The organism is Providencia sp. PROV201 (assembly GCF_028479545.1).
Lineage (GTDB): Bacteria > Pseudomonadota > Gammaproteobacteria > Enterobacterales > Enterobacteriaceae > Providencia > Providencia huaxiensis.
This window is the reverse complement of sequence record NZ_JAMPNW010000017.1, coordinates 1-57,671: the sequence shown is the minus strand read 5'-3', so window position 1 is coordinate 57,671 and position 57,671 is coordinate 1. Positions and strand designations below refer to the sequence as shown.

Below are 57,671 nucleotides of genomic sequence, written 5' to 3'. Positions count from 1 at the left end.
TGATCGCGCGAAGCCAATTCAGGCACGACACCACCGTAATCTGCATGAACTTTAATTTGGCTGTATAATTGATTGGCTAATAAGCCACGCTCATCATCATAAATTGCGATACCCGTCTCATCGCAAGAGGTTTCGATACCTAAAACACGCATTGCACTACCCTTGTTTATTGCATAACCGCAAGTCTATCACTATTTTCGCGCAATCGCGTAATTAATGTTGGTAAAAGGCTGACTTTCCTGACTGTATAGTCTATAATCAGTCCCCTGTAATAAAAAATTTCGTGTGGCTAATTCTCATTATTATCTGGTTTTGTTTGCTTTTTCATCGAATGAACTGCAAATCAGGTAATCTTGTGTGATTCAATTTTATACGGCACTTTACAAACCCGTACTCATTGAAGTAAAATTCCGCACCATTTTAAATGAAGGCTGGTGAATCAGTACCAGCAACAAACCGATTTCTATTGAGGTGAGAGGCACATGCCGGTAATTAAAGTACGTGAAAACGAGCCATTCGACGTTGCACTGCGTCGTTTCAAACGTTCCTGTGAAAAAGCAGGTGTTTTAGCTGAAGTTCGTCGTCGTGAATTCTATGAAAAACCAACGACTGAACGTAAACGCGCTAAAGCATCAGCTGTAAAGCGTCACGCTAAGAAACTGGCTCGCGAAAACGCACGCCGTACTCGTCTGTACTAGTTGTTTGCAGTGAAAACTGCATTCATTACAGACGATAGCTAATACAAAACGTTGGTTTCTCTCGTAGTCACTTAGTTTTTGTAGTAGTAAATAGCTAAGCAGTTAAAGGCCGTGCTTTCCTCAAGGAAGCGCGGCTTATTATCGTTCATCAACAGGCGAAAAAGAGGCTTATGGCTGGACGAATTCCGCGTTCATTTATCAATGACTTGTTAGCAAGAACTGACATCATTGATTTAGTAGATGCAAAAGTCCCATTAAAAAAACAGGGTAAAAACCATCACGCTTGTTGTCCGTTCCATAATGAAAAAACACCTTCTTTTACCGTAAACGGTGAAAGACAATTTTATTACTGTTTTGGTTGTGGTGCTCACGGCAACGCTATCGATTTTTTGATGAATTATGACAAACTCGATTTTGTCGAAGCTATTGAAGAATTATCTGCACTGCATGGCCTTGATGTCCCTTATGAAAAAGGAACGGGTTCAAGCCAAATAGAACTTCATCAACGGCAAAATTTATATCAGTTGATGGAAAAAATTAATCAATTTTACTGTGCTGCCTTAAGTCATTCTTCGGCTAATAAAGCGAAAGATTATTTAAGCCAACGTGGTTTAAGCGCTGAAATTATTGAGCATTTTTCGATTGGTTTCGCCCCTGCGGGCTGGGACAATTTACTCAAAAAATTCGCTGTAAACCCAGAAAGTCGCAAACAGCTTGATGATGCAGGCATGTTAGTGACAAATGATAATGGCCGAATCTATGACCGTTTTAGAGAGCGTGTCATGTTCCCAATTCGGGATAGACGCGGTCGTGTAATTGCCTTCGGTGGGCGTGTGTTAGGGGATGCCCTTCCCAAATACTTAAACTCTCCCGAAACTGATATTTTCCATAAAGGTCGTCAATTATTTGGCCTCTATGAAGCAACACAAAATAGTAGTGAATTAGCGAAGTTACTCGTAGTTGAAGGCTATATGGACGTTGTTGCTCTCGCTCAGTATGACATCCGCTATGCGGTTGCCTCACTTGGCACATCAACAACCTCTGAACATATTCAGCTACTTTATCGTTCAACAGATACAGTTATTTGTTGTTATGATGGCGACCGCGCTGGCCGAGAAGCGGCTTGGCGGGCACTGGAAACAGCACTTCCCTATCTAACGGATGGTCGCCAGCTGCGCTTTATGTTTTTACCCGATGGTGAAGACCCTGATTCATTAGTGCGTAAAGAAGGCAAAGAGACTTTTGAGCAACGCATGAAAGATGCTCAAACCCTTTCCGCCTTTTTATTTGATTCACTTGTGCCTCAGGTAGATTTAAAAACGCAAGAAGGGAAAGCAAAATTTAGTAAACTGGCTATCCCTTTGATTAAACAAATACCTGGTGAAACGCTGCGCCTTTATATGGCACAAGAGCTAGGAAATTTTATTGGTATACCGGATATTTCTCAAGTTCTTGCTATGATTGATAGAGAGAGCACAGAACAAGTTAACTATCAGGCGCCCAAATTAAAACCAACCACAATGCGAATACTTATCGCGCTGTTGGTACAGAATCCGAACTTTTCGGAGCTTGTTCCCTCATTAGAGGGGATCGCCCATATTCAAATGCCGGGGCTTTCTCTATTTCAGGAATTGGTTGATGTTTGCCGTTCCACCCCCGGAATGTCAACTGGGCAGTTGCTAGAGCGTTATCGTGATAATAAATTTTCGAAACAGCTTGAAAAACTAGCAACGTGGAACGATATAGAAATAGAGGAGATAGCGGAAAATACCTTTATAGATGCGTTAAACCATCTATTTAATAGCGCACTCGACGAACGTTTTGACTATTTGATAGCAAAAGAACGAACTGAAGGGCTGACCCCAGAAGAGCGCGAAGAAGTCCGCTTAATCACTCTTTCAAGAGTGAAAACATAATCTAACCCAAAACAGAATTAATATTTTAAACGGCTTAAGTGCCGATAAACACAAGGCAAATGCCTGTAAAATGCTACGAAAATAAAGGGCGTAGCGAATAATAAATATTCCCTTTGTATGTTCTTGTTGGCCGAATGTTTCGCCGACCGACACCAATTAAAATACTCAGAAGTGTGGATACCGTCTTATGGAGCAAAACCCGCAGTCGCAGCTTAAGCTACTCGTAACCAAGGGTAAAGAGCAAGGTTACTTAACCTATGCCGAGGTCAACGACCATCTGCCGGAAGATATCGTCGATTCAGATCAAATTGAAGATATCATTCAGATGATTAATGACATGGGCATCCAGGTCATGGAAGAAGCACCTGATGCCGATGATTTAATTTTGGCTGAAAATACTTCCGATACTGATGAAGATGCAGCAGAAGCCGCTGCACAAGTGCTGTCCAGTGTTGAAAGTGAAATCGGCCGTACAACCGACCCTGTCCGCATGTATATGCGTGAAATGGGTACCGTCGAGCTTCTCACACGAGAAGGCGAAATCGACATTGCAAAACGCATCGAGGATGGTATTAATCAGGTTCAGTGCTCTGTTGCTGAATATCCTGAGGCTATCACCTATCTTCTTGAGCAATATGACCGTGTTGAAGCAGGAGAAAGCCGTTTATCTGATTTAATCACCGGCTTTGTTGACCCTAACGCGGAAGAAGATCTTGCACCAACAGCAACTCACGTTGGCTCTGAATTACCACAAGCAGAGCTTGATAAAGATGATGACGAAGACGAAGAAGATGAAGACGGCGATGACAGCGATAGCGATGACGATAACAGCATCGATCCTGAATTAGCGCGTCAAAAATTCTCTGATCTTCGTGAGCAATATGAAAAAACGCGTCAACATATTAAACAATATGGCCGTAGTGATGCGAAAACGGCAGCCGCTATTGAGCAGCTTTCCGAAGTATTTAAAGAATTCCGTTTAGTTCCTAAGCAATTTGACTACTTGGTCAATAACATGCGTGAAATGATGGACAGAGTTCGCTTACAAGAGCGTACCATCATGAAACTGTGTGTTGAACAATGTAAGATGCCGAAGAAAAACTTCATTACTTTATTTAGTGGTAATGAGACCAGCGAAACTTGGTTAACTGCTGCAAAAGCAATGAACAAGCCTTGGTCAGAAAAACTACTTGAAGTTGAAGAAGAAATTCTACGTTGCCTGCAAAGACTGCGTCAAATTGAAGAAGAAACGGGTCTGACAATTGAACAAGTTAAAGATATCAACCGTCGTATGTCTATCGGTGAAGCGAAAGCACGCCGTGCGAAGAAAGAGATGGTTGAAGCAAACTTACGTTTGGTAATTTCTATCGCTAAGAAATACACCAACCGTGGCTTGCAGTTCCTTGACCTGATCCAAGAAGGTAACATCGGCCTGATGAAAGCCGTTGATAAGTTTGAATATCGCCGTGGTTATAAGTTCTCAACTTATGCAACTTGGTGGATCCGTCAGGCTATCACGCGTTCAATCGCTGACCAAGCACGTACTATTCGTATCCCGGTTCACATGATTGAAACTATCAACAAACTGAACCGTATCTCTCGTCAAATGCTGCAAGAAATGGGCCGTGAGCCATCGCCAGAAGAATTGGCAGAACGCATGCTAATGCCGGAAGATAAAATTCGTAAAGTACTGAAGATTGCTAAAGAACCTATCTCTATGGAAACCCCTATTGGTGATGATGAAGATTCACATTTAGGTGATTTTATTGAAGATACAACTTTAGAACTACCTTTAGACTCTGCAACGTCAGAAAGCTTACGCTCTGCAACTCACGAGGTGTTAGCAGGCTTAACCGCTCGTGAAGCAAAAGTGCTACGTATGCGTTTTGGTATCGATATGAATACTGACCACACCCTTGAGGAAGTCGGTAAACAGTTTGATGTTACCCGTGAACGTATCCGTCAGATCGAAGCGAAAGCATTACGTAAATTACGTCACCCAAGCCGCTCAGAAGTTCTGCGCAGTTTCCTTGACGAGTAATTAGTTGATTTATACCTAAAAACACCTGCTCCGGCAGGTGTTTTTTTATGTCCGTAACCTCAATATCAATTAATTCACTGATTTATACCTTGCCATCAGGCATAACGTAATCATTATGGCTACCGCTCCACCTAACATCGCTACATTAAAACCAGAAACAAAAGCTGACCGTGTGACTTGCTCAATAAAGGCAGATGGCATTGCTGAAGAAGTTTGAATCAAATGTTTGATTTTCTGTGTCGATAACATCCCAACCAACTTGTCATCCTGTAATAGCTGCTCTACAGCGCGATGTGTCATCAACGTTCCCAAAAGAGCAATACCGAGGGTCATACCTGTTTGCCTCAATGCATTCATAACAGCGGATGCAATGCCGGAATAGGCCTTATCAACACTCGCCATGACAAGTGCCCCAATTGCAGGGGTAGACATTCCCATTCCAGCACCCAAAATAAATAATGTTATCGCAATAGGTATATAAGGTGTCTCAGCGTTAACACGAGTTAATAATAATGAAGCCAGCGCGATTAAAATAAAGCCAAAGATCATCAGATTTCGCACGCTTAAATAGCGAGAGAGTTTACCGAAAGAGAATGAAAAAATAGCCATGGCAATAAACTCAGGTGCCATGCGGATCCCCGCTTCAAATGCCCCCCAGCCTTGGCCTTTTTGTAAAAATAGCGCAATAAAAAATACATTGCTGTAAGTTGCAAAACCCAACGCAAAAGAAGCCATATTATATTGAAAGAAAAATGGATTTTTTTTAAATAAAAAGAAAGGTAGTAATGGCCGAGCTACGTGGCGTTCAACCCAAATAAACCCTAAGAATGCAATAGTCGCAATGATTAACCCACTCAATGTGAAATAGCTACCCCAACCTTGCTCTCCTGCCTCAATTAAAGCAAAGGTTAAACCACCTAATGCAATGATACTTAAAGCTTGCCCCATCGGATCCAGTGCGGCTTTATCTGGATCTGAACTTTCTTGTATCCCTAGCCAGCCTAACAGGAATGTTAGCAATCCTATCGGGATATTGATTAAGAATATCGTTGTCCAATTGAAGCTATCGACTAAAAAGCCCCCTAAGATAGGGCCGATAATTAAGGAAAGTGCACTCACGGCTGACCAGATGCCAATAATTCTTATACGTTCAATATCATTCGAGAAAGCTTGCGTAATGATAGAAAGTGCCCCTGGAATTAAAGCAGCGGCAGCGATCCCTTGAATTACCCGTCCCGCAATCAACACGTGTGGCGATGTAGAAAATGCACAAATTGCAGACCCTAGAGTGAAAATAACAATTCCTGTTAGCCAAATTTTTTTACGCCCATAACGGTCGCTAATAGGGCCAACAGACAAGATCAATGCTGACAAACATAGTGCATAGGCGTCAATAACCCATTGTAGCATAGACATATTCGCATCGAGATCACGCCCAATAGCAGGTAGTGCAACGTTTACAATACTGATATCTAACGTTGCCATAAAAGTGCCCAAGCAAACAGCTAGGATCAAAAAAAGTCGTCTCATTTTTTATACCTCATCTTCGATCATAGTAGCATGATAATACTCGACCGACCGACGGTCAACGAAAATGAGAATAAATATCATCTATGAACTTATGCTGTCTGTTGGTGATAAAACAGTAATTACTCTGTTTTATCACCCTCATTTTATCTCATTTACACTACTGGAGTTTCATGCAAATAAACCCAGACACACTTTTCTGCTTCGACCCTGATACATGCAGCAGAAATTCTTAACGACTCAATACCGTTTATTTGCTGTTTTTCTTGATATTGAACCCAGCAATAACCATTGTCTTCGCGTAATGGCATCAGATTAATACACTCTGTTGTAAATAATGTTCGAGCCCCTACATTCTGACTGAATAACTGAGTCACTTCATTTAATCCAATACAATGGCCCTGGGTTGTAACCATTTTAAAGTGCTCATCGAAACTGGCTAATAGAGGAGCCAAACTTTTATCACCATTTCTCCCCATAAAAACATTCTCAATTAAGACATGTACGTCCACAACGCTTTGCAGCGCTCTTTCCATTGTTTCACTCATTTATTTTTCCTTGATCACTGAAATTAATGAAAGTAACCCGAGTATTGATGCGATAAGAAACGTATATTGATAGCGTAATAAATCACTCGAAAAAGTCGTTAGGCTAAATATAGAAATAAATATGACGGCACCCACACTAAATGCGACTTGCCGATTAATATTCCACAAAACGCTCCCTTGAAGTAAATCTTTGTCTTTGAAGTCCATCAACGAGCTAATTTGTGCAGTATTGGCGCTCAATCCACCACCCATCCCCATCAATAAATAAGCGATTATTAATAAATAGAGCTGACTTGAAGATGAAACCCAATAAAGCAGAAAAATACCAAGGCTATGTAATGTAATACCAATAATAAATAATTGTTTTTTCCCTATCTGCAAATAAAGGCGCCCACCAGTTAGCATTGATATCACCGCTCCCAATGCATATAGCACCATGAATAACCCTGTTTGTGCCGCACTGAATCCCATGTTCTCTTGTAGATTAAAAATATTGAGTAAATTAACCCCTGTAAAAATACCGGGAACAGCATAGTAAACAATAAAAGCGTTACGCAGATTGGCGTTTTTCAATAACTGAAAATTTAAAATAGGTTCTCGACATTTTTTTGCATATTTAAGATAAACAATAAATACAAGGACAGAAGTAGAAAAACTCACCAAAGCCAATAATAAATTGTGATAGTCATTATAAAAAGAGAATGATAATAATAAGCTTAATAAACTTAAACTTACCATTATTAACCCCAAAATATCTGGCTTTTCTCTTATTGTTTTCCCATCATTTTTTATCCAAACCCAGGCAAGTACGGCCGTTAGCAATGAAAAAGGTAAATTAGCATAAAAAACCCAATGCCAAGATAAAGAATCAATAATTAAACCACCAATGGCAGGTGAGAATGCAGGCGCAATTAACGCGACTGTCATAATCAATGTTGATATACGCTGACGATCATTATTTGGAAATAATGCAAAAACGAGTGCCTGACCTACAGGAATTAATAACCCTCCCGCGGCTCCTTGGATAAAACGCCAAAAAATTAAACTATAAATTGAATCACTGCTCCCACTGAACCAAGCTGCAACAGAAAAGAGCAACATGGAATAGCAAAGTAGCTTTTGATTACCTAGCCTGCCTGCTAGCCATAAACTGATGGGCATCACCAGAACTAAACCTAAAATATAACCATTGGCAACCCAAGCAACTTGAGATTGGCTCGCTGAAAATGACGATGCAATATCAGGTAATGCTATCGCTGACATAAAAATATTAATACAATCAATAAAGAAACCGAGTAAAAATACTGTGGCGATTTTGTATCGATAAGTCATGGACTTCCTCCGGTGGCAAAGAATAGATTTAAGTACTTTCTTTGTCGATACAAGGGAGGTAACATGATTGTTTAATAAAAAAGAACAATAATTGTCATTATGCAAAAAAATCTCAAAAAGATTATCAGCTTTCTACAAGTTGTTGACTCCGGTTCATTCACGAAAGCCGCAGATATTTTAGGACTAAGCCGCTCTATGGTTAGTGTGGATATCAAACAATTAGAAGCTCAGCTCAATGTAAGCTTGCTAACACGAAATACGCGGAATATTGCATTAACAGAAGTGGGAAAACATTTCTATGACGACTTTAAACGTATTCAAAGTCAAATAGATGAAGCTTTTGAAAGAAGCCAAAATTTAGGCACTAATATTGCCGGTTTGCTGCGTTTTTCATCAACGAGTGAGTTTGGCCAACGTTTTATTTTGCCACTACTTCCTGAATTTTGCCGTCTTTATCCTAAGCTACGGTTACAATATTCATTTAACTCATCCTTAGACGACCTGATCACAGAAAAACTCGATTTATCCATTCGATTAGGCAACCTAAAGAACTCATCTCTTAAAATGAAGAAACTGGGTGAATATGAAATTTACTTAGTCGCCACCCCGGAATTTATAGAAAAACACCCAATAAAACAACTCACTGATTTAGCAAATGTTCCATGGATTAACCATGCCCTATTAAACTGGCAAGATCCGCAATATTTTTTACAGAACTCAAAAAATGAAAAATATTACTTACCTCTAATTAAAAACCAATATGAGTCTAATTCTGCCGCCGTTATTCACCATATGGTGTTAGCTTCTTTAGGTATTGCAATATGCCCTGCTTGGATGGTTGATGACGACTTGCGGTATGAACGCTTAGTTCATGTATTACCTGAATACCATTTACCTAAACAAAATATTCAATTACTTTATCCAAATACTCTTGTTTTACCGGCTAAGACACGTGCTTTTATTGATTACTTAGCTGATAAATTAGCTGTAAATAAATAAAAATATAGAGATAGACAGGTTAAATGTTTCAAAAATTTAGTTTCTAATCGACCATAGAATAAAAGCTTATCCTTCTCGTTGGTAATGCCTATTATGCCTTCCATGGCATAATAGTTTGCTTTATTTCTTAGATGCTAAATAATCTTGCAGAGTACCTTCCGGTTTTTTCTTACAAAACTCAACAATCTGAGGGACTTCAGCAACACTTTGCTCTGTTAGCGCAACATAATCCCCACCTTTAAATTGCGTTTCTTGGTTTGTTACCCATAACGCAACAGGTGCCCAACTTTGAGGATCTAAATTAATAAATTGCTGGCAAGTCATATTTTCAGGTGTAACCGTATTTTTGTCTGCTGCCATTGAGTTAAATGAAATTGTAGACACTGCAAATAATACGCTAGATATAATAACCTTTCTCATTTTGAACTCCATTGAAAATTTAAAATATAGAATTATGTGGCTAGCTATTATTAGCATATTATTTATATAAATTATATATTCTAATTTTGATGATTAAATTTATACTGAATTAAAAATAGAATAACAAACAATAAGAACAATAAATTACAAATGACAACTTAATTAGAGCATCAATATAAGATTTGTTTTTATAGAAAAGCCACTTATAAAAAGTGGCCATAAATATTTAACTATATTACTTTTACTTCCATCTCTGCAGGGTCTTTAATTGGTTCATTTACACAAAAGAAGTATGACTCAGAAGACATAAACATCATATCTAACCGATTAAAAATTTAATTTAAAATAAGTATCTAAGATAATAAAAACATGATTTACCATCTTGATACTTATACTTCAAAAGGCGAAGGGTGACTTTGTCTATAAACTCACCCAAAACACCCCTGTTTCTCGGATCTCTGTAAATTGATTTTGAAATTCGACTAAGTTTTGTTCTGGATTTAATGCGCTAAATCGTTCTGGATGCATAAATTTAGCCATAGCTTCAATGGCAAATATATTCATCGGGTTGTTGTAAAAATTATGGTAAATCGCCATAACGCGCTTTTCTTTAACTGCCGTTAATGATGAGATCCCTTGTCTATCCATTAATACTGATAACTGCTTCTGCACGTTAGCTTTATTTGCATTATATCCTAAGCTTACTGCGAGCGAGCGACGATTAAAGTTGTGCCAATCGGCGCCTGTCAGTAAATAATATTCTGGGTTTAATGTAATAATATTCTCAATGGAACTTTCAGCCCCTTTTGCAGGGAAGCTATCTGCAACAAGATTATTTCCGCCTGCCAGGGCCGCTAAAGAACCGTAACCTGAACGACCATAAAGTTGACAACAATTATCGCTAAATAACCCTGCATTCGCTTCAATCAAGACAGTTGGAAATGGCTGAGATAATTGGCTTTCAATCGCATCTAATTTTTCGTGGTACAGCTTCGCAAATCGTTCCGCTCTTTCTTGTGTTCCTAATAATTCACCTAATAATAAAATACTTTTTGGCGTGTTTTTCGCGATATCCATTCGAAAATCAATAAAAATGACTTGGATACCAGCGGCTTCAAGTTGCGGTAAAATTTGGCTATCACGCATCGCACCATAATTAGCCTTATGCATAATTACCACATCAGGCATTAACTCGATCAGTTTTTCAACTTGGAGACCGGCTTCACGAGTTTTCTTTAACGTTGGAATTTGGCCTAATTCAGGCAACACACTGAAATAAGCTTGTTTTAAATCTGGTGCGTATTGTGTAAGCGAATCACTCCAACCCGTGATACGAGATATCCCACTTTTACCCGCAGCAATATCTACTGGCAAAATATCACGGCTATCCACCAGAAATAACTTTTCAACGGGAAGATTAACTGTGACTTCACGGCCTTGTAAGTCGGTGATCACCGTTGGCGTTTTTGCCTGCCCCCAAAAGCTTAGTAAGCACAATAATCCTGTGAGAAATAATTTCATGGAAAATCTTTTACCTTAAATTTAAAAAGGTTGGTATGAATAAAGCCACTGTAAAGTGGCTTCAAACTGCTGCCAAATATATTATGTTTGGCAGCAAGTCGAATAGGTTTTGAAAATAAACTAGAACGTCACACTGTAATTCAGAGCAAAGGTTCGACCACGGCCTTTATAATCGTACAGGTTTGCAGCACCGTATTTAGGGCTATATAAGCTTTGTGCTCGTTGCCCCCAAATTGTGGAGTAATTTTTATCCAGTAAGTTTTCAACTGCAAAACTGACTTTACCCACTGGCAACATATAACTTCCTAATAAATCAACGGTATTATAGCCATCAAGTTTCTTACCAGCCGCATCCGTTAAATTGAACGTTTGCTGGCTTTGTAAACGTAGTGCCCAGTCATTCGGCTCCCAACCAATATAGGCATTCACTTTTGATGGGCTCGCGAAATCAACGCTCCATTTTTCCCAACTACCATCCACTTTAGTTTCTGATTTTTGTAGATTGAAGTTACTTCCAACACTCCAATCTGAATCAGCAAAGAAGTAATCCACAGCACCTTCTACCCCATAGATACGGCGTTTATCGGTTTTCATATAGATGCTCATGTCATCTTTATTAATGCCGTAGCTTCTATCAGATAATGAATAATAGGTAGCAACTTGCGTGCGCAGGTTTTCCCCTGTGTAGCGCCATCCTAACTCAAAGGAGTTAACCTTGATTCCTTTTACCTTGGTATCATTAATGTTAACGCTTTTATTTAGATGATAGTGGCCATTGGCATCTGGAGTCTTCGCATAGTCACCAGTTCCGTAATACTTAGCAATATCAGGAATTTCAAAACCTTGAGAGAAATTAAACCATGTTTGTTGCTCTTCGGTTAGGTTAACCAGCAGCCCTGCGTTAAACAGTAAGTTGTTGTAATCCGTTTTCCCACCCGGTACTGCATCGGCTGATTTGCCTTTGCCGTTAGCAATGGCTTCTTGCTGTGCATAACCAATAAAATCATCCACTTTATTTTCTGTGTACTGATAACGCACACCACCGCTTAACGTGAACATTGGCGTAATGTCATAACTACTTTGTAAAAATGTCGCCATATTCGTCGTGGTATAGCTTGGATAGCGGCCAATTTGGAAAGCTTTAGTTAAGTCCATTCCCCCGGATTCTTTCGCTTTATCTAAATCAAAAAACATTTGGTTCGCGCGAAATTGCTCATGCTCTGCATCCACACCATAAGTTAACGTTAATTCATCGATAGGTTGGCTATTGAACGTCAGCTTAGTTCCATAAAAATTGGTTTTTTGATCCGATGAGCTGATACTTGTAACATCTTTGCCTGTAAGGGTTGGGAAGGGATAAAACTTTTGTGATTCATCACGATAATAAACCTGTGCAACAAAATCCTGCCCAAATACATCTGCATTTGAATATTGTAAGTTGAGCAAATTACGCTCAGTTCCCGGCAAACGGTCAGAACTTAATTTACTGCTGTTATAAGCATCACCTTGCCCTTTAACCGCGGAAAAATTTTTTCCTAAATAGAGGCCGTGTTTACCATCAGACTCACTTTTATAATGCTGATAAACAGCTTGAACCTGTTGTTTTTCATCGATTTTGATAGTACCTGATGCCATCACATCCAAGCGATCAGAAAATTGTAACCCTGTTTGGGTATTATCGATATTAATCGCATTACCTTTACCATCATACCAACCGCCATAGCGTTGATAAGCAACAGAAACACGTCCGTGAGCGTTCTCGTTACCACCACTTACTGCTGCAGCAATATTTTCATCGTGATCTTTACCATTGTTAAAGCCTGTTTTTCCACCTAATTGAAGGGAAACTTGTTTTTCTTCTTGGCCTTTTTTCGTCACAATATTAATCAAGCCGCCGCTGCTACCGCCACCGTACATCGCCGTAGCACCTGAAATAACTTCGATATGGTTAATATTAAAAGGATCGATGGAGTCTAATTGGCGGCTATCACTACGAGAAGAGTTAAGGCGTACCCCATCAACCATCACAATCATTGAACGGCCACGCATATTCATGCCATAGTTTGTCCGCCCTTGGCCGCTGACACTCATTCCTGGAATAAGCTGCGCTAAAATATCTTTTAATTCTTTTCCACCTTCAGCTTGCTGCTCAATTTCAGCATTATCAATCACCCATGTGGTTTGTGCCATTTCTGAAACCGATTTATAGCCACGTGTAGCGGATACGGTTATGGATTCTTCTTTTTTATCAACGGCAAATACAGAGGGAGAAATAAAAGGGAGAACGCAAGGGGAGATAATAAAAAAATGCTTTATTTTCATTAAATTAAACCTTTACATTATTAGAATTGCTGTTATTGAATCTAAAAAATAAATCACAATGCATAATTAAATTACTGTTTATTATTTTATCAAATAATTATTAACAACAGTAACTAAGAATCAAGATAAATATAAGAATTATTATTATTAACAACAAAAAATGAAAGGTTATTCAGTACTAGTCACGCATCCTTGCGCAAAGCCTTCCTATTAATTACTTCACGCTAACGACAGCGATATAATTCAATTTTCCACGATTTTGCCGAAAATGACGGAACATACGCAAAAATTGGGGACGATTTTCTTTCTTCAATGCATTACGGACAATCTTTAATGCACCGAATATACCTTCATCGTAAATCAGCCCTTTTGGTGATAGCAACGTCATTGGCCCTGTATGAGATACCACTTGCTGGAAACCCGCTTGTTGAAATAATTCCACCCATTGTGTCTCAGGTAATGGCTGCGCTTTGACATTAATCGCCTGCTGCATTTGAGAAACCACATTTTGTACCGCTTGGGCATCCTTAAATGCAATATCGTGGGTTAATAGACAGCCCCCCGGTTTTAGTACTCGATAATACTCCTGCAATAACTTCGCTTTCGCTTTATCACCATACATGGTCAGCATGGCTTCATTAATGACCACATCAAAGCTGTTATCTTCAAATGGTAATTTTGATGCATCCGCCATTTGGATTGTCACTAAATCTGTTAACCCTTTATTCGCCACATTTTTTTGTGCTTGAGCGAGCGCCTGCTTATCCATATCAATACCCGTAATATGGCAATGAAATTGGGAGGCTATTTCAATAGCTGTGGTTCCCATATTACACGCGACTTCAAGAACTTGGCTGTTCTTGTGTAACCCTGATTGGCTAAGTAGCCACTCGGTGGCTTCTTTTCCCCCTGGGCGTAGGCGTTTTTTTCCCAAGCGCGCTAAAAATTTGTGCCCAGCTTCATGGGCGGTAAATGATTGGTCCATTCGCACCTCCAAGCTAGTGTGTACAAGCCGTTTCAGGCTCACGTAACATAACTAACAACATTTTTGCGGGCTCTAGCGCATCTACCGCATGAGGAATATTGGCGGGCATTCTGACAATTTCCCCCGGTTTAGCCATCACAGGCTTTCCTTCGATGGTGAGTTGTAAACTCCCTTCAACAACCATTACAATAGCGTCAAAAGGGGCGCTGTGTTCAGATAGCGCTTGGCCTTTATCAAAAGCAAATAAGGTGATATTTCCCCCGCCATTCTTCGCTAATACACGGCTAGCAATCCCCTGTTCAGTATAATTAATTAACTGGTTGATAATCAGCGCTTCTGCGGGTGTTATAGTGTTACTGCTTACTGTGTTATTGCTCATCGTTTTATATTCCTTAATTCAATCGTTTTCATTCAGTTATCTAAATAGCGGAATGACCCCTTGGGTCTGCCGGCCTTGATAATCCATTGGCGTAATTGCGACAGGTAATTGGTACAGCTGTGTCAGGTTTTCTTCCGTTAAAATTTGTTCAGTTTCACCAAATAAACAACCGCTGCCGTTAAATAACAACAGTGAATAATCAGCGATATGCAGCGCATGTTGTGGATAATGACTCGTAAACAAGATAGTCATTCCGCGGTGTATGGCTAAGTCACGTAATACGCTGAGCACACTGTCTTGGTTGGCGAGATCCAATGCGGAAGTCGGTTCGTCAAGGATCAGGATTTCTGGTTCACTGGCTAATGCTCTCGCAATCATGACCATCTGTTTTTCCCCGCCACTGAGGCAGTTAAAGGGTTGGTCCGCAAATTTGCTTATGCCTAAGTACGCTAGGCATTGATCTACAATTTGGTGATCTTTTTCATTAGGTGAGGCATACCAAGGCAGGTGACGAATACGCCCGAGACTCACCATTGTGCGAACAGAATAATGAAACAGTGAACCACTAAGCTGTGGAACATAAGCGACCGGTGCATTCAATAAAATATTGCCCGTTGCCCCTTTTTGTAAGCCGAGTAAGAGCTTTAATAAGGTTGTTTTACCACGGCCATTTGGCCCTAAGATTGCGCCAATACTGCCTTTTGGTTGCCGAAAACTTAAGTTGGTAAATAACTGGCGTTGGGCAATTTTGAAATTAAGGTGTTCAACTTGGATCATAAATCGGCCACCTTTTTATTTAATGTATGGATAAGTAACGCAAAAATGGGGGCGCCGATCAGTGCGGTGATCACACTCAATGGAATTTCTGCATTGGTCATACTGCGTGCGAAAGTGTCAACAGCCACCATATAAATCCCACCAATGACGGCACTGGCAGACAGTAATATTCGGTGGTCATGCCCTACCATTAATCGTGCAATATGGGGAACAATTAGCCCTACCCAGCCAATAGTGCCGGATACCGCTACTGTCGCACTGGTGATCAAAGTAACGCTGAGTAACACCGCCCAACGGGTTCTATTGATTTTCATCCCTAAGGCTTGTGCATTTTCTTCCCCAAGGGACAGCACATTGATACGAAAACGCAGTGCAAAAATAACCAAAACACAGACCAGCACAACCGGAAAAACAATATTGAGTTTGAGGTAAGACGCACTGGCAAAGCTGCCCATAAGCCAGAAAACAATGGTTTGTAACGTGTTGTTTGGGTCTGCAAAATAAGTAATTAACGAAATTAATGCAGCAAAAAAAGCATTAATAATGACTCCAGCGAGGATCAACATTAATAGCTGGCTGCCTTGGCGATTCAAACCAAGTAAAAAAACCAGTACGATAGCCAACAACCCACCGATGAAAGCGAATGAAATGGTGATAACTAAAGAGGAAAATAATAAAATGGCTAAAGCCCCGCCGAGTGCGGCGCCTGATGAAACACCAATAATTTGTGGCCCAACTAATGGGTTACGAAAAATACCCTGCAAAGCCGCCCCCGCAACGGCTAACCCCGCCCCTGCTGTACCGGCTATCAGAACACGTGGTAAACGTACATTCAGCACAACATTTTGTTCTGTACGACTATAGTTCCCCACCATTTCGTTACCAAAAATAGTGTCATAGAGAATATGCCAAACCGCGGAAAACGAAACTGGGTAGCGGCCACAGCTGAGTGCCAAAACAAAAGTCAACAATAGGCAAATAGCGAAAACAAGCCAAAGATATTGGGGCCTACGCATGCGGTTTCCCCATTAAAGAAAGATAGTGTTGGCTACTTTTGTTCATCTCCATTTGCAATATGCCGTCTATTTGTTCATCCGAAACGTCATAGCCATAAAGTTGCTGATATCGCAGGCGAATTTCTTCCCGCAATGGCATTTTCATCGTTTCTGGGTGAAAAATCATTGATAGCCATTGCCAGTACAGTGGGGTTTCTTGGTTTGGTGCATCCCAGATAAAACCACCAATGGGGAGCTTATACACGCGCTGGTTTTTCACTGCAGTGACTTCACTTAACATAGGGTTACGATAAACGTCAGCTGGCGATAACCCCTCTTCGAAATTCCCCAAGAGAATAATGTCAGGATCCCAAACCAGGATTTGCTCAATATTGAGGGTTCTTGGCCCTGTGAGGTCACGGTTTAAACTTACTCCACCCGCTAGCGCAAAATCCGCATTGTTGTGCGATGTTGAACCAAACGTTTGAATGCTTTGATTAAAGTGTGAAAGATATAAAACTCGAGGCTGTTCAGATTCAGGAATTTTAGCGGCTGTAGAGGAGAGTGAGGTCACTACCTCTTGGCGCCACTGGATCATTTTTTGTGCTTTATCATTGTGGCCAAGTGTTTGCCCCATTAGGCGAACCCACTCTTGCGTATAGCGCTCTTGCCCATAATCTAACGTAGCAACAGTCAGCCCCGCATCTCGCATTGGTGAGATAATGTCATCCCCTCGGTGCCCCCATTGCCATACCAGATCGGGCTCGACATTAAGTAACGCTTCAATATTTGGCGTAAAATTATTCCCCACAACATTTGAATTCACCTGTAAAACAGGTGAAAACATTTGGCTTAGCATGCCGTCCCGAGCGGCAACCTTTGCAAAAGGGTGCATTCCGACTAATTTTTCACTGCTTTCATCCATGCCAACTAACATCGAAGCAGCGGGAATTGGGATCACGACAATACGTTTTGCAGGGGCTGATAAATGAATTTCATCACCTGACATATCTGTGAAATCAACGGCTTGTGATGCGCTTGCATTGGCCATCCCACCAATAGTTAGAAAAACAGCGGCTAGTCTAAAAGCATTATTTATCATAGGGTTATTCAGCTCTCTGCTAATATCTCAATTGATAATGTGTATGATTATCATTTATACTCAAGCCATTCTAAGACGACGTAAGTGGATGACCTATGACATTTGTCAAAAACGTTTTCCCCCATACACAATCGCTCAATGCCCTTAAATCGTGCTTGCTGTTTAATGAAGTGGAAGATGAAAAACTGGCATTACTGCTAGAAAATTGTGGCTATATTCGCTTTAAAAGTGGTGAAATTCTGAACCATGAAGGGGAGCCATTCAAACATTGCCCCCTAATGATAAGCGGGCAAATCGAGGTGTACCGCCACACTTATCTGGGCGAGGAAAAAATTTTCGGTTTATTTTGTACAGGGGAAATCGTTGCCATCGCCGCGGTTTTTATGCCGCACAACCGCTATCCGATGAGTTTACGGGCGAAAACCGACGGTGAAGCCTTGCTACTCGATAAACGCGATATTTTGCGGCTTTGCCATGCTTGCCCACAGATTATGGAAAAATTACTCATGCGTTTTAGTAGCAAACTGTATGAAAACATTAACCATATCGATTGGCTAACCTCGAGTTCTGCGGAGCAACGACTAGCCGCTTATATCCTTGATTTAAAACACAAGCAATTAACTTCAAATATTATTTTGCCTTTATCACGAGGCCAGCTCGCGGCTAAATTAGGCATACGCTACGAAACACTCAGCCGGTTGGTTTCTGGCTGGCGGCAAAAAGGATTTATTGATATCGAAAAAGACACTGTGCATATCCATAATGAAAACTACTTAACGCAATTATCTATTTCTGCACAGCGTCCATTTTAGGCATAACGCATTAACCAATATTAATGCGTTATTTATTATTAGAAATTATAGGTTACGCCACCATTCACATTAAACCCCATACCGGGGAATAAGGTACTGTCTTTTGCGGTGACGGTTTGGTTAGCAACCGATGTTGTCGCATAATGTTCATCCGTTAAATTATCCATCGATAAATACACAGACCACTGCTCTGTTGGCTTATAACTGCCTTTAAGTCCCAGTACGGCATAATGTTTACGTTTTTGAATATCAAGGTTGTTTTGGTGGTCAACAGCCATATCTGTTGGCGCCCAATGAATATTCGGTCCAACACTCCAATCCCCAATTTCATATAGCACCTCAGCAGCGACAATATTGCGTGGAATACCTGCGATATAGTTGCCATTATATTCTCCGCCCATAAAGCGAAAATCGTTATAAGTCCAAGAAACTCGGTAATTAATATCTCCCGGCCCTGCGCCAACGCGTCCTGCAAGCCCTGCTTCTAAACCTTGATGGCGAGTTTTCGCGGCATAATTAAACACGCCCACGACAGTCCCTGCACTGTCATAAGTGGTGATATACTCATCTTTAATTTGGCTACGATACAGCGCTAAGTTCCATTTCAACGCATCCGTGATATCCCCTTCCCCTCCAATTTCATAAGTGATGGCTTTTTGTGGTGAAAGTTTCGTCAATTTTCCATTGCTGGAGTTAATAATTTCCCAAAATGTCGCTGGTTCTTCACTCGCACTGATATTGGCAAAGTAGCGCTGACTTTCTGTTGGGCGCCAAATAACACCCGCTTTTGGTGTCCAAAATGTCCAACTTTGGTCTAACGACAAATGACTTTGCCGTTTTTCAACATCACGGCGTGCATGCGTACCTTTGACATCTAAATTAACTGTCACGGTTGGCGTAATATGTAAATCCACCCCAACACTGCCGTAGAGGTTTTCAGCTCGGCCATCATATTTACCTATTTTTGTTTTGTCTGCTGGTGTTCCTTTACGGTTTTGCATTAATTCGGTCTGCAAGGTCATTTGGTCCCAAGCAAGTGCCGTGCGATAAGTAACGGGTTCAGTTTCAATATTATAGGTAAATTGCAGCCCTTCACTGTGGCTGCGGCTAAAGCGATAGTACGCAGGGGTGGTAAAATTATCATGGGTACGAATGTGCCAAACTCCTGCGCCAATCGCTTGGTTATCCACTTGCCAGTCAGAGCGGTTAGCCACTCGCAATTGCTCAACATTACGGTGTGGGTCACGCAACCATACCATCGGGTACACATCCGTTGGGTTATTATTTAGTACCTCTTCGGAAACGGGCCCTGCAACGTCAAAACGCAAGTCTGTCCAGCTCAACCAAGTTCGGTTTTCAAAGTTATCGGTCACATAACCAAAGTTACTGCGTAAAGTTTTGCGTTGAGAAGAAGAATGTTTTCGATAACCATCAAAATGGTCGTAGGTAAAATTAACACGCCCATCAAGTACCCCATCGTCAGAAACACCACCGAATGCCGTTTGCAACCCTTCGCGCCCATGAGAGCCGTACTCATAGCGTAGTCGGCCTTGTTCGTTTCTACCCGTGTAAGAGAGCACGTCCAATTCTCCCCCCAAACTATTGCTCTGTGGGTTCAGACTATTTGCACCGCGGCGTACGCTCACCATCCGCGCATCACGCATTTCTAAGGTACTGATATGAAAACTGCCATCTGCATCCGTTGCAGGTAAACCATCTTGGAGCAGCAACACACCACGGGCAAGCGGTGCACTTTGCACTCCTGAGCCACGAATATTCAAACGCGGCTGGTCAATCCCTCCAAAGAAATTCTGGATCACCAGCCCTGGCTGGTAATCAAGGGCATCTTGTAAAGTCGCAAGGCGAGTCTCTTTTTCGATAACCACTAAATTTGTTCCGCCTGCCACTTTTTCGAGTTTATCTTTTTCTTGCTGTTCACTCGGTACCAAGCGGCTTTGCCCTGTTGAAGACGTGACGATCAGTTTATCTGCTGTTACTGCTGGTGCAGCGAACCCAATTGGTGTCGCCAAAGATCCGATGCCTAAAGTGAGTGCAATACAATGCGCCAATTGGTGCCGTTTTAAACGATAAGACATATATTCACCCCAATAATAGTAATGGTTATCATTTTCATTTGAGGAGTTTAAAATAGAGGATGGGAATTGATATCCCTATGACATTTGTCAAAAATGCCTAGAGTGAACTTCATTTTCAGGTTAATCACACATGTAATTAGCCAAGTGGTACTTTAAGTTACTGTGGGTATCAAAGGATTAATAACCCATTTTATTTCATAGTAGTGTATTCGCAGTCCAAATACGGCTACACACTTTCTCTAATAACGCTTTGTTATGGCTAAAAATAACCATTGCTAGTGGCCGCTCTTCGGATAACTTCACTAACAATTGCCAAATCTCTTTTTGCAAATTAGCGTCTAATTGCGCGGTGACCTCATCAGCAATTAAAATTTTCGTTCGCGGGTCAAGGGCTCGCAGTAACGCAATACGAGCAAGCTCACCACCAGATAACTCACTGGGAAGCCTTTCTAGCCAAGCAGGTTTAATTGAAAAACGTGCTAACCAATGGGAGTCTGGCTGCCAAGCATCAAACAAACTCGCACCGACCTTACGGTATGGGTTAAAACTTTTTTCTGGATGCTGAGGGACTAATTGAATCGGGCAATAGCCTTGTTGAGGTAGCCGTCGCCCTTCAAACAAAATGGTTCCTTGAGATGCCTTTTGCCACTGAGCCAATACTCGGCCCAACGTAGTTTTACCAAACCCACTAGGCGCAGAGATCCCAAGGCGTTCACCGCTAGCGAGTGATAAGTTAAAGCCATCCCACAGCCGCCGCCCACCTTGTTCAATGCATAAATTATTTACTTGTAAAATAGGTTCAGTGATACTCATTTACTTGCCATAAATTGATGTTCCGGTAACGCATTCCACAACGACTGCAGCCATTTTCCACCGCCACCTTGTTGTAGCGTTTGGCTACTTAACACTTCTTCCAATGCTCCGTTACGCAATAAGGCAATACGGTCAGCAAAACGCACTGCCATGGACAAATCATGGGTGACCCATAAAACACCTCGGCCATCGTGGCAGAGCGATTTAATGTTTTCGAGTAGCTGCATGGCATGGTCATCATCCAACCATGATGAAATTTCATCCGCTAAAATATATTGTGCGCAGGAGAGTGTCGCACTGCTGGCAAGTACCCGTTTTGCCATTCCACCAGATAACTGGTTTGGGTAGCTATCCACGAGTGAGCTTTGTAGATTATATTGCTGTAAATGCCGCGCGACATCGTGCATTTTAATGTGCTGACCACTTAACACAGCGGCACGTTCTAATTGTGGGCCGATACGAATTAACGGATTAAGTGCGCTAACCCCTTGAGGGATATAACATAATGCGTTACCACGGTGCTGCGCTTTGTTTTGTTCGGTCAGTTTTTTACCATTAAGGTGAATACCGCCACGACAGCGCATATTATGGGGAAGCAACCCCAAAACACTCTGTAATAACAAGCTCTTACCTTCTCCGCTCCCACCTACCAGTGCAACCATCTCACCGGGCTGAATATCCAAGGAAATCCCTTGTAGTAATGGCGCCCAACGTTTACGCCCTAACCAACGAAATTGCGCGACATCCACGGTGAGATTATCAAGACTCAACATACGGCCCCCTTCAACCATAACTGCTGCAAGGCTTTGGCAAATTGGTCAAATAATAACACTAATCCAACTAAGGCAACGCCTGGAAAAACCACCAGCCACCAAGCTCCTGTGCTGAGATAACGCAACGCATCAGACAATAAAATGCCCAGTGAGGGCTCATGGGGCGATAAACCAAAACCTAAAAAGCTTAATGCTGCGCTGTGTAATACTGCGTGGGGAAACATTAATAACGTTCCTACCATCCATTGCGGCAAAATCATGGGTAAGTAGTGATAGCGCCAGCGATAAAATGCACTATTACCAATACGTTGAGATAACATAATGTAATCTGACTGGCTAACTCGTTGTAACTCCGAACGTAAAATCAAGGCTAGTTTTGGCCAATGCGTTAGTGCAACCGCCCAAATAACCCCCATTTTTCCGCCTCCCAACGTGAAACAAATCAATACCAGCAATAAAAGATGGGGTAATGCCAACATGGCATCAATAATACCACGCACCACATAGTCCATGGCTTTGCTTATTGAAGATAACCCCGCCATGACAAGTGCAATAAAACCACTGGTAATGGCAGCCATAAGGCCGATTTGCAAACTGGTTGCCACACCTTGAAAGGTTCTGGCAAATAAGTCACGCCCTAAATTATCTGTACCAAATAGATGTGCCCACGACGGAGGCAGCCGCCTATCGAGTAAATTCATTTCAATATCATTGAGGGAGAAACCAAACGCATAGATACTGACGATGACCAATAAAAGCAACGAGAAAGCTAACTTAAGCAAAGCGCGATTCGGGTTATATGTCATGACTACCTCATCACTCCCTTATTCACTTTTTTTAGCAAGCTGTCGGCTACCGTATTGCTAAAAAATATTAGCGCAGCACATAACATCACGATCCCCATCAACAAGGGAATGTCTCCACGTAGCCCCGCATCAATCGTCGCCTGACCTAAGCCTGGATAGGCAAAAACTTTCTCTGCTAATAATGCACCGCTTAATAACTCACCAATAGACGCAAACTGTAAACAAATTGCGGGGGTGATGGCATGCTTTAGGACATGAAAGCCTATCATCGACCAGCCTTTATCTCCTTGGGCTTGTGCATAATGAATAAATTCACTGCTCATCACCTCAACCACTTTGGCACGTGTATGCAGTGCGATATTGCCGACGCCTAACATACCCAACGCAATGACAGGTAAAACCAGATGATGAAGTTTTTGTGAAAATGTTGCCGTTTGCTCATCCAAGCCTATCGGCCAAGCACAGCATATCGGCGCCCACTGTAATGTCACCGCAAACAGAGACAACAACAGCAAACCCACCCAAAAAACAGGAATTGAAGCAAGTAAATAGCATAACGTTGAAATAAGTTTGTCTGGCCAGCGGTTTAAATAACGTCCCGCGACCAAACCCAACGCAAAACCAACAACTCCAGAGAACAGCCAAGAGCTAATAAGTAGGGCTAAAGAAGGCACAAGGCGGTCAGCAATCACTTGAATTACTGGGGTGTTATAGAGCATGGAATAGCCAAAATCCCCCTGTAAGACTTGCGAAAACCAGCGCCAGAACTGAACCCACAGTGGCTGATCAAGCCCCCATCGAGCAGCAATGAGCGCATATTGCTCAGGGGGAACGTGCAGTAAGTCATTGCCGATATAGGCTTTTATTGGATCAATAGGCGAGTAACTCAGCAGGATAAAAATTCCTGCTGCCGTTACGGTTAATAAGTAAATAAATCGTAATAAAAGCCCGAGTGCGGTTCGCATTACTGACAGGTCCACGCCCATTCATCGACATTATTTAACACTGACCAAGAGCCGTGAATTTCAGGGGCACTGGTGCCTAAATCAACACAATTATTCAGTAAATAAATATGTTGCAGGTTCATCAACCAAGCCCATGGGGCATCACCTTTAATACCCACCCCCGTGTTACCGTTCCAATCCACTTGTTGCCATAACGGGATCGCTGCGTCTTGGTCAGCTTGCGCTAACGCTTTTTCAATCAATTGATCGACTTCAGCATTTTTATAATAACCCGGGTTGTAAAAGCCAACACCCGCAGCCTTGCTGCTGTAATTATGGACAATTTCCATCGGGTCTAAGCTTCCCCAACCAAACAGTGTTGGATTCGCATGCATATTGAGTTCAACGGTTTCCCAGCTCCCCGATTTTAAGTCCATTTCGATACCAATCGGTTTTAAACTTGAACGAATAGCCTGAGCCAAATCGCGCCGTGTGGTATCGCCACTCGCATACCATAAGGTTAGCTTAGCCACTTTACCGTCTTTTTCCCTTAAGCCATCTTTGTTTAGCGTCCACCCCGCCTCTTCTAAAATAGATTTCGCTTTCTCAAGATCGCCATCTTTAAAAGCGGAGTCTGGGTTATTCCATGGCAGCCCCGCGACGCCGGTATAAGCCGGTACGGCAAAGCCTTCCAATACAGATTCTGCCAATAGTTTACGGTCAAGTGCATAGTTAATCGCTTTACGGACAGCAACATCAGAAGTGATGTCGTTACCGATAGGGTTACCTTGAGCATCTTTCTCACCCGCAGGTGGAATTGGGAAAGAGATACCGCGATTTTCCACACTATAGCGTTCAACCAATTTCATATTTTTCACATTATTGGCATTTGCCGCTACCGCAGCGGGAATACGGACGATTTCCAGTTGATTGCTTTGTGCCGCAGCAAAGGCCGCATCTTCATCAAGGAAAACAAAGACCATTTTACCAAAGGCATTTTTTGGCCCTGCATAATATGGATTTTGCTCAACAATCAGTTGCTGCCCCGGCTGGAATGCGACTAAGCGATAAGGGCCTGCGCCAATCGGGTTATGTGCATAGGTTTTCGCATCATATTTATCGGCACAAACAATCCCTAACGAGCCTAGTACATTCACAAAGGTACTTTGTGGGGAAGATAACGTGATTTTTACGGTGAGTGGGTCAATTTCCTCTGCTTTGGCAAAGTTGCCCATGTCCACCTTACCGCCACTTGCTGCGGCATTGTTATAGGTAAAAACCACATCTTTGGCGGTCAATGGGGAGCCATCGGAAAATTTTAAGCCTTTTTTCAGCTTAAGTGTCCACTGCTTACCATCGGCATTATGTTGATAGCTTTCAAGCATATAGCTATGCCATGAAAGGTCAGCTTTTTGTTTCAGTAATGGGCTATGCAACAGTAGGTAACTGCCGTGGCTCCACCCAAGCATAGGGTCAAAACCTTCAGTCGGCTCTGAGCCAATCGCTAAACGTAAGGTTTGTGATTGAGTAGGTTCCACAGCTTGAGCTTGCAGTGTGAGCCCCATCAGGCACATTGCTGCAACGATATTTTTAATCATACATCCCTCTATAGATAGGTTTTATTTTTTATTTCAAACCACCAATGTCGTTATTTTCATTGATGTCGCTATCGGTGAGATATTTACTAAGTGTAAGGTAGCAAATATGAGTTATATTAAATTTAATGTCTTGATTGCTAGGCGCTACATCAATAGAACAGCGAATTTAATCGAGAAACCGCTAAAATTAAGTCGTTATTTGACCTACCTTAACAACTACTCATCTATTTCTTTGTCAAATTCAATTGGGTTAGAACGCAAGGACAAATTAGTAATAAAATTAGGGTCATTCGACTGCCTTGATTGCAACCGAAACTGGGAAGGTGTCATATTATATTTTCGCTTAAAAACATCACAAAAATAAGCATTGCTACCAAAGCCGCAGCGATGACTAATTTGAAAAACAGAATAGTTCGAAAACGTCAAATAATTCAACGCCATCCCCATGCGAACATCTAACAATAATTGACGAAAAGACACCCCTTCGCGGTTCAAATGGCGGCGCAATGTTGAAGGTGTCGTAAATAACGCTTTCGCAACATCGTCTAAATGCCATTTTTTTTGCGGTTCTTGAGTTATCAAATGGGTAATCGCTTGGTTTTTCGGTTCATCATAATTGAAACGAAAAAGATTCAGAATATCGATACCTTCTTGATATATTGCCATTAAAATAAAATATAGGCTCTGTTTCATTAACAATGCTTCTTGGGATTCACTCTGTTTTTCTAATGGTAAGCATTGTTTTAACAAACTAAAGTTATCTCTCACGGTTTCTGGGGGAGAAATATGGTAAATCGGTTGGTGGCTAGTCAGAGGCGCACCAGACTTCATCAATGTTTTCAGTAATAAAAATACCGCTTGTAATTCTTCTGCTGACATCGACAAGGTGTGTAACTCAAGCGGCTGCTTCACGGTGTTACACACAATATTGCAGGAAACTTGGCTGTATTTAGGAATAATTAAGGTGACATCGCTTTCAATTTCAATGGATTGGCCATTGATCACGATATTTCCTTTCGCGCCAGTTAGCATGGCTATCATCGCGCTTTCAATATAAAACGCTTTTAACACCATTTGGCTTTTCGAAAGAAAGAATTTATATTCCATAATCTCTATAAACTGCCGTTAATGTCAGAATGACTTCCCAAGAAAAGGGATTGTTGAATAGATATAAGGTAACGTCGTAAACATCTCCACCCCATATCAGTGCGGCTGAGAATATAGTCCTGTTACGCTGAAATCGCAATATAGATATACGCTCATTTTTTACTGTTATTTTGATGGTTGTTATATTTTCTAAATAAAATGCTGTTTAATTGAAAGGCAAATTTCGATATAAGGTGTAGAATCGCGCGGCAGACAAATGTAGCTGACAACACTGCATAATAATAATTTTAGTGTTCATTCTCATCCTACCCTACTTGCATTAGCTTTTACATCATAAGTACCCAATTTTTGTTTGGGCTATAGCTAAACATGTTCGCGTATTTTTAGTTGACTGAGTTGCAGGAGAAAGTATGTCTGATTTTTCAGGATCAGGCTGGTTAGCTGAAATCTTTTTACGATATGAACTAAAACGTGGCGTCACCCGCTTAACGGATAAACAACATATCGGCCCTTTAATGGTTCAGCGGCCATTCTACCCCGAGCAAGGAATTGCACACACGTATTTACTTCATCCACCCGGTGGCGTTGTCGGGGGGGATAAACTTCTTATCAATATTGATGTTCAACCACACGCCCATGCGCTATTGACCACGCCTGGAGCGACAAAATTTTATCGTAGTGCAGGCGGTGTTGCACGGCAAGTACAAACCTTAACCGTGGCACCTAATGGGTTCTTAGAGTGGTTACCTCAAGAAAACATTTTTTTCCCTGAGGCGCAAGTTCGCTTAGAGACCCATGTGCGGATCGCAAGTTCATCAAAATTTATCGGCTGGGAAATCCAGTGTTTAGGCCGCCCAGTATTAAACGAGCAATTCGACAACGGTAATATTCGGGGCCGATTGCAGTTTTATATTGATGACAAGCTCACCCTGGCGGAATCTATCTTTATCGACGGTTCTCAAAAACAGTCGGCTGTCATGCGTGAGTTTCCCATGGTCGGTTCTTTGTATATCTACCCCGCCAGCGATGAGTTGAAAGCTGAACTTCAAGATAGCTTGGCCTGTTTTTTCTCTACAGATGCTAGGCCGCTTGAGTATGGGCTAACTGATGTGGATGGTATTTTAGTTTTGCGGCTATTAGGCTCCCAAACCGAGCCAATGATGGCCTGTTTTGCCCATATTTGGCAGGCAACAAGGCAATACTGGTTAGGTTATTGCCCTGAGCCACCGCGTATTTGGGCAACATAAACGTTTTTTTAGGAGCAAAAAATGGAACTAACCCCAAGAGAAAAAGATAAATTATTGCTTTTTACGGCAGGCCTCGTCGCAGAAAGGCGTTTAGCGCGTGGATTAAAGCTCAATTACCCTGAAGCGGTCGCGCTAATCAGTTGTGCGATTATGGAAGGTGCCCGCGATGGCAAAACGGTTGCCCAATTAATGAGCGAAGGCAGAACCGTGTTAACCGCAGAGCAAGTAATGGAAGGCGTGCCAGAAATGATCAAAGACATCCAAGTGGAATGTACATTTCCTGATGGCACAAAGTTGGTTTCTATCCACGACCCAATTGTATAGGAGGCAACATGATCCCCGGTGAAATTAAAGTCAATCAAGCTTTAGGTGACATCGAACTCAATGCAGGCCGAGAAACCCAAATAATCCTCGTCGCAAATACAGGCGACCGCCCGATACAAATTGGCTCTCACTACCATTTTTACGAAGCGAACGAAGCGCTAAAATTTGCACGTGAAGGCACGCTTGGGTTTCGTTTAAATATCCCTGCGGGAATGGCCGTTCGTTTTGAGCCCGGACAGAGTCGCACTGTTGAGTTAGTCGCATTTAGCGGTAAAAGAGAAATTTACGGTTTCCATGGCAAGATCATGGGAAAATTAGAGAGTGAGAAATAATCATGAAAACCATCTCACGGCAAGCCTATGCGGATATGTTTGGCCCAACAACGGGTGACCGCCTACGCTTAGCAGACACAGAATTATTTTTAGAAATTGAAAAAGATTTCACGACTTATGGTGAAGAGGTCAAATTTGGTGGCGGTAAGGTCATTCGTGACGGTATGGGACAAAGCCAAGTAACCAGCGACCAATGCGTTGATGTGATAATCACCAACGCCATTATTCTAGACCATTGGGGCATTGTTAAAGCCGATATTGGCATTAAAAATGGCCGCATTGCGGGTATTGGTAAAGCTGGCAACCCTGACGTGCAGCCGAATGTCGATATCGTGATTGGCCCCGGTACTGAAGTGGTTGCAGGCGAAGGCAAAATTATCACCGCGGGTGGCGTTGATACCCATATTCACTTTATTTGCCCACAACAGGCTGAAGAAGGCTTAGTGTCAGGCATCACCACCTTTATTGGTGGCGGAACCGGCCCTGTCGCGGGCACCAATGCCACGACCGTCACGCCTGGTATTTGGAATATGTACCGCATGTTACAAGCCGTGGACGAGCTGCCGATTAATGTCGGTTTGTTTGGGAAAGGCTGCGTCAGTAAACCCGAGGCTATCCGCGAACAAATTGAAGCGGGAGCAATCGGCTTGAAAATCCACGAAGACTGGGGCGCGACCCCGATGGCTATCCATAACTGCTTGAATGTGGCTGATGAAATGGATGTCCAAGTCGCCATCCACTCCGATACATTAAACGAAGGCGGTTTTTATGAAGAAACCGTAAAAGCTATCGCTGGGCGCGTGATCCACGTGTTCCACACCGAAGGTGCTGGTGGCGGCCACGCCCCTGATGTGATCAAATCGGTGGGAGAGCCCAATATTCTGCCTGCGTCAACTAATCCAACTATGCCATACACCATCAATACCGTTGATGAGCATTTGGATATGTTAATGGTTTGCCACCACTTAGACCCGTCCATTCCTGAAGATGTGGCATTTGCTGAGTCCCGTATTCGCCGTGAAACCATCGCCGCTGAAGATATTTTGCATGATATGGGCGCCATTTCAGTCATGTCTTCGGACTCACAAGCCATGGGGCGTGTTGGTGAAGTGATTACTCGTACTTGGCAATGCGCTCATAAAATGAAATTACAGCGCGGAACTTTAGAAGGCGATACACCAGAAAACGACAATAACCGCATCAAACGTTACGTGGCGAAATACACCATTAACCCCGCTATCGCCCACGGTATTGCCCATGAGGTCGGGTCGATTGGAAAAGGTAAACTCGCGGATATCGTCTTGTGGGATCCCGCATTTTTTGGCATCAAGCCCGCCTTGATCATGAAAGGCGGCATGGTTGCTTATGCCCCTATGGGAGATATCAACGCGGCTATCCCAACGCCTCAACCTGTGCACTACCGTCCAATGTTTGGCACATTAGGTAAAGCCAAATACCAAACGTCGATGATTTTTATGTCGAAAGCGGGGATTGATGCTGGCGTGCCTGAAAAACTCGGTTTGCAGAGCAAAATTGGTCGTGTGGAAGGCTGCCGGAATATTAGCAAGGCATCCATGATCCACAATAGTTATGTGCCACATATTGAGCTGGACCCGCAGACTTACATCGTAAAAGCCGATGGTATTCCATTAGTTTGTGAGCCTGCAATTGAGCTGCCGATGGCACAACGTTACTTTTTATTCTGACCCCGACGAAAGAACCCAAACATGAAAAAATTCATTAAAATTATAGATAACCACCAAGCACCACACACCGAGTTATCTTTGTGTTTGACTATGGATGAGCGCACAAAGAGCCGCTTAAAAGTCACCTTAAGCGATGGCCAAGAAGCCGGGTTGTTTCTGCCACGCGGTACAATACTTAAAGAAGGCGATATTTTAGCCACTGAAGAGGGAGAGTTAGTCACCATCGAAGCGGCAAAAGAGCAAGTATCAACCGTTTATAGTGATGACCCTCTTCTGTTAGCGCGTGTTTGTTATCACTTAGGTAACCGCCACGTACCGCTGCAAATCGAAGCAGGCTGGTGTCGTTATTTTCATGACCATGTCTTAGATGATATGGCTCGTGGGCTTGGTGCGACCGTCAGTGTTGGTTTGGAAAAATACCAACCAGAGCCGGGGGCTTATGGTGGTTCATCCGGTGGGCATCACCACCATCATCACGATCACGATGATCATCATCACCATTAATCATATTTTGGAAGTTTATCCATGTTAGCGGATTTGCGTTTATATCAATTAGTCAGCCCGTCCTTGCCTGTTGGGTCATTTACCTATTCCCAAGGCTTAGAGTGGGCCATTGAAAAAGGCTGGGTAACCACGCCTGAAACGCTAGCAAGCTGGTTAACGGCACAAATGACCCATGCGATTGCGACATTGGAACTCCCTGTTTTACGGCAAATTCACACCCACTTATTGAGTGCTGATATGGAAAAAGTTTCCTATTGGTGTGAATTTATAATTGCCAGCCGTGAAACCAAAGAACTACGGTCAGAGGAGCGCCAGCGCGGCATTGCATTTGCCCGTTTGCTGCCTCAGCTGGGTATTGAGCTTGATACAACCACATTGAGCTGCGTTAAACAAACTCAGCTAATGGCCTTCGCCCTCGCTGCGGTAAATTGGCAGATTGACGTTGAAAAATTATGTGCCGCATATGCATGGGGCTGGCTTGAAAACACAGTGATGTCAGGTGTTAAGCTTATCCCTTTAGGGCAAAGCGCAGGGCAAAACATCTTATTTACCCTTGCTGAACGCATACCCGAGGTGGTCACGCAATCGGCAATCTGGCCAATAGACGATATTGGCAGCTTTACCCCAGCACAAATTATTGCCAGTAGTCGGCATGAAACCCAATACACACGACTTTTTCGTTCATGAGAAAATGCTATGCAAGAATATAATCAACCCTTAAGAATTGGTGTCGGTGGGCCGGTTGGCTCAGGAAAAACTGCATTATTAGAAGTGTTATGTAAAGCCATGCGCGACACTTACCAAATTGCCGTTGTCACCAATGATATTTACACCCAAGAAGATGCCAAAATTTTAACCCGTGCCGAAGCATTAGATGCAGACCGCATTATTGGTGTTGAAACTGGTGGCTGCCCTCACACGGCTATTCGTGAAGATGCATCAATGAATTTAGCCGCAGTTGAAGAGCTCGCCATGCGCCATAAAAACCTCGATATCGTATTCGTGGAAAGCGGTGGCGATAATCTCAGTGCGACATTTAGCCCAGAACTGGCAGACTTAACCATTTATGTGATTGATGTCGCTGAAGGGGAAAAAATCCCACGTAAAGGCGGCCCGGGGATCACGCATTCCGATTTACTGGTGATTAATAAAATCGACCTTGCACCGTATGTCGGGGCTTCATTAGAAGTCATGGAAGCGGATACAGCAAGAATGCGCCCAGTGAAACCCTATGTGTTTACGAACTTAAAGAAAAAAGTCGGCTTAGAAACCATTATCGAGTTTATTATCGATAAAGGTATGTTAAGGCGTTAATACATTTGTTCACCCTATAGGTTTTATCTATAGGGTGCCCAATTAACAAATGCGCGGTAAAGGCTCACTGTGGGGTAAATCTAATAACCTTGATGTACCGAAGATCCCAACTAATTTGACTTGTTTTTGCTCAGTCACACAACCAATCGTGGCTGCATTTTTCCCTAATGGGTGCTGGTGTAGTGCAGCAAGTACCGTATTTTCCGCTTCAGGTTTCACCACAATCACTAATTTACCTTCATTGGCAAAATTTAACGGTTCTAAACCTAATAACTCGCACACGCCTCTAACTGCTGAAGAGACAGGTAAATCCCCCTCGTTTACCGCAATTCCACAGCCGCCGGCTTGGGCAAATTCATGCAATATTGCCGTTACGCCACCACGAGTTGCATCTCGTAATGCACGAACGCCATCAATTTCACGTAACGGGGCGATTAATGGTGTTAATACTGCACAATCACTGCAAAGTTCTGCTTCTAACCCGAGCTGTTCGCGTTGGTTTAAAATAGTGGCTCCGTGGTCGCCCAACGTACCACTGACAATCACTTTATCCCCCACTTGAATATGCTGAGCTCCCCACTGAATATTGGTCGGGATCACGCCAATACCTGCTGTATTGATAAAAATTTTGTCTGCCGCACCGCGCTGTACCACTTTGGTATCGCCTGTCACAATAGCCACGCCAGCCGCTGCTGCCGTTGCAGCCATCGATTCCACAATTAAAGTAAGTTCAGAAAGTGGAAAACCTTCCTCCAAAATAAAGCCGCAAGAAAGATACTTGGGTATCGCACCACTGACTGCGACGTCATTCACTGTACCGCATACAGCCAGTTTTCCAATATTACCGCCCGGGAAAAAAATTGGGTCGATAACATAACTGTCAGTACTGAATGCTAAACGGTCGCCCAATGCGGTCATTTCCGCCAGTGCTAGCCGAGCTTGGTCTTCCCGCTCATTCAACGCTGGGTTAGCAAATGCCTGCAAGAACAACTGTTCAATCAATTGCTGCATAGCCTGCCCACCACTACCATGTGCCATCGTCACCACATGATTACTCATTTATACCTCCCGACGATATTGGTAATAAGCTGCACAAGCGCCTTCAGAAGAAACCATCAGTGCACCAAAAGCGGTTTGTGGCGTACAACGGCGCCCAAACAACGTGCATTCGTTGGGTTTACAGCGCCCTGTTAATACTTCGCCACAACGAGCTAGCGGGTCATCCGCCACTTTATGAGGTTGTACCTGAAAACGCTTCTCGGCATCAAAAAACTGATAAGCTTGAGTTAATTGAACCCCTGAACCTGCAATTTCCCCCAATCCACGCCATTCACTGGTTTGTTTGAGTTCAAAAACTTCTTCTAACGCCTTCATTGCCAACAGGTTACCTTCATCGGCCACAACACGTTTATATTGGTTTTCTACCTCACAACGGCCATCAGCGATTTGGTCAACTAACATGGCTAATGACTGCAAAATATCTAAGGGTTCGAACCCTGTGACCACCAAGGGTTTATGAAAATCTTCGGTAATAAATTGGTAGGGATGCGCCCCGATCACCATACTCACGTGTCCCGGTGCTAAAAAACCGTCAATACGGACATCCGGTTGCTCAAGTAAGCTACGCAAGGTGGGAATGATCGTAATGTGCTGGCAAAATACACTAAAATTTGCTAATTGGCGTCGCTTCGCCTGCTGCAAGGTAATTGCCGTACTCGGCATTGTGGTTTCAAAGCCTAAGCCAAAGAAAACCACTTGCCGATGAGGGTGCTGCTCTGCCAATGCCAAAGCATCTAACGGTGAATAAACGATACGGACATCCGCCCCATTGCGTTTGGCGTCGAGTAAAGACCCCTTTTCCCCCGGCACACGCATTGCATCGCCATAAGTACAAAAAATAACCTCTGGGCGCTGCGCAATTTCGATACAGACATCAATGCGTCCCATTGGTAATACACAAACAGGGCAACCCGGCCCATGAACAAACTCAATTTCAGCGGGTAATAGCTGGTCAATACCAAACTTAAAAATCGCGTGGGTATGACCACCACAGACTTCCATGAGTTGTAATGGGCGTCGTTTCGCTTGGGGTATTTCATTCACCCGTTGATGAATATGCGCCAACAGCGCTTTTGCAAGAACAGGGTCGCGAAATTCATCGACGTACTGCATCTGCCGCTCCTGCATTTAAACCACTAAAATCGCTGACTTCGTGGTCTAGCTGGCTCATCGCGGTTAACGCATCCAAAGTGGATTGCGCTTCTTCTTCATTGATGATACTCATGGCAAAACCGACGTGTACCAATACCCATTGGCCTAATAAATCAGCGGTTTCTCCTTCACAAATGAGGCCAATATTCACATCGCGTTTTACACCACAAACATCCACTTGAGCGAGTTGGTGAATGTCTTCACCAACGGCAACTATTTTGCCCGGAATACCTAAGCACATAGCTGTGTCTCCAACCATGCCAGCCATGCATCCATCCCTTCGCCGCATGTCGCAGACACTTGGATAACTTGGATATTGGGATTCACCTGTTTGGCATTAGCAATACAGGCTTCGACATCAAAATTCAGGTATGGCAATAAGTCAATTTTATTCAATAACATGATATCTGCTGCCGCAAACATATGTGGGTATTTGAGGGGTTTATCTTCCCCTTCCGTGACCGACAGCACCGCCACTTTATGGCGCTCGCCCAAATCAAAGCTAGCAGGACAAACTAAATTCCCCACATTTTCAATAAATAATAAGCTGTTATCGGCTAACTCTAAACGCGCTGTTGCATCGTGCACCATTTGTGCATCTAGGTGGCAGCCTTTTCCTGTATTCACTTGAATCGCAGGCACACCCGTTTCGCGGATCCGCTGTGCATCATTGGTGGTTTGTTGGTCACCTTCAATCACTGCACAATTGATTTTGTCACGCAGCCTTAACAACGTTTCTGTTAACAAAGTGGTTTTCCCTGAACCGGGGCTAGAAACGAGGTTTAGCGCTAAAATATTCTTCTGGTTAAAATCTTCACGGTTATGCTCTGCCAGATGGTTATTTTTATCTAATACATCCATCTCGATTTGTAGCATGCGTTTTTGGCTGATCCCCGGTGCATGGGTACCCGCTTCACCGTGTCCATAATCAAGGTCATGATGTTCGCCAGCCGGTTTAAAACTTGCCTCTGCGGTTTGGTAAATATGTTTGTGCTTATGTTTGTGTTTATGCTTTTTAGATTTGCTTTCAGCAGGTGCGGGTTCATATTGGTGATAGTGGTTGTGAACATCACCTTGATGATAGTAATGGTGATGAATGATCACCGTTTGCCCGTGAGGTTCATGATCATGGTGATGGTCGTGATCATGGCCGTGATGGTGGTCATGGTCGTGATGATGATCGTGACCGTGATGGTGATCGTGAGCATGGCCGTGATGGTCATCACCCTCGATTTTGCGCTCTCCCGATGCACATCCACAAGTACTGCACATAAGTTTCACTCCCAACAGCTAAATTATTAAATTAGATTAATACATAATCCATAGAGTCTGGTTGATACACCTCAAGCTCACCTCAAAAAGCTATTCCACTTCCAACTCTTTGATGCGTAAACGCTCCCCACTTTCCACTTTCAGATTCAACCCCTGACAGCATGGACAAACCGATTGGTGGCTATCTATTTCCACTATTTCACTGCAATCCCAACACCATGCTTGTGCGGGCTGGTAAATAATGTGGAGCTGGCAGCCTTCTGCAACCGTCCCACGACAAACGACGTCAAAACTGAAGCGAAAGGCACTCTCTTCAACACAAGAGAGCGCACCAATTTCAAGCCAAACAGCGGTGACTCGGTTAACTGCATTTTTTTTCGCCTGCTGTTCAATAATTTCTATCGTACTTTGGCATAACGAAACCTCATGCATCCTGCCCCCTTAAGTGGCGGGCAAACAATGCTCTACGTTCAGGTGCTTGAGGAATATTTGGGTCACTCACTGGAAGCGATAACAATATTCGCTGGCAATCATCCGTTAGGTGAATACCTTGTTCTGGTGTCAGTTTCTTTTCTAATGGCGACATTAATGAGCAAGCAAAATATTGGGTCAAGCCGTCTAATTCACCCACGGTATACGTCATTTCACCATAGGGGAGGATTAACCCAACCTTGTCACCGACCACGCGACGAGACCAGTATTGTTCAGGCCCCGGTAGAATAATCGCGCTGAGCATCCAAGGCGTGATCACCACGCCCACCCATTGCCCTTCGAACAGGCCAAACTCACTGGCGTGCACAGGCATAGTCGGATGCAAAAATGACAAATCATGCATCGATTGTTCAGCAACTCGCGTAAATGCGGCCTCAACTAGAGGCCGAGGGTTAGTTTCATAACCTAAGATGTCATCCGGCATGCAAACTCTCTTCTTTCGCTATGATTTCCAAGCCTTCGCTTCGCAAAACCTCAATAACCTTTTGTAAAGCTGGCTCTAAAGCGGCCTGCCCTATTGCCGTCAAACCGATATGCGGTTCGAGGGATCCAGGCACAACGCCAACTAATGTTAGCCGCTGTGGGAATTCATCGGTTAAATGCAAAGCGGATAGCACATCTGATAAACCGAGTTGATGCGGGGAGATTTTACGCGTAAACAGTGCAGGAACTTCGTCATCGCGCAAGACTAAAATCGAGCCAGCCTGCTGGCTCGATAACACAACATCAGCAATGATCAAATGGTCTCTATCTGCCATCGGGCCAATCAATTCCATTCCCGCCGTTCCACCATCTAGCACTTCCACGCATTCAGGCAGGTGATAGCGCTGCTCTAAAGCCTCAACGATGCGTACCCCAATCCCTTCATCGCTCAGCAATATATTGCCAACACCTAAAACTAAAATACGCATTACAGCACCTTAACCTTAGTGACTTCGCCACCTTCTGGGTCAACAATGTGCACAGCACAAGACATACAAGGGTCAAATGAGTGAATGGTTCGCACCACTTCAAGGGGTTTAGCGGGATCAGCGACAGGAGTTCCTACCAATGCTTGCTCATAAGGGCCTGGCTCATCATTGAAGTTACGTGGGCCTGAGTTCCAAGTGGATGGTACTACCGCTTGGTAATTTTCAATTTTACCGTCTTTGATTACAACCCAGTGCGACAATAAACCACGTGGGACTTCCCCAAAACCAACACCTTTAATAGTGGCATTTTCAGGGAATACGGGTTTTACAAAGGTGGTGTAATCGCCTTTTCCTATGTTATCGACCAGCGCTTGCCATTGAATAGACAGAGTTTCATTCAGCACACAGCAGCGAACACTACGTCCGATAATTCGGCCCAATGTTGAATGCAGTTGATCCACACTAATCGTATTGCCTGTCAGTGTTTGGTACAGGTTTACCACATCATTAAAGTGTTTTTCTGTCGGCTCATGTTTTGCCGCTAATTTACACAACAAGTCAGCAAGCGGCCCGACTTCGACGGTTTTATCATAAAAAGTTGGGGCTTTTACCCATGAGTATTTACCGTCATCGTCCCAGCCCGTGTAATCTGGGTTGGTGGTGCCTTCCCATGGAGCCTGTGGTTCATTTTCTTTGTACCACGCGTGTTTGCTACTTTCTTTGATGCCGTTGATCAAGTACTCATCCATATGGCTAGTAATGGGGCGATAAGTACTAAAATCGCTGTTTTCCAGATAACCACCCGGTAATAGGAAACTCCCATTTTTACCGTCCATTGGCATTTCAGGCATACACATGTAATGTTTCGCGCCTTGGCCGACTTCGAGCCATTCAGGGTAGCCCGCAGCAATCACTGCTGCATCAATCTTATACACTTGCTCAATGAAATCCCCTAAACGGTCAATAAAGGATTTTACATACATCAAACGCTCGAGGTTCAGAACCCCGACACCATCAAGGTTAATAGGGTTTGCGACACCACCAACGGCAAGGTTTTGAATATGAGGTGTTTTCCCCCCTAATAACGCTACAATTCGGTTGGCATCTCGCTGACATTCAAGGGCTTGTAAATAGTGAGCTACGGCGATTAAGTTCACCTCCGGCGACAATTTCATCGCTGGGTGCCCCCAATACCCATTGGCAAAAATACCCAATTGCCCACTGGCAACCAGTTTTTTAATTTTATCTTGAACTCGCGTGAATTCTTCTGGGCTATTCAATGGCCACGTCGAAACGCCTTTCAAGATTTCTGCTGCTTTATTTGGGTCTGCATTCAATGCAGAGGTGATATCCACCCAATCTAATGCAGATAATTGATAAAAATGGACTATATGGTCTTGAATGGTGTGCGCGGCTAAAATCATATTACGGATATACTGCGCATTCACTGGCACATCAATATTTAAAGCACTTTCAATAGTGCGTACCGACACAATACCGTGCACCGTGGTACAAACCCCACAAATGCGCTGCATAATCATCCATGCATCACGGGGGTCTTTCCCTTTGACTATCTCTTCCATACCACGCCACATCGTGCCTGAAGCCCAAGCCTTGGTGACTTTTCCATCTTCAATTTCACAATCAATGCGTAAGTGACCTTCGATACGAGTGACTGGGTCTATTGTTATACGTTGGCTCATGCTTTACCTCGGGCCTCTGAATGGCTCATCGTTGTTTTTTTCAATGCTGGAATAACAGGTAATAAGCGGATCAATAAGATATAAGCGCATACCTCTATTGCCACAAAACCTATTGAAATTAAAAGTTCTTCTGTTGTAGGGAAATAGTCATATCCGCCCCCTGGGTTGAATGCAACGAGGGAATAGCTCATCCGCCACATGGCAGCCCCAATCAACATGCTCAAACCGCTTGCATATAACCACCGCGAATCATTTCTCAATGATGGCATGCGGAAAATAATCAATGGGAAAACCATTAATGCAGTTTCTATCCAGAACATCATGGCGTAGAAATCGGTATTGAAGATATGGTGCAACTTGCCCCGATAAATTAGTTCACCGAAACGGCAGACCAAGAACAGCACTAACAATACCTGCAAGATCCGAGTGATACGAACAAACAGCGGCCGTTCATCAGCGCCTTGCCCCCGCAACGCGGCTTGGAGTAATGACCCTTCGAAAATGACGATGGAAAAGCCCATAATGAATGCAGTCAGTAATGAGAGTAGTGGCAGCATTTCATAACTTTGCCAAATAGGGTGGACTTTATACCCCGCCGAAATCATCAATGAACCCATAGACGATTGGTGCATCATCGGCAGTAATGCGCCAAGAGCAATAATAAAAAACATCGCTTTATTCAGTCGCTTTAACGAAACCTTCCAACCAAAGCGCTCACACAGTGCAGGGGCAAATTCCAATGCCATCACACCGATATAAATCGTCATACACACTGCGGTTTCAAACAGCACTGAGTTGGTGTTAAAGAAACCGGGGATGTAGAAATAAGGCAAGTTCCAGTAACGACCTACGTCAATAGTGATAGACAAGCCACCGAGAGAGTACCCGAACAAACTGGCTAATAATGCAGGGCGCACTAACGGGTGATATTCACCTCGGTTAAATACATACACCGCCCAAGCCAGCGCCCAACCGCCACAAGCAAAACCGGTTCCAATCAGCAAGTCAAAAGCAATCCAGATCCCCCAAGGATAGCCACCATTTAGGTCAGAAACTGAGCCTAAGCCGAAGACCAAGCGTTTAACTATCAAGATGACACAAATCAGCACTAAGGGCCCAAAGACCATAATTGGCCAACTGACTAAACGCCCGCCTAGCGGCTGCTCTTTATGATGCGTCGTCATTTGAGTCATCTCCTTCGTGTTTGTCATTCTTGGTATTGCGATACACCAAGAAACTCAGCCCTGCCAACGCGGCCAATGGCAGTACCATGCCTTTGTAAAGCGTGTGCTGCACATATTCAGAACGCGCCCCTGTAGACAACTGCTCCAATTCAGGTAGCCCAAGGTTTTGATATGGCACACCGGAAAGAACAATGACTTGTGTACCACCGCCTTCAAGTTCGCCATAAACATGGGACTCATATTTCGGCACTTTAATCACATTTGGGTCATTGCTGTGTAAGGTTTGTCTTGGGTAGCCGTACTCATCCCCCACTTTGAGTGTTAAGCGTTTTTTGGCTTCCGCGAGTAATTCTTCACGCGTCCCGAAAATTACTGCACCTGTTGGGCAAACTTCGACACAACCGGGCAAACCGCCCTTGTCTAAACGTTCGACACCTTTTTGGTTGCATAACTCGCACTTATGAATTGCACCAAATTTGTCATCGTAGGCATATTTCGGGATATTAAATGGACACGCCACCATGCAATAACGGCAACCAGTACATACGCTGGCATCGTAATGAACAATGCCGGTTTTTGGGTCTTTTTTCAGCGCTTGAACAGGGCAAACCGACACGCAATTAGGGTCAACACAATGCATACATTGCTTTTTAATGTAGGCATAGCCATCTTTTTCTTGGTCTTTATGAACGCCTGTTCCACTGCTCCAAACCTGAATAATATTGTTGGTATAAGGGGTGAGTTTGTCATTATTTGACCAAGTTTGTTCCCCGACCGGGTTACGTTCCGGGTGGTTAATATCTTGGCATTTTGTCACGCACGCCTGACACCCAATACACAGGGTCGAGTCATATAGCATCCCCAAAGAATTAGGAATTGGCGGGCGGTTTTCAGGCCCCGCCAAGCTGGGTGAACTTCCCGCAAGTAATGCTCCCCCAGCGGAGAGTTTAAGAAAATTTCGTCTATTCACGGTTATTCTCCCCGTGAGTCAGTATCTTGTTGGCGTTTTTGACGACCTAATTCACGTACCGCCATCACGCTAACCCCAGCCACTAACCCGACAACACCACCAATTAACCCCACAGCTGTAGATGAAATTTGGCCACCTTCGCGGTTATTCACATCCGGTTTATCCACACGTGGTGTTGGGTTTTCAACACTTGCTAGTTGGTGGATAGCTTTATGGAACCCTACATTTTCTTCATTACAGCCATAACAAGGGTGACCAATTGCCACAGGCCAGACACCGCCAACATCACAGAATTGCAATGTGGAGCAGTTACCGTACGTTTCAGGTCCCTTACAACCTAAATGGTATAAACACCAACCTTCACGATGGCCATCATCACCGAACTCTTTTGCGAAGCGGCCCGCATCAAAATGAGGGCGACGTTCACAGTGTTCATGAATTAATCGACCGTACGCGAACATTGGGCGATTTTTGCTATCCAATTTTGGTGGGCGATTAAACGTAATTAAGTGTGCGACCGTCGCAAGGAAGTTATGTGGATTAGGTGGGCAGCCTGGAATATTAATAACGGTTTTATCTTTAATGACTTGATCTAAACCCACGGCTCCTGTTGGGTTATCACCTGCCGCAGCAACACCGCCCCACGAAGCGCAAGAACCTATCGCAATCACAGCCGCAGCGTGTTCAGCCACTTCACGAATATGCTCAACAATCGGTTTCCCCGCCACCATGCAGTAAATGCCACCATCTTTCAATGGGATAGAACCATCGACGACTAAAACATATTTTCCTTTGTACTTTTCAATTGCATCGTGTTTATTTTGCTCAACTTGCTCACCAAAGGCGGCAGACAACACCTCGTGGTATTCCAATGAGATGGTATCGAGAATTAAATTTTCCAAAGTTGGATGGGTTGAACACAGCAAAGATTCCGTACACCCTGTACACTCTTGGGCGCCAATCCAAATGACAGGAGGTCGAGCTGGGTCACTAATAGATTCCGCAATTTGGGCAGCAGCCTTCCCGCTTAATCCCATTGTCGCAGCCAGTGCTGTACATAACTTCATAAAATCACGGCGGTTAATGCCATGCGAAGAAATAATAGAGTTATCTCCTATCATTCTTTTTTCCTATTATTATGGGTGGCTTAAAACCTATTCACTAGGAGGGGATTTTTGTTTACTACCTTAAAGTTATAAATACCACAAAGCCCTATACACAAATGATGAATACGCTTTTTGCTTGTATTTATCTATTTAAGAAGCAAACAAAACCAACTCTAATGAAATAAATTCTTATTTAAGTAACCTGATGTATAAATATAAAATAAGATCCTATTCCTACCGCGCCTAAATCATTTGATCTTCATCAAAAGGCAATAAGAAATTTTATTTTTTTTATATATTTGCTAGAAAAATCGATTCAGTAACCCGTACTGAAACAAAAATGAAAATATAAATAAATAGATTTTATTTTCAATACTGCGTTATACATCACATCATTTAAAATAAAAAAACATTTATTTTTCATTGTGATACTTAAAACCATTGTATTAATATAATTAATTAAGCGGAATAGGTGTATTAATAACAACCCAACCATTAATATAAAAACAAATATGTTAAATAAGAATCAATATCAAAAATAAAATATAATCTATTAAAATGAAAAGCTGAAAAAATAGGTAGGTATACAACCCTATAAATATAATACTGCCCATTAGTAATAGATTAATTTTTCAACATCGCAGAAGCGATAGCGACTTGCCCCAATGATAGCCCACCATCTCCCATGGGAAATTGTTTTGCATATAGCACATCGAACTCAGATAGGTTATTCACTAATAGTTTTCTCAATAATTGGTTATGGGTCACGCCACCTGACAAAACAATTGTCTTAGTACCATATTGATTCGCTGACTTCCGTGCTAGCTCAGCAAGACCTTGCGCTAATGCCACATGAAAGGCATGTGCCCGTTGTGGTTTAGGCGCACAGTACGCTATCCATTGTTGCCAAAATGTATGTAAATCTAATTGTTGCCCCACTAATGGCATAGTGACCGGATGTACGCTCACGGGTGATTTCATGGCAATCGCTTCCAGTTGGCAAGCAGCCTCCCCTTCCCAACTGGTTTGTGCCGTACAAATACCTAACGCTGCAGCAACCGCATCAAAAAGCCGCCCAGTAGATGAAGCCGTTGGGCTATTAATTCCTTTCTCAATCGCCTTTTGTAAGCCTTGCCAAGGAAATGACATTAAATAAGCGGCGCTCTCTTGCTTTTGCCACTGGGGAACAAATTGTAAACAATGCGCAAGGAAATTACGCCATGGCTGCCGAGAAGCTAATTCCCCTCCCGGCAGTGCAACTGGGGGCAAGCCTCCTAGATATTGACTGGATTTATAATCCACTAGTAAGCATTCACCTCCCCATAGCCGGTGGTCACCCCCATACCCCAAACCATCCAAAGCTAACCCAATGACTTTACTTCCATTTAATGGCAAACCATGCTCAGCCATTACCGCAGCAATATGTGCATGATGATGCTGCACTTTTATCAATGGGATCCGTAATTGCTGTGATAACGCCTCGCCATAGCGCGTACTCACATAATTAGGATGCATATCAGAGACTATAGCGGTTGGCGTAAAACGATAAATAGATTCAAATAATGCAATCGCAGACTGATATTGCTCAAAAATATCCATATCATCAAGGTCGCCTAGGTGTTGGCTCATGACTGCACTTTTGTCTCGCAATAAACAAAAGGTATTTTTAAGATCAGCCCCTAAAGCCAGTATTGATGGGGAATTTTCAAACCCTTCAGGTAAATCAATCGCATCAGGGACATAGCCCCGTGCACGGCGGAGCATTTCCGCTTGTCCATCATGATAACGCACCAATGAGTCATCTGCACGTTGGACAATATCGCGGTTATGAGTGAGCCAAACATCGGCGATATTGGCTAAATCAACCAGCGCAGCTTGCTCGCTCAACACAGGGGGCTTCCCTGATACATTTCCTGACGTCATCACTAATGGGCGATTAACTTGTGCCATCAATAGGTGTTGCAATGGGTTAGAAGGCAACATAACACCGATTTCCGCTAGATTTGGCGCAATATATTGGCTTAATACAGGATTTTTCCAATTTTTAATCAATACTATCGGAGCGGCAGAGCTTTCTAATAATGCACGTAAGCCATCACTCAGCGGCATATTGTGCTGCTCTAACCAATTCAGTGATGGGATCATAACCGCTAGCGGCTTGGTTGGGCGGCATTTACGCCCTCGTAAAGCTTCTACCGCCTCATCACTACTTGCATCACAAGCAAGATGAAAACCGCCAATCCCTTTAATAGCAACAATTTTCCCGGCCAATAACTGCTGAGCTGCCAAGGCTAATGCATTCTCTTTATTTGCGATCATTTTTCCTGATGGGCCGCACAATTTAATTTCAGGACCACACACCGCACAGGCATTGGGTTGTGCGTGAAAACGCCTATCTGCGGGGGATTGATATTCCACTAAGCAATTAGGACACAAAGGAAAATCGGCCATTGCAGTATTGGGCCTATCATAAGGCATACGACGAATAATCGTGAAGCGAGGGCCGCAATGAGTGCAGTTTGTGAACGGGTAATGAAAACGTCGATTCGATGGAGCAAAAAGCTCTTGTTGGCATGCATCACAAGTAGCAGCATCTGGGATGACTTGAGTATCCATTTTACCTTCGCCACTACGGCGAATAGTAAATGCGTCGGGTAATTTATCCCATTGAAAAGGTTGCAGTTCAATACTTTCTATATGGGCTAACGGTGGGCAGTGTTGGTACAATAACTGAGTAAATTCAGTGGGTTCCGAATCAGTACATAAACGAATCAGCACCCCTTCGCCATCATTACAGACATCACCTAATAGTTTGCATTGGTGGGCTAATTGCCAAACATAGGGACGAAACCCTACCCCCTGAACTTTCCCTTTGATGCGTAACTGTATACCGTTTTTCACTCGTGCACCCTCTTAATACACTGAGGATATTTTCCCGCGAAGACATAAAAAAAACTTCACTTGAGATCAATAAAATATGAAAAACACATTAACAATACTCGCTCAATAGAAATAGCCACAAAGCAATTCTTGTGGCTATTTTAACAATAACAGTGAATTTATCAGTTTAATCGCTGATAAAACCATCTTCCATACGATTAAAGTTGTAGAAGAACTCAGAAGGATCCACGACCGCTGGGTCGCTATATTTTCTTGCTTCATCCCCCCATAATTGCTGCAATGCTTTCAGTTTTTCTGGGTACTTTTTCGCTAAGTCGGTTGATTCAGAAAAATCTTCTGCTGTATTGAACAGTTGCCATTGGTCATCATCATAGCTGGTGTTGTAACGGTGTAATGCGACAGCTCTCCAGTCTCCTTGAGTAATAGCTCGCTGACTACGCAGTTAAAAATACTGCACGTCACGGGTTTTTGCGTCATCCGAATTTAGTGTTCCCAAGAAAGATTTACCTGCCACAGGAATTTGTTTTCCCCCATCAACCTCTGTTGTAAATGAAGTTCCCGCTGCATCTAAAATTGTAGGGGCAATATCAATGACACTAACATATTGGGAGCGAATACTATTTGGTTGCTGTGTATGACTAGGCATGACACAATCAGTGGAGTTCTAACACCGCCTAAACAAGGCCATAATTTATAACGCTTAAAAGGTGTTGCCCCACTGGTTGCTGGCCCTGAACCATGAGGCGTTTCTTTCGATGGCACATTGAAATATCAGGATTTTTCAATCGATACGCTATATGTTGATAGAGTTATGGAACGCTTTACCCTGAATAAAGAAAAATTCCATAGTGCAAATAAAACCCCTGTTGAATATATCGCAGCGGGTGGTATCAACTATAAAACAAAAGAACTCACTGCCAGTTATAATTATGGCTATGCGAAAGATTTCATTGACCGTCATGTTCTTGAACTAAGCTATATGCCTTATTCTAATATCACTCTTGGGTTCCAAGCTTTTGGTAATGTCCCTTTAGAATTATATAAAGATATGCCCTCCGCACAGCAGGCCGCTAATGGCACCTCTTGGGTCTATGAAGGTACTGTTAGATGGTAACATGATGCCTTAGGTATGAAACTGGGTATTGGCTATACTGATGCTTCAAAAAATGACGGGTCACTCGGTTATTTTGACAGGCATCCTTTGAGAAATGCACGTTGGCGTATTGAGCCTATGTCATCTGCCGCTTATCACTATCAGCGTGATGGTGAATTAGCTCTAACAGGGCTTATTGATTATAAATATGCTGAAGATTTTTATTCTGCAGTACAATTAAATTACGGTCAGTTTGATTTTAAAAATAATAAAATTAAAACAGGTGAGATTAATCTCATCAATGCTTGGCAACCTAGTGATCCAAGCTTAAAAAACTTTACGATATTTACTAAATTAACCAAAGCTTGGTTATATCAAGTACAAGGAAACCGCGTACAGCCTGTTTTTGATGATAGTGGCCACTATATTCGAAGAAATGCTATCGCCGCAGATATTATTTTTGATTATAAATTCAATATATTTTAATACCACTAATCATGTGTCGAGGGGCAAAATGAAAAAAACAATTTTAGCTATTAGTTTATTAACGTTATTAGGACTTCAAGCTCAAGCCAGCAACGATAAAATGCGTATTTTATTAGTTAATGACGATGGATGTGAGGCATTTGGCCTAATTGAATTAAAGTCTCAATTAGATGCAAAAGGTTATGATGTTTGGCTTGTCGGTCCAGCAACAAATCAAAGCGGAATAGGGACTGCTATTACATTCAAAGCAGGGAAAGAGTTTGATGTTAAAAAAGTCGATGAGCGTACTTATTGTTTCCCTGGTACTCCTGCAGATTCACTGGATTTTGGTTTGCAGGGATTATTACGGGAAACACCACCAGACCTTGTAATTTCTGGAGTCAACGATGGCCCAAATACCGGAGCCTCGCAACTTAATTCAGGAACGGTCTCAGCCGCAGCTCGCGCTGTACGTCTTGGCTACCCAGCGATAGCCGCAAGTATTGGTTATATTATGACTGAAGAAGAAATAAAATCAGGTTGGCCTAGCACCCAAAAATATTGGCCTGATTCAGTCACTTATATTGTTGATCTCATTGATAATTTAAATAAAAAATGGGAGACTGGCGAGAAAGTACTTCCAGCGAGATCAGGATTAAGCATTAATTACCCTGCACTGCCTAAAGATAAAATTAAAGGCGTAAAGTTTATTGAAAACGAATATACCGTTTCACCACAAGTTTTATATGAAATAACCGCCGAAGGAAAAACTAAGCAATTCATTAATCCTGAAGCATTAAAAATGAGAAATGATAATTCGGATACTGGATACCTCGACAAAGGATATATTACTTATACTGTATTCGATGGTGATTGGAATGCACCTGAAGAAAAAGTAAAAGAATATAAAAATGATTTCAATTTTTAGGTCACAAAAAGGATTACAACATCCATCACATAGCTTCAAAAAGCCAGTAAGTATACGGATTAACAAGAAATTAAAAGCCGAGATGAATTACAAAAGTATTTTGGTGAGTCATTAGCGTGATATGTTTTAGAAAAACAAAAAAGCCACTTGCTAAGAAGTGGCTTAATGCGCTGATTTAACAGCTAAAATTTGGTGGCCCCTGCTGGACTTGAACCAGCGACCAATCGATTATGAGTCGACTGCTCTAACCAACTGAGCTAAGGGGCCAAAGTGGAGAGGATTATACGTGTAGTTTTAGCTTAGGTCTAGTGTTTCGAAACCGTATGATGAAATTGTGTTCAACCTAGTTACCTTTCTTATAATTCAATGCGATAGCACAGGCTATTACTATCATTCGAACGTCGTTTTTTGCAATTTTAATGAGCCCTGCTATTTTTTATTTAAATCACTTTCTCGCACTTTATCTATATTTAACTCTCACCAATATCAAATTAACAATAAAAACAACATCATAATTGCAATCAATTTTATTAAAAATTCTTTATTCAAACAATTGATATAGAACAATATTTTTTATATTCAAATCTCACAATATGGTCTATAGATAATTCGCATATAGGACAATAATGATGAAAAAAGTACGTGCAGTTCAATATGGTTGCGGAAAAATGGGTAAATTTTTGATCCGTTACTTGCAAGAGCATGGTGCTGAAGTTGTGGCGGCTTTTGATATCAATGAAGCCGTTATTGGCAAAGATATAGGTGAAATTGCAGGAACGACGCCAACAGGGGTAAAAGTACAGCCGCTACATGAAGCGGATAAAACCCTCGAAACCTTAAAGCCTGATGTTGGCATCATCGCAACATTGAGTACCATGGCTGATTTAGAAGATGCATTCTCCCTATTTGCTCGTCATGGTGTAAACGCCATTTCAACCGGAGAAGAAGCTCTTTATCCATGGAATTCATCACCTGAAATTACACAAAAGCTTGATGCATTAGCCAAAGAAAACAATTGTACCCTTGCGGGCAGTGGCTACCCTGATATGTATTGGGGCGTACTCATTGACACCTTAGCAGGCTCCATGCACAAATTGGTGAAAATTAAAGGTTCTAGCTGCTATAACGTTGAAGATTACGGTATCGCTCTTGCTGTCGGTCACGGTGCGGGTTTAACTGTTGATGAGTTCGACAAACAAATTGGTAACTATAATGACTTACCTTACGATGTTATTTCGCAGAAAATCGAAAGCGGTGAATATGCACCACCGTATATGTGGACACAAAACGGCTGGCTATGTAGCCGCCTTGGGTTAACGATCACCAGCCAAACTCAGCGCTGTGTACCGCAAATTGCCCAGCAAGATATTTACTCCGAAACGCTCAAAATGACTGTTAAAAAAGGGGATGTCTTAGGCTTATCTGCAGTAGTGATCACCGAAACCGCGGAAGGTATTACCCTAGAAACAGAGTGTATTGGGAAAATCTTAACAGCGGATGAGTGTGATAAAAATAGCTGGCAGTTAATTGGTGAACCCGACACCTCAATTGAGGTGAATAACCCAGCAACCGTAGAATTAACCTGTGCAAATTTAGTGAACCGCATTCCTGCACTGATTAATAGCCCAGCAGGCTATACCACCACAGAAAAAATGCCCAATAATGTATTTATGACCAAACCAATGCATGAGTATTTATAGCTAACATTGCCCACCTTTCGGTGGGCTATTTCCCCACACCTAGCCTTAGCGCGGTTTTACCATCTGCGATTCTAAGTGGTGTTTTATCGACGGCCATTCTGACTCGATAATGCTATATACGCAGCTATCACGCAGTTCACCCGTTTTAGTTTTCATATGATTACGCAAGATACCATCGAGCTTAGCCCCTAAACGTTCAATGGCACGGCGACTTTGGCTATTTAAAAAATGTGTACGAAACTCCACTGCAACGCAGTCTAATTCCTCAAAGGCATGTTTTAACAGCAAATATTTAGCCTCTGTATTTAATGCGGTACGTTGCACCTCTATTCCATACCAAGTGGCCCCGATTTCAACCCGCCTTACTGCATGGTCCACACGGTTATAAGAAGTAATACCCACTGGTTTATCGCTTCGTTTATCGATCACCACAAAAGGTAAACATTCCTTTTTCTGGAAATTTTCTAGGCGCTTTTCCACATCTTGAGAGAAATATTCAGGCTCAGGCACTAAGGCATACCACAAATTATGCAGCCCATCTCGCCGAATGATATCTGCCAGTTCGACGTCATATTGGTGAGATAGAGGTTCAAGGCGAACGTATTCACCTTCTAAAGTAATAGCTTGGCAAATCTCTTTCATCATGGTTTCCCTATATTGCTCTTTATGCTGTGTGTTTCTTTTTTTAATCTCTTTTTATGACATAAAAACAAAAAAACACCTATTTTTTTATGACACTCAGCTATTTAACCGAAAACATATGATAAAAATCACAAAATTTTAACATCTTTACCAAATTACCCCTTCATTACGCTACAGTTAACTCATCTGACCTGTTAATGAAATCCCGAATGGGAGTATAATAATGAGCAATTTCCCACACCTTTTTACCCCACTTGATTTAGGCCATACCGTCCTAAAAAATCGCATCTTGATGGGTTCAATGCATACTGGGCTTGAAGAACACCCACAAGGCAGTGAGCGACTAGCACATTTTTACCGCCTACGCGCTGAAAATGGTGTCAGCCTCATCATTACCGGTGGTATCGCCCCCAATCCAGAGGGGGCGCTTACCGCTCATGGCGCGGTATTAAACGATAAAAACCAGCTTTCATTTCATCAACAAATCACGGATGCCGTCCACCAAGCAGATAGTAAAATCGCCTTACAAATCTTGCATGCAGGGCGTTATGGGCTGCACCCTAAATTAGTTGCGCCAAGCCCTATTCAAGCAGAAATTATTCCTTTCGCCCCTCGAGAACTTTCAACTGATGAAGTTGAAAAAACGATTGATGACTTCGTGACAACAGCCAAGCTAGCTCAGCAAGCTGGGTATGATGGTGTTGAAATTATGGGTTCCGAAGGTTATTTAATTAACCAATTCATTACCAAGCGTACCAACCATAGAACTGATGAATGGGGTGGGAGTTACATAAACCGAATTCGCTTTCCCATTGAAATCGTGCGACAAATACGGGAAGCCGTTGGGGAAAACTTTATCATTATTTATCGACTTTCCATGTTGGATTTAGTCGAAGAAGGCTCAACATGGGAAGAAGTTGAATTTCTTGCCAAACAAATTGAAAACGCAGGTGCCAGTATGATCAACACGGGTATTGGTTGGCACGAAGCTCGAGTACCTACGATAGCAACACAAGTTCCCCGTAGTGCGTTTAGTTGGGTTACGCAAAAATTAATGGGAAAAGTGAATATTCCGCTGATAACCACAAATCGCATCAATGACCCCTTTGTTGCAGAACATATTATTGCCAATCATCAAGCAGATATGGTTTCAATGGCTCGGCCGTTTCTTGCTGATGAAGCATTTGTCCGTAAAGCAGCAGAAAATCGAGCTGATGAAATCAATACCTGCATTGGTTGTAATCAAGCCTGTCTCGACCTTATCTTTAGTGGAAAACTCGCCAGTTGTTTGGTTAACCCACAAGCCGTTAGGGAAATGGATTACCCTAACGAAAAAGCCCCACAGAGCAAATCTGTCGCAATTGTTGGCGCAGGGCCTGCCGGGTTATCTTGTGCAATTTATGCAGCAAAACGTGGGCATCGCGTCACTTTGTTTGAAAAGTCTAACCACATAGGTGGGCAATTTAACCTCGCGAAGCAAATCCCCGGTAAAGAAGAATTCCATGAAACTATTCGTTACTTCTGCCGACAACTGGAACTATTAAATGTTGATGTGCGCCTTGAACAACAAGCCGATGTTGACTGTTTATCTGGATTTGATGAGGTCATTATTGCAACGGGTGTCGTCCCACGAAAGATCCAGCTCGAAGGGGTTGACCACCATAAAGTCATTTCTTATATCGATGTCATCACCAAACAACGTTCAGTGGGGAAAAGTGCCGCCATTATTGGTGCTGGGGGGATTGGTTTTGATGTTGCCGAGTTGCTAACCCAAGAAGGAAAAAGTAGCAGTTTAGATTCATCACTATTTAATAAGGAGTGGAATATTGACACCACGATCCATTCAAAAGGTGGCGTATTTCCCCCACAAAAATCCCTTATGGCATCAGCTCGCCAATTGTACTTATTACAGCGTAAAAACAGTAAAGTCGGGGCGGGTCTTGGTAAAACAACCGGTTGGGTGCATCGCTTATCCCTAATGAAGCGGGGCGTGCAGATGCTAAATGGTGTTGAATATATGCGAGTTGATAACGAAGGGCTACATATTCGTTATCAAAATGAAATCCAGTGCCTTCCCGTTGATAATGTGATTTTATGTGCAGGGCAAGAGCCTTACCGCCCATTAAAAGTACAATTAGCAGAACGTGGGATTAATGCCTATGTTATTGGTGGTGCTGATGTCGCCGCGGAGCTGGATGCGCGCCGCGCTATCGAGCAAGGTATGAAAATTGCGTATCAGCTTTAATTTTTCTGCTCCGTTGTTCGGGATTTTCGCTAGGGTTTATCACATATCCCAAAAAAAGGCAGAGATTGCTTTCACAGTCCCTGCCCTTCTTTTGGTTCACACAATTAATCGCGGTGAGATAACCGTGCTTCAGCGTTAGCCAGTTTTTCATCTTCCGCTATGCACACAGCCGCAGTAAATAACACGTCAGTTGAAGAGTTAAGCGCTGTTTCGACTGAATCCTGTAACACGCCAATCATCACACCAACCGCAACCACTTGCATCGCAATCTCATTTGAAATACCAAACATGTTACAAGCTAATGGGATCAATAACAGTGAGCCGCCCGCAACCCCAGAAGCGCCACACGCACAGACTGCGGCCACTACACTTAATAGTAATGCTGTTGGGATATCAACAGGAATACCTAAAGTGTGTACCGCGGCTAACGTCAGCACAGTAATCGTTACCGCTGCGCCTGCCATATTGATGGTTGCGCCTAATGGGATAGAAACAGAGTAGGTATCTTCATGCAGATTCATACGACGGCACATCCCCATATTCACAGGGATATTCGCTGCGGAACTACGTGTAAAGAATGCCGTTACCCCGCTTTCACGTAAGCAAGCTAAAACTAATGGGTATGGGTTGCGCTTCATTTTCCAATAGACAATCAGTGGGTTAACAACCAAAGCAACGATCAACATACAGCCAATTAAAACCGCGAGAACGTGGATATAACCTTTTAAGGTTGCAAAGCCTGTCGTTGCGATAGTTGAAGCAACCAAGCCAAAAATCCCTAAAGGCGCTAAGCGGATCACAACACGTACCAGCTGTGTTACTGCATTAGAAAAATCATGAACTAAATTTTTTGTGGTTTCATTTGCATGGCGCAGTGCAATACCCAACCCAATCGCCCACGCTAAAATACCAATATAATTGCCCTTAATCAGTGCATCGATAGGGTTCGCAAATATATTGATTAGCAAACCTTTTAACACTTCAGCAATATTTCCCGGAGGATTTAGCTGTGTATCACCGACCACTAACACTAAATTTGATGGAAATAGGAAAGAACCAATAACAGCGACAACCGCGGCAAAAAATGTTCCCAAAATATATAAGACCAGTATGGGTTTGATATTGGTTTTTTGCCCTTGGCGGTGGTTAGCAATGGATGACATCACTAACACCCATACTAATACAGGCGCAACAGCCTTTAATGCACTAACGAATAAATCCCCTAACAACCCGACATTTTTTGCAGCAGATGGCCATAACCATGCAAGCAAAATACCTGCTATCAAGCCAACCAGTATCTGCTTGACTAGACTACCTTGGCTAATAACTCGCCATAACCCTGTTTTATTTGTATCCATAATAGACCTATATTATTTATCTTTATTAGGAATTAAATGTGTTTGCACAGCAAGTATAAGGAATAATAGTCGCCTGAAAAGGCAATTATTCAAAATATACACAATGATTGATTTTGTTTAACAAACATTTTACATAACTGTGATCTCAATAGAGTTTTGTTTCTTATAGTAGAATGGCATGAGCAAAATGGTTGAGTGTTTTCAGAGGGTTAAAAAAAATCCCCTGCTTTTACAGCAGAGGATTTAAAAAATGAAAAAAATGAAAAAGGTAAATTAATTTTTTGCTTCGTTGCGTTTATTAACAATAGCATTAATAACTAGCGTTACGACTAAGATTGACGCAATCACGCCCAATGAAATCGGTGTTGGGATGTGGAAAATATCAATCAATAGCATTTTTATACCGATAAAGCTTAAAATCACCGCTAAACCGTATTTTAGCATTGAGAATTTCTCAGCAACCCCAGACAACAAGAAGTACATGGCTCGCAGGCCTAAAATAGCAAATAAATTCGATGTTAAAACAATGAATGGGTCAGTTGTTACCGCAAAAATAGCGGGTATGCTGTCCACTGCAAATATCACATCACTAATCTCAACTAAGATCAGTACTAAAATAAGTGGGGTCGCAAATAAAATGCCATTACGTTTAATGAAGAATTTTTCACCATGTAATTCATCTGTCATGCGTAAATGAGAACGAACCCATTTGACTAACGGTTTATCTGTAATTGGCGAGTCATCTTCTTTAGCAAAAGCCATTTTCAAACCCGTAAATAGCAAGAACAAGCCAAATACATATAAAATCCAGCTAAATTGTGTGACTAACCAACTACCTGCAAAAATCATAATCGTACGAAGTACGATAGCGCCCAATACTCCATAAACCAACACGCGACGCTGTAAATTGGCTGGGATCGCGAAATAACTAAATAACATTAACCAGACGAATACGTTATCGACAGCTAATGCTTTTTCTAATAAATAACCCGTTAAGAACGCCATGGTTTGGCTATCGGCAAACTCACGTCCTACGTTCTCATTAAGATACCACCAAAAGCCTGCTGCAAAGAGCAGTGAAAGTGTTACCCACACGATACTCCAAGCCGCAGCTTGTTTCATCGACATTGCTTGGCCTTTGTGTTTCCCTTGCCAGAACAAATCAATGAGTAACATAAGTAAAATAATAACGGCAAAACTACCCCATAAAATTGGGTTACCAACTGAGTGCATTTTCCTTTCCCTTAAAAACAAAAAACGGCTGATATCCAGAAGACATCAGCCGCTTAAAATTCGTTAACCACAAGTTATTTCTTTTGGTTGTAAATTATGAGCAAACCCCGCCTTCTGGCAAGGTCTCACTTACAACACAAACACCCCGAAAATAGGGAACTGTGGTGCTCGGCTACCGGGTGTAATATGTACACCGTAATGACGATAAACCGACAAGAAGAAGTTACTCCCCTTTGCTATGGCGATAAGATACGGTAAATAGTCTTAAAATGCAATAATTAGCCGTTATTGTTTTATCGTTATTTTTTTACATTAAAAAGATAAATTAACCAGTATATTTCGCATACTCTGAGAAAAAAAACAGGCTAAACGCCGTTTTTAAGCACTTTACATCGTTACATACCACACGATAAATTGTAAAAATAAACCAAAACTTAAATGAATTCTAAAAATAAGCTTAAAATTTGCTGTTTAGTTATTTTCTGTTTTGTTAAAGTGAGCGTGTTTTACACTAACAGCCTGAGGAAACACTACTTTCACTTTGGCATTCACTTAATCCATTTCTCCCTGCCCAACAACAAGTTTGTTGCTGTTATTGCCGTTTAGGAAACATTAATGGAATTAGTTAAAGAACTTTTTTTCGCCCTTTGGCACCAAGATTATGTCACCTTATCTAACCCTGCGTTAGTGTGGTCGATTTACTTCATGCTGTTCGCTATCTTGTTTCTTGAAAACGGGGTATTGCCTGCAGCGTTTTTACCTGGTGATAGCTTATTGATTTTAGTTGGTGTACTCATCGCTAAAGGCGCGTTAAGTTATCCGCTCACCATCGTCATTTTAACCGCTGGTGCCAGTTTAGGCTGCTGGGTTGGTTATATACAAGGGCGATGGCTGGGTAACACACGAATTGTTAAAGGCTGGCTAGCGCACTTACCTGAACACTACCACCAACGCGCTTATGGCTTGTTCCACCGTCATGGCCTCGCTGCCTTATTAATTGGCCGTTTTTTAGCTTTTGTCAGAACACTACTTCCAACTATCGCAGGCCTTGCAGGCTTGCAAAATGGTCGTTTCCAAGTATTTAATTGGTTAAGTGGCTTACTGTGGGTGTTAATTTTGACTGCGATTGGTTATGGCTTTGGTAAAAGCCCGATTTTCCTACAATATGAACATCATATTATGAATATTTTGATGTTGATCCCTGTAGGGCTACTGATCCTTGGCCTAATTGGTAGCATTGCCGTTGTCGTCAAGAAAAAGTTTTCAAATAAAAAAGTAAATTAATCCTCCGTGCGGGAACGCCCTGTTCTCGCATTTTCATTTTTACTTAATTTTACCTCTCAATATTTCGGTTCGTCCCAACAAATATAACCCACTGAAAATAAAAATATTTTCCTTAATACTGTTTTTTACATTTTTTCTGAGCCCACAATTTATTGTTGAATAACTCATTGCACTTAATGTAAAAACGGTTATTGTTAATACAGTGAAGTTTCTTTTCTATTGATAGGAGGTTCTACATGTCATCAAATCATTCATCAGAAGACCTACGCGCAGAACTCAAAGCGTTAGCTGACTCTCTTGAAGCTGTATTGAATGATACAGGCGAGAAATCGAAAGAAGAGATTGAAAGCTTGAAATCCAAAGCGAAAGACGCACTTTGCTCATCTCGCGCTAAACTCGGTCAAACGACTGAAAGGATCACTGAACAAACTAAAGAAATTGCGGGCCGCGCAGACAACTATGTCAAAGAAAACCCATGGACTGGTATCGGTATCGGTGCTGCTGTTGGTGTGGTTCTTGGCGTACTTCTCGCGAAACGTTAATGACTTATGGAACAAAATCAACAACGTCAGGGCCCCGGTAAAGGGGTCCTTGAAATACTACAGCGTATCGCGAGTATCACCGTTAATATTGTTGAAACTCGCCTTCAGCTCATTGCTGTTGAGCTTGAAGAAGAAAAAGTTAATTTTATCCAACTGCTATTGTTAGTTGGGCTAGCGCTTCTTTTTACTGCTTTTGGTCTAATGTGTCTAATTGGACTCATTTTTTGGTCTGTAGACCCTATTTATCGTTATCAAGCCCTGGCGATAACAACAGGATGTTTAGTTCTACTCGCCATTATTTTTGCTATTTGGGCCCTCAAAAAAGCGAAGCAATCTACCTTATTGAGCTCCACACGGGAGCAATTAAGCCAAGATGCAAGTGCATTAGCAGGTAAGGATAATGACCAGAAATAAACGCCAATTACTTGCCGCAAAAAAACAGCGATTACTCAACAGAATTGAGCAGCAACGGAGCGACCTTGCTGCAAGTTCTGAAGATTGGCTACATGTGACAGCCCCTTATGACCGCACATGGAAAACCTTGGTTACCTTCCGCCCTTTATTTATTGCGGCAACAGGCCTGCTTTCAATTTATTCACTGAAAAGACCACAGCGCATACTCCAATTAGGGAAAAAAGCCTTCACGATGTGGGGCATAGCCAGAACAATTCAAAGTACGATCAATGCAGGAAAGAAATAGTTTCAATTAAAATCAATATGTTAAATTAAAACTCATCACTTTAGCTAATTCCTCCTCCATCTCCATTCAATTTTTTTGACTATCTTTGTTAATAAGCTTTGCTTTTTATTGAAAAAGCAAATGACTACTATAAGCCCATCAAATGTTTTCTTGCCTATTTGTGCTGAAAACAACATTACAAAGCGACACATATCGCAAATAATTTATATTTAATGGCTTATTAGTCTGGAGAATCTTAATGAAAAATTTAGAAAGTGGTGCGGTATTGTTAGCTCGTATTATGATGCCAATTCTGTTCATTGTTGCTGGGTATGGAAAACTGGGAGATGCATACGCAGGAACACAGCAATACATGCAAGCAATGGGTGTTCCAGGCTTTTTATTACCGTTAACCATTTTATTAGAGCTTGGTGGTGGCCTAGCCATTCTGTTCGGTTTCTTAACTCGAACTGTTGCCCTATTTACTGCAGGCTTTACCGTATTAACGGCGCTACTGTTCCATATCGACTTTAGCGTGGCACCAAATAGCTTAATGTTTATGAAAAACTTTACTATTGCAGGCGGTTTCTTACTGTTAGCTGTGACTGGCCCAGGGAAATTTAGTATTGACCATTTATTAAATAAAAAATGGTAACTCCGATTTCATTACACCCTTATTGATTTAGTTTATTTTTGTCCAATTTGTACCTCCTTCGGGAGGTATTTTTTTGCCTAAAATAAAGGTTTTGGCTCAGCTGAAGGAAATTTATTTGGGTAAGGAGTTCTCAGTTATTGTTTTAGGGGGCTGCATAAT

At 42.5% G+C, this 57,671-nt stretch carries 57 protein-coding genes and 1 tRNA gene (1 of these 58 running past the window's edge); 22 read left to right on the top strand and 36 right to left on the bottom strand.

The features are described from left to right. Positions 1 to 152: the 5' portion of a tRNA (adenosine(37)-N6)-threonylcarbamoyltransferase complex transferase subunit TsaD gene (gene tsaD, locus PR809_RS14275; RefSeq protein ID WP_102137846.1), read on the bottom strand. Its footprint begins 868 nt before the window's first position; only the first 152 of its 1,020 coding nucleotides appear in the window; it begins with the start codon at positions 150 to 152; its stop codon lies beyond the left edge, outside the window. Positions 153 to 482: 330 nt separating this feature from the next. Here tsaD and rpsU point away from each other — a divergent pair, with 330 nt between their 5' ends. The 3 genes from rpsU (at position 483) to rpoD (ending at position 4,655) form a co-directional block, all read left to right on the top strand. Next, entirely contained in the window at positions 483 to 698 is a 216-nt protein-coding gene (gene rpsU, locus PR809_RS14270) for a 30S ribosomal protein S21 (protein WP_001144069.1), read from the top strand. A 170-nt stretch (positions 699 to 868) separates the two neighbouring features. Next, positions 869 to 2,614, top strand: coding sequence for a DNA primase (gene dnaG, locus PR809_RS14265; protein ID WP_102137847.1), 1,746 nt, complete (start codon positions 869 to 871; stop codon positions 2,612 to 2,614). A gap of 187 nt (positions 2,615 to 2,801) precedes the next feature. Next, complete coding sequence (gene rpoD, locus PR809_RS14260; protein WP_102137848.1) at positions 2,802 to 4,655, top strand: RNA polymerase sigma factor RpoD; 1,854 nt, start codon at positions 2,802 to 2,804, stop codon at positions 4,653 to 4,655. Positions 4,656 to 4,724: 69 nt separating this feature from the next. On the opposite strand, the gene PR809_RS14255 is transcribed toward rpoD, so the two are convergent. The 3 genes from PR809_RS14255 to PR809_RS14245 form a co-directional block, all read right to left on the bottom strand. Further along, positions 4,725 to 6,185: an MFS transporter gene (locus tag PR809_RS14255; RefSeq protein WP_206276102.1), complete on the bottom strand. Its 1,461-nt coding sequence runs from the start codon at positions 6,183 to 6,185 to the stop codon at positions 4,725 to 4,727. A 152-nt stretch (positions 6,186 to 6,337) separates the two neighbouring features. Beyond that, on the bottom strand, positions 6,338 to 6,730 hold the full coding sequence (locus tag PR809_RS14250; protein WP_206276101.1) for a hypothetical protein: 393 nt from the start codon (positions 6,728 to 6,730) through the stop codon (positions 6,338 to 6,340). Continuing rightward, entirely contained in the window at positions 6,731 to 8,062 is a 1,332-nt protein-coding gene (locus PR809_RS14245; protein ID WP_166264399.1) for an MFS transporter, read from the bottom strand. It lies immediately after the preceding gene. A gap of 99 nt (positions 8,063 to 8,161) precedes the next feature. On the opposite strand from PR809_RS14245, the gene PR809_RS14240 reads away from it, so the two are divergent. After that, positions 8,162 to 9,061: a LysR family transcriptional regulator gene (locus PR809_RS14240; protein WP_206276100.1), complete on the top strand. Its 900-nt coding sequence runs from the start codon at positions 8,162 to 8,164 to the stop codon at positions 9,059 to 9,061. A gap of 120 nt (positions 9,062 to 9,181) precedes the next feature. On the opposite strand, the gene PR809_RS14235 is transcribed toward PR809_RS14240, so the two are convergent. The 8 genes from PR809_RS14235 to PR809_RS14200 all read right to left on the bottom strand — a co-directional run bounded on the left by PR809_RS14235 (position 9,182) and on the right by PR809_RS14200 (position 17,562). Further along, entirely contained in the window at positions 9,182 to 9,481 is a 300-nt protein-coding gene (locus tag PR809_RS14235) for an HdeA/HdeB family chaperone (protein WP_036958008.1), read from the bottom strand. A gap of 420 nt (positions 9,482 to 9,901) precedes the next feature. Continuing rightward, positions 9,902 to 11,002, bottom strand: a complete 1,101-nt coding sequence (locus PR809_RS14230) for an ABC transporter substrate-binding protein (protein ID WP_166264393.1) — start codon at positions 11,000 to 11,002, stop codon at positions 9,902 to 9,904. Between the two features lie 120 nt (positions 11,003 to 11,122). Beyond that, positions 11,123 to 13,324, bottom strand: a complete 2,202-nt coding sequence (locus PR809_RS14225; protein WP_166264391.1) for a TonB-dependent siderophore receptor — start codon at positions 13,322 to 13,324, stop codon at positions 11,123 to 11,125. Positions 13,325 to 13,538: 214 nt separating this feature from the next. Next, positions 13,539 to 14,309 (bottom strand): class I SAM-dependent methyltransferase, encoded by a 771-nt coding sequence (locus PR809_RS14220; RefSeq protein ID WP_102137855.1) that lies wholly within the window; start codon positions 14,307 to 14,309, stop codon positions 13,539 to 13,541. A gap of 13 nt (positions 14,310 to 14,322) precedes the next feature. Then, positions 14,323 to 14,688 carry a cupin domain-containing protein gene (locus tag PR809_RS14215; RefSeq protein ID WP_102137856.1) on the bottom strand — a complete coding sequence of 122 codons (366 nt, stop codon included), beginning with the start codon at positions 14,686 to 14,688 and terminating at the stop codon, positions 14,323 to 14,325. A 36-nt stretch (positions 14,689 to 14,724) separates the two neighbouring features. Next, on the bottom strand, positions 14,725 to 15,465 hold the full coding sequence (locus PR809_RS14210) for an ABC transporter ATP-binding protein (RefSeq protein ID WP_102137857.1): 741 nt from the start codon (positions 15,463 to 15,465) through the stop codon (positions 14,725 to 14,727). Then, positions 15,462 to 16,481: a FecCD family ABC transporter permease gene (locus PR809_RS14205; protein ID WP_206276099.1), complete on the bottom strand. Its 1,020-nt coding sequence runs from the start codon at positions 16,479 to 16,481 to the stop codon at positions 15,462 to 15,464. The genes PR809_RS14210 and PR809_RS14205 overlap by 4 nt, the downstream gene beginning before the upstream one ends. Continuing rightward, positions 16,474 to 17,562 (bottom strand): ABC transporter substrate-binding protein, encoded by a 1,089-nt coding sequence (locus PR809_RS14200; RefSeq protein ID WP_166264383.1) that lies wholly within the window; start codon positions 17,560 to 17,562, stop codon positions 16,474 to 16,476. The genes PR809_RS14205 and PR809_RS14200 overlap by 8 nt, the downstream gene beginning before the upstream one ends. Positions 17,563 to 17,657: 95 nt before the next feature. On the opposite strand from PR809_RS14200, the gene PR809_RS14195 reads away from it, so the two are divergent. Then, positions 17,658 to 18,374, top strand: a complete 717-nt coding sequence (locus tag PR809_RS14195) for a Crp/Fnr family transcriptional regulator (RefSeq protein ID WP_102137860.1) — start codon at positions 17,658 to 17,660, stop codon at positions 18,372 to 18,374. 38 nt (positions 18,375 to 18,412) lie between these two features. Here the strand turns inward: PR809_RS14195 and PR809_RS14190 are convergent, their stop codons facing one another. The 7 genes from PR809_RS14190 to PR809_RS14160 form a co-directional block, all read right to left on the bottom strand. Continuing rightward, positions 18,413 to 20,470, bottom strand: a complete 2,058-nt coding sequence (locus PR809_RS14190; RefSeq protein ID WP_102137861.1) for a TonB-dependent receptor family protein — start codon at positions 20,468 to 20,470, stop codon at positions 18,413 to 18,415. 195 nt (positions 20,471 to 20,665) lie between these two features. After that, on the bottom strand, positions 20,666 to 21,265 hold the full coding sequence (locus PR809_RS14185) for an ATP-binding cassette domain-containing protein (RefSeq protein WP_206276107.1): 600 nt from the start codon (positions 21,263 to 21,265) through the stop codon (positions 20,666 to 20,668). Between the two features lie 14 nt (positions 21,266 to 21,279). Continuing rightward, positions 21,280 to 22,056 (bottom strand): ATP-binding cassette domain-containing protein, encoded by a 777-nt coding sequence (locus PR809_RS14180; RefSeq protein ID WP_102137864.1) that lies wholly within the window; start codon positions 22,054 to 22,056, stop codon positions 21,280 to 21,282. Beyond that, positions 22,050 to 22,862 carry an ABC transporter permease gene (locus PR809_RS14175; RefSeq protein ID WP_102137865.1) on the bottom strand — a complete coding sequence of 271 codons (813 nt, stop codon included), beginning with the start codon at positions 22,860 to 22,862 and terminating at the stop codon, positions 22,050 to 22,052. The genes PR809_RS14180 and PR809_RS14175 overlap by 7 nt, the downstream gene beginning before the upstream one ends. A 2-nt stretch (positions 22,863 to 22,864) precedes the next feature. After that, positions 22,865 to 23,827: an ABC transporter permease gene (locus tag PR809_RS14170; RefSeq protein WP_206276098.1), complete on the bottom strand. Its 963-nt coding sequence runs from the start codon at positions 23,825 to 23,827 to the stop codon at positions 22,865 to 22,867. Beyond that, on the bottom strand, positions 23,827 to 25,380 hold the full coding sequence (locus tag PR809_RS14165; RefSeq protein ID WP_229597618.1) for an ABC transporter substrate-binding protein: 1,554 nt from the start codon (positions 25,378 to 25,380) through the stop codon (positions 23,827 to 23,829). The genes PR809_RS14170 and PR809_RS14165 overlap by 1 nt, the downstream gene beginning before the upstream one ends. Positions 25,381 to 25,620: 240 nt before the next feature. Further along, positions 25,621 to 26,511 carry an AraC family transcriptional regulator gene (locus PR809_RS14160; protein WP_102137868.1) on the bottom strand — a complete coding sequence of 297 codons (891 nt, stop codon included), beginning with the start codon at positions 26,509 to 26,511 and terminating at the stop codon, positions 25,621 to 25,623. A gap of 410 nt (positions 26,512 to 26,921) precedes the next feature. Here PR809_RS14160 and PR809_RS14155 point away from each other — a divergent pair, with 410 nt between their 5' ends. From PR809_RS14155 to ureG, 7 genes are read left to right on the top strand one after another with little or no spacing between them, the layout of a single operon-like run. Next, on the top strand, positions 26,922 to 27,758 hold the full coding sequence (locus PR809_RS14155) for an urease accessory protein UreD (RefSeq protein WP_166264373.1): 837 nt from the start codon (positions 26,922 to 26,924) through the stop codon (positions 27,756 to 27,758). A 21-nt stretch (positions 27,759 to 27,779) separates the two neighbouring features. Then, entirely contained in the window at positions 27,780 to 28,082 is a 303-nt protein-coding gene (locus tag PR809_RS14150) for an urease subunit gamma (protein WP_004908484.1), read from the top strand. 8 nt (positions 28,083 to 28,090) lie between these two features. After that, the gene (locus PR809_RS14145) at positions 28,091 to 28,414 is read left to right on the top strand and encodes an urease subunit beta (protein ID WP_102137870.1); all 324 of its coding nucleotides are present in this window, start codon (positions 28,091 to 28,093) and stop codon (positions 28,412 to 28,414) included. Positions 28,415 to 28,416: 2 nt separating this feature from the next. Then, the gene (ureC, locus tag PR809_RS14140) at positions 28,417 to 30,120 is read left to right on the top strand and encodes an urease subunit alpha (RefSeq protein WP_206276097.1); all 1,704 of its coding nucleotides are present in this window, start codon (positions 28,417 to 28,419) and stop codon (positions 30,118 to 30,120) included. A gap of 21 nt (positions 30,121 to 30,141) precedes the next feature. Next, entirely contained in the window at positions 30,142 to 30,624 is a 483-nt protein-coding gene (ureE, locus tag PR809_RS14135) for an urease accessory protein UreE (RefSeq protein ID WP_206276096.1), read from the top strand. Between the two features lie 21 nt (positions 30,625 to 30,645). Continuing rightward, entirely contained in the window at positions 30,646 to 31,311 is a 666-nt protein-coding gene (locus PR809_RS14130) for an urease accessory protein UreF (protein ID WP_102137873.1), read from the top strand. Positions 31,312 to 31,320: 9 nt separating this feature from the next. Continuing rightward, the gene (gene ureG, locus PR809_RS14125; RefSeq protein ID WP_004908472.1) at positions 31,321 to 31,938 is read left to right on the top strand and encodes an urease accessory protein UreG; all 618 of its coding nucleotides are present in this window, start codon (positions 31,321 to 31,323) and stop codon (positions 31,936 to 31,938) included. Between the two features lie 42 nt (positions 31,939 to 31,980). Here the strand turns inward: ureG and hypE are convergent, their stop codons facing one another. The 13 genes from hypE to PR809_RS14060 form a co-directional block, all read right to left on the bottom strand. After that, positions 31,981 to 32,997 (bottom strand): hydrogenase expression/formation protein HypE, encoded by a 1,017-nt coding sequence (hypE, locus tag PR809_RS14120; protein ID WP_206276095.1) that lies wholly within the window; start codon positions 32,995 to 32,997, stop codon positions 31,981 to 31,983. Then, entirely contained in the window at positions 32,998 to 34,110 is a 1,113-nt protein-coding gene (gene hypD, locus PR809_RS14115; RefSeq protein ID WP_206276094.1) for a hydrogenase formation protein HypD, read from the bottom strand. It abuts the gene before it with no gap. Beyond that, positions 34,094 to 34,390 carry a hydrogenase maturation factor HybG gene (hybG, locus tag PR809_RS14110; protein ID WP_004257928.1) on the bottom strand — a complete coding sequence of 99 codons (297 nt, stop codon included), beginning with the start codon at positions 34,388 to 34,390 and terminating at the stop codon, positions 34,094 to 34,096. The genes hypD and hybG overlap by 17 nt, the downstream gene beginning before the upstream one ends. Then, positions 34,381 to 35,421 carry a hydrogenase nickel incorporation protein HypB gene (gene hypB / locus PR809_RS14105; protein WP_206276093.1) on the bottom strand — a complete coding sequence of 347 codons (1,041 nt, stop codon included), beginning with the start codon at positions 35,419 to 35,421 and terminating at the stop codon, positions 34,381 to 34,383. The genes hybG and hypB overlap by 10 nt, the downstream gene beginning before the upstream one ends. A gap of 90 nt (positions 35,422 to 35,511) precedes the next feature. Beyond that, positions 35,512 to 35,853, bottom strand: coding sequence for a hydrogenase maturation nickel metallochaperone HypA (hypA, locus tag PR809_RS14100; RefSeq protein WP_166264365.1), 342 nt, complete (start codon positions 35,851 to 35,853; stop codon positions 35,512 to 35,514). After that, entirely contained in the window at positions 35,846 to 36,337 is a 492-nt protein-coding gene (gene hybE, locus PR809_RS14095; RefSeq protein ID WP_206276092.1) for a hydrogenase-2 assembly chaperone, read from the bottom strand. Before hybE ends, hypA begins: the two co-directional genes overlap by 8 nt. Beyond that, positions 36,327 to 36,824 (bottom strand): HyaD/HybD family hydrogenase maturation endopeptidase, encoded by a 498-nt coding sequence (locus tag PR809_RS14090; RefSeq protein ID WP_166264361.1) that lies wholly within the window; start codon positions 36,822 to 36,824, stop codon positions 36,327 to 36,329. Before PR809_RS14090 ends, hybE begins: the two co-directional genes overlap by 11 nt. Then, positions 36,824 to 38,527 carry a hydrogenase 2 large subunit gene (hybC, locus tag PR809_RS14085; protein WP_195697701.1) on the bottom strand — a complete coding sequence of 568 codons (1,704 nt, stop codon included), beginning with the start codon at positions 38,525 to 38,527 and terminating at the stop codon, positions 36,824 to 36,826. Before hybC ends, PR809_RS14090 begins: the two co-directional genes overlap by 1 nt. After that, a complete protein-coding gene (gene hybB, locus PR809_RS14080) occupies positions 38,524 to 39,711 on the bottom strand; it encodes a Ni/Fe-hydrogenase cytochrome b subunit (protein WP_102137881.1) in 1,188 nt (395 codons plus the stop codon). Before hybB ends, hybC begins: the two co-directional genes overlap by 4 nt. Continuing rightward, positions 39,695 to 40,681, bottom strand: coding sequence for a hydrogenase 2 operon protein HybA (gene hybA / locus PR809_RS14075; protein WP_094961065.1), 987 nt, complete (start codon positions 40,679 to 40,681; stop codon positions 39,695 to 39,697). The genes hybB and hybA overlap by 17 nt, the downstream gene beginning before the upstream one ends. A gap of 2 nt (positions 40,682 to 40,683) precedes the next feature. Then, positions 40,684 to 41,802: a hydrogenase 2 small subunit gene (gene hybO / locus PR809_RS14070; protein WP_102137882.1), complete on the bottom strand. Its 1,119-nt coding sequence runs from the start codon at positions 41,800 to 41,802 to the stop codon at positions 40,684 to 40,686. 609 nt (positions 41,803 to 42,411) lie between these two features. Beyond that, complete coding sequence (hypF, locus tag PR809_RS14065; protein WP_206276428.1) at positions 42,412 to 44,688, bottom strand: carbamoyltransferase HypF; 2,277 nt, start codon at positions 44,686 to 44,688, stop codon at positions 42,412 to 42,414. A gap of 442 nt (positions 44,689 to 45,130) precedes the next feature. After that, positions 45,131 to 45,334, bottom strand: a complete 204-nt coding sequence (locus tag PR809_RS14060; RefSeq protein ID WP_166264357.1) for a hypothetical protein — start codon at positions 45,332 to 45,334, stop codon at positions 45,131 to 45,133. Between the two features lie 165 nt (positions 45,335 to 45,499). Here PR809_RS14060 and PR809_RS14055 point away from each other — a divergent pair, with 165 nt between their 5' ends. From PR809_RS14055 to surE, 3 genes are read left to right on the top strand one after another with little or no spacing between them, the layout of a single operon-like run. Next, on the top strand, positions 45,500 to 45,802 hold the full coding sequence (locus PR809_RS14055) for a hypothetical protein (RefSeq protein ID WP_206276427.1): 303 nt from the start codon (positions 45,500 to 45,502) through the stop codon (positions 45,800 to 45,802). A 15-nt stretch (positions 45,803 to 45,817) separates the two neighbouring features. Continuing rightward, complete coding sequence (locus PR809_RS14050; protein WP_166264355.1) at positions 45,818 to 46,267, top strand: hypothetical protein; 450 nt, start codon at positions 45,818 to 45,820, stop codon at positions 46,265 to 46,267. Between the two features lie 28 nt (positions 46,268 to 46,295). Beyond that, positions 46,296 to 47,174 (top strand): 5'/3'-nucleotidase SurE, encoded by an 879-nt coding sequence (gene surE, locus PR809_RS14045; RefSeq protein ID WP_206276426.1) that lies wholly within the window; start codon positions 46,296 to 46,298, stop codon positions 47,172 to 47,174. 190 nt (positions 47,175 to 47,364) lie between these two features. On the opposite strand, the gene PR809_RS14040 is transcribed toward surE, so the two are convergent. Further along, positions 47,365 to 47,441 (bottom strand) — tRNA-Ile (locus PR809_RS14040). Positions 47,442 to 47,800: 359 nt separating this feature from the next. On the opposite strand from PR809_RS14040, the gene PR809_RS14035 reads away from it, so the two are divergent. Beyond that, positions 47,801 to 48,874 carry an NAD(P)H-dependent amine dehydrogenase family protein gene (locus PR809_RS14035; RefSeq protein WP_166264353.1) on the top strand — a complete coding sequence of 358 codons (1,074 nt, stop codon included), beginning with the start codon at positions 47,801 to 47,803 and terminating at the stop codon, positions 48,872 to 48,874. Between the two features lie 45 nt (positions 48,875 to 48,919). Here PR809_RS14035 and PR809_RS14030 read toward each other — a convergent pair whose 3' ends face one another. Continuing rightward, the gene (locus PR809_RS14030) at positions 48,920 to 49,516 is read right to left on the bottom strand and encodes a GNAT family N-acetyltransferase (protein ID WP_272524554.1); all 597 of its coding nucleotides are present in this window, start codon (positions 49,514 to 49,516) and stop codon (positions 48,920 to 48,922) included. A gap of 223 nt (positions 49,517 to 49,739) precedes the next feature. Here PR809_RS14030 and PR809_RS14025 point away from each other — a divergent pair, with 223 nt between their 5' ends. Then, entirely contained in the window at positions 49,740 to 51,761 is a 2,022-nt protein-coding gene (locus PR809_RS14025) for an NADPH-dependent 2,4-dienoyl-CoA reductase (RefSeq protein ID WP_272524550.1), read from the top strand. A 104-nt stretch (positions 51,762 to 51,865) separates the two neighbouring features. On the opposite strand, the gene sstT is transcribed toward PR809_RS14025, so the two are convergent. Both sstT and PR809_RS14015 read right to left on the bottom strand, forming a co-directional pair. Beyond that, positions 51,866 to 53,119 carry a serine/threonine transporter SstT gene (gene sstT, locus PR809_RS14020; RefSeq protein ID WP_206276425.1) on the bottom strand — a complete coding sequence of 418 codons (1,254 nt, stop codon included), beginning with the start codon at positions 53,117 to 53,119 and terminating at the stop codon, positions 51,866 to 51,868. 273 nt (positions 53,120 to 53,392) lie between these two features. Next, the gene (locus tag PR809_RS14015; RefSeq protein WP_102137893.1) at positions 53,393 to 54,352 is read right to left on the bottom strand and encodes a TerC family protein; all 960 of its coding nucleotides are present in this window, start codon (positions 54,350 to 54,352) and stop codon (positions 53,393 to 53,395) included. Between the two features lie 615 nt (positions 54,353 to 54,967). Between PR809_RS14015 and PR809_RS14010 the strand changes: the two genes are divergently transcribed. From PR809_RS14010 to PR809_RS13990, 5 genes are all read left to right on the top strand, one after another. After that, the gene (locus PR809_RS14010) at positions 54,968 to 55,636 is read left to right on the top strand and encodes a DedA family protein (RefSeq protein ID WP_102137894.1); all 669 of its coding nucleotides are present in this window, start codon (positions 54,968 to 54,970) and stop codon (positions 55,634 to 55,636) included. Between the two features lie 236 nt (positions 55,637 to 55,872). Continuing rightward, the gene (locus PR809_RS14005) at positions 55,873 to 56,178 is read left to right on the top strand and encodes a DUF883 family protein (protein ID WP_102137895.1); all 306 of its coding nucleotides are present in this window, start codon (positions 55,873 to 55,875) and stop codon (positions 56,176 to 56,178) included. Between the two features lie 6 nt (positions 56,179 to 56,184). After that, a complete protein-coding gene (locus tag PR809_RS14000; RefSeq protein WP_102137896.1) occupies positions 56,185 to 56,592 on the top strand; it encodes a phage holin family protein in 408 nt (135 codons plus the stop codon). Further along, the gene (locus PR809_RS13995; protein ID WP_102137897.1) at positions 56,579 to 56,878 is read left to right on the top strand and encodes a YqjK-like family protein; all 300 of its coding nucleotides are present in this window, start codon (positions 56,579 to 56,581) and stop codon (positions 56,876 to 56,878) included. Before PR809_RS14000 ends, PR809_RS13995 begins: the two co-directional genes overlap by 14 nt. A 238-nt stretch (positions 56,879 to 57,116) precedes the next feature. Then, positions 57,117 to 57,512 (top strand): DoxX family protein, encoded by a 396-nt coding sequence (locus PR809_RS13990; protein WP_102137898.1) that lies wholly within the window; start codon positions 57,117 to 57,119, stop codon positions 57,510 to 57,512. Positions 57,513 to 57,671 lie beyond the last annotated feature (159 nt).

What these genes read in the sequence shown, in the direction of transcription:
- rpsU (WP_001144069.1), top strand. Translation starts at nt 483, where the DNA reads ATGCCGGTAATTAAAGTACGTGAAAACGAGCCATTCGACGTTGCACTG.
- dnaG (WP_102137847.1), top strand. Translation starts at nt 869, where the DNA reads ATGGCTGGACGAATTCCGCGTTCATTTATCAATGACTTGTTAGCAAGA.
- rpoD (WP_102137848.1), top strand. Translation starts at nt 2,802, where the DNA reads ATGGAGCAAAACCCGCAGTCGCAGCTTAAGCTACTCGTAACCAAGGGT.
- PR809_RS14255 (WP_206276102.1), bottom strand. Translation starts at nt 6,185, where the DNA reads ATGAGACGACTTTTTTTGATCCTAGCTGTTTGCTTGGGCACTTTTATG.
- PR809_RS14250 (WP_206276101.1), bottom strand. Translation starts at nt 6,730, where the DNA reads ATGAGTGAAACAATGGAAAGAGCGCTGCAAAGCGTTGTGGACGTACAT.
- PR809_RS14245 (WP_166264399.1), bottom strand. Translation starts at nt 8,062, where the DNA reads ATGACTTATCGATACAAAATCGCCACAGTATTTTTACTCGGTTTCTTT.
- PR809_RS14240 (WP_206276100.1), top strand. Translation starts at nt 8,162, where the DNA reads ATGCAAAAAAATCTCAAAAAGATTATCAGCTTTCTACAAGTTGTTGAC.
- PR809_RS14235 (WP_036958008.1), bottom strand. Translation starts at nt 9,481, where the DNA reads ATGAGAAAGGTTATTATATCTAGCGTATTATTTGCAGTGTCTACAATT.
- PR809_RS14230 (WP_166264393.1), bottom strand. Translation starts at nt 11,002, where the DNA reads ATGAAATTATTTCTCACAGGATTATTGTGCTTACTAAGCTTTTGGGGG.
- PR809_RS14225 (WP_166264391.1), bottom strand. Translation starts at nt 13,324, where the DNA reads ATGAAAATAAAGCATTTTTTTATTATCTCCCCTTGCGTTCTCCCTTTT.
- PR809_RS14220 (WP_102137855.1), bottom strand. Translation starts at nt 14,309, where the DNA reads ATGGACCAATCATTTACCGCCCATGAAGCTGGGCACAAATTTTTAGCG.
- PR809_RS14215 (WP_102137856.1), bottom strand. Translation starts at nt 14,688, where the DNA reads ATGAGCAATAACACAGTAAGCAGTAACACTATAACACCCGCAGAAGCG.
- PR809_RS14210 (WP_102137857.1), bottom strand. Translation starts at nt 15,465, where the DNA reads ATGATCCAAGTTGAACACCTTAATTTCAAAATTGCCCAACGCCAGTTA.
- PR809_RS14205 (WP_206276099.1), bottom strand. Translation starts at nt 16,481, where the DNA reads ATGCGTAGGCCCCAATATCTTTGGCTTGTTTTCGCTATTTGCCTATTG.
- PR809_RS14200 (WP_166264383.1), bottom strand. Translation starts at nt 17,562, where the DNA reads ATGATAAATAATGCTTTTAGACTAGCCGCTGTTTTTCTAACTATTGGT.
- PR809_RS14195 (WP_102137860.1), top strand. Translation starts at nt 17,658, where the DNA reads ATGACATTTGTCAAAAACGTTTTCCCCCATACACAATCGCTCAATGCC.
- PR809_RS14190 (WP_102137861.1), bottom strand. Translation starts at nt 20,470, where the DNA reads ATGTCTTATCGTTTAAAACGGCACCAATTGGCGCATTGTATTGCACTC.
- PR809_RS14180 (WP_102137864.1), bottom strand. Translation starts at nt 22,056, where the DNA reads ATGTTGAGTCTTGATAATCTCACCGTGGATGTCGCGCAATTTCGTTGG.
- PR809_RS14175 (WP_102137865.1), bottom strand. Translation starts at nt 22,862, where the DNA reads ATGACATATAACCCGAATCGCGCTTTGCTTAAGTTAGCTTTCTCGTTG.
- PR809_RS14170 (WP_206276098.1), bottom strand. Translation starts at nt 23,827, where the DNA reads ATGCGAACCGCACTCGGGCTTTTATTACGATTTATTTACTTATTAACC.
- PR809_RS14165 (WP_229597618.1), bottom strand. Translation starts at nt 25,380, where the DNA reads ATGTGCCTGATGGGGCTCACACTGCAAGCTCAAGCTGTGGAACCTACT.
- PR809_RS14160 (WP_102137868.1), bottom strand. Translation starts at nt 26,511, where the DNA reads ATGGAATATAAATTCTTTCTTTCGAAAAGCCAAATGGTGTTAAAAGCG.
- PR809_RS14155 (WP_166264373.1), top strand. Translation starts at nt 26,922, where the DNA reads ATGTCTGATTTTTCAGGATCAGGCTGGTTAGCTGAAATCTTTTTACGA.
- PR809_RS14150 (WP_004908484.1), top strand. Translation starts at nt 27,780, where the DNA reads ATGGAACTAACCCCAAGAGAAAAAGATAAATTATTGCTTTTTACGGCA.
- PR809_RS14145 (WP_102137870.1), top strand. Translation starts at nt 28,091, where the DNA reads ATGATCCCCGGTGAAATTAAAGTCAATCAAGCTTTAGGTGACATCGAA.
- ureC (WP_206276097.1), top strand. Translation starts at nt 28,417, where the DNA reads ATGAAAACCATCTCACGGCAAGCCTATGCGGATATGTTTGGCCCAACA.
- ureE (WP_206276096.1), top strand. Translation starts at nt 30,142, where the DNA reads ATGAAAAAATTCATTAAAATTATAGATAACCACCAAGCACCACACACC.
- PR809_RS14130 (WP_102137873.1), top strand. Translation starts at nt 30,646, where the DNA reads ATGTTAGCGGATTTGCGTTTATATCAATTAGTCAGCCCGTCCTTGCCT.
- ureG (WP_004908472.1), top strand. Translation starts at nt 31,321, where the DNA reads ATGCAAGAATATAATCAACCCTTAAGAATTGGTGTCGGTGGGCCGGTT.
- hypE (WP_206276095.1), bottom strand. Translation starts at nt 32,997, where the DNA reads ATGAGTAATCATGTGGTGACGATGGCACATGGTAGTGGTGGGCAGGCT.
- hypD (WP_206276094.1), bottom strand. Translation starts at nt 34,110, where the DNA reads ATGCAGTACGTCGATGAATTTCGCGACCCTGTTCTTGCAAAAGCGCTG.
- hybG (WP_004257928.1), bottom strand. Translation starts at nt 34,390, where the DNA reads ATGTGCTTAGGTATTCCGGGCAAAATAGTTGCCGTTGGTGAAGACATT.
- hypB (WP_206276093.1), bottom strand. Translation starts at nt 35,421, where the DNA reads ATGTGCAGTACTTGTGGATGTGCATCGGGAGAGCGCAAAATCGAGGGT.
- hypA (WP_166264365.1), bottom strand. Translation starts at nt 35,853, where the DNA reads ATGCATGAGGTTTCGTTATGCCAAAGTACGATAGAAATTATTGAACAG.
- hybE (WP_206276092.1), bottom strand. Translation starts at nt 36,337, where the DNA reads ATGCCGGATGACATCTTAGGTTATGAAACTAACCCTCGGCCTCTAGTT.
- PR809_RS14090 (WP_166264361.1), bottom strand. Translation starts at nt 36,824, where the DNA reads ATGCGTATTTTAGTTTTAGGTGTTGGCAATATATTGCTGAGCGATGAA.
- hybC (WP_195697701.1), bottom strand. Translation starts at nt 38,527, where the DNA reads ATGAGCCAACGTATAACAATAGACCCAGTCACTCGTATCGAAGGTCAC.
- hybB (WP_102137881.1), bottom strand. Translation starts at nt 39,711, where the DNA reads ATGACGACGCATCATAAAGAGCAGCCGCTAGGCGGGCGTTTAGTCAGT.
- hybO (WP_102137882.1), bottom strand. Translation starts at nt 41,802, where the DNA reads ATGATAGGAGATAACTCTATTATTTCTTCGCATGGCATTAACCGCCGT.
- PR809_RS14060 (WP_166264357.1), bottom strand. Translation starts at nt 45,334, where the DNA reads ATGCCTAGTCATACACAGCAACCAAATAGTATTCGCTCCCAATATGTT.
- PR809_RS14055 (WP_206276427.1), top strand. Translation starts at nt 45,500, where the DNA reads ATGGAACGCTTTACCCTGAATAAAGAAAAATTCCATAGTGCAAATAAA.
- PR809_RS14050 (WP_166264355.1), top strand. Translation starts at nt 45,818, where the DNA reads ATGAAACTGGGTATTGGCTATACTGATGCTTCAAAAAATGACGGGTCA.
- surE (WP_206276426.1), top strand. Translation starts at nt 46,296, where the DNA reads ATGAAAAAAACAATTTTAGCTATTAGTTTATTAACGTTATTAGGACTT.
- PR809_RS14035 (WP_166264353.1), top strand. Translation starts at nt 47,801, where the DNA reads ATGATGAAAAAAGTACGTGCAGTTCAATATGGTTGCGGAAAAATGGGT.
- PR809_RS14030 (WP_272524554.1), bottom strand. Translation starts at nt 49,516, where the DNA reads ATGAAAGAGATTTGCCAAGCTATTACTTTAGAAGGTGAATACGTTCGC.
- PR809_RS14025 (WP_272524550.1), top strand. Translation starts at nt 49,740, where the DNA reads ATGAGCAATTTCCCACACCTTTTTACCCCACTTGATTTAGGCCATACC.
- sstT (WP_206276425.1), bottom strand. Translation starts at nt 53,119, where the DNA reads ATGGATACAAATAAAACAGGGTTATGGCGAGTTATTAGCCAAGGTAGT.
- PR809_RS14015 (WP_102137893.1), bottom strand. Translation starts at nt 54,352, where the DNA reads ATGCACTCAGTTGGTAACCCAATTTTATGGGGTAGTTTTGCCGTTATT.
- PR809_RS14010 (WP_102137894.1), top strand. Translation starts at nt 54,968, where the DNA reads ATGGAATTAGTTAAAGAACTTTTTTTCGCCCTTTGGCACCAAGATTAT.
- PR809_RS14005 (WP_102137895.1), top strand. Translation starts at nt 55,873, where the DNA reads ATGTCATCAAATCATTCATCAGAAGACCTACGCGCAGAACTCAAAGCG.
- PR809_RS14000 (WP_102137896.1), top strand. Translation starts at nt 56,185, where the DNA reads ATGGAACAAAATCAACAACGTCAGGGCCCCGGTAAAGGGGTCCTTGAA.
- PR809_RS13995 (WP_102137897.1), top strand. Translation starts at nt 56,579, where the DNA reads ATGACCAGAAATAAACGCCAATTACTTGCCGCAAAAAAACAGCGATTA.
- PR809_RS13990 (WP_102137898.1), top strand. Translation starts at nt 57,117, where the DNA reads ATGAAAAATTTAGAAAGTGGTGCGGTATTGTTAGCTCGTATTATGATG.